The sequence below is a fragment of the Flavobacterium poyangense genome, from assembly GCF_011751075.1.
Lineage (GTDB): Bacteria > Bacteroidota > Bacteroidia > Flavobacteriales > Flavobacteriaceae > Flavobacterium > Flavobacterium poyangense.
This window is the reverse complement of the sequence record NZ_JAALLN010000010.1, coordinates 57,672-115,342: the sequence shown is the minus strand read 5'-3', so window position 1 is coordinate 115,342 and position 57,671 is coordinate 57,672. Positions and strand designations below refer to the sequence as shown.

47 protein-coding genes (2 of these 47 cut by a window edge) are annotated in these 57,671 nt (G+C 34.1%); 16 read left to right on the top strand and 31 right to left on the bottom strand.

The window, feature by feature from the left end; genetic code table 11:
* From G3A47_RS15790 to G3A47_RS15780, 3 genes are all read right to left on the bottom strand, one after another.
* On the bottom strand, nucleotides 1–125 hold the 5' portion of the coding sequence (locus G3A47_RS15790) for an RNA polymerase sigma factor (protein WP_166924024.1). 1,117 nt of this gene lie to the left of the window's left edge; 125 of the gene's 1,242 nt are visible here — the first part of the coding sequence; it begins with the start codon at nucleotides 123–125; the stop codon falls past the left edge of the window.
* A gap of 64 nt (nucleotides 126–189) precedes the next feature.
* The gene (locus G3A47_RS15785; protein WP_166924022.1) at nucleotides 190–528 is read right to left on the bottom strand and encodes a YciI family protein; all 339 of its coding nucleotides are present in this window, start codon (nucleotides 526–528) and stop codon (nucleotides 190–192) included.
* A gap of 70 nt (nucleotides 529–598) precedes the next feature.
* Nucleotides 599–1,051, bottom strand: a complete 453-nt coding sequence (locus G3A47_RS15780) for a carboxymuconolactone decarboxylase family protein (RefSeq protein WP_166924021.1) — start codon at nucleotides 1,049–1,051, stop codon at nucleotides 599–601.
* 362 nt (nucleotides 1,052–1,413) lie between these two features.
* On the opposite strand from G3A47_RS15780, the gene G3A47_RS15775 reads away from it, so the two are divergent.
* Together G3A47_RS15775 and G3A47_RS15770 are read left to right on the top strand one after the other, a co-directional pair.
* The gene (locus tag G3A47_RS15775) at nucleotides 1,414–1,848 is read left to right on the top strand and encodes a PepSY-like domain-containing protein (RefSeq protein ID WP_166924019.1); all 435 of its coding nucleotides are present in this window, start codon (nucleotides 1,414–1,416) and stop codon (nucleotides 1,846–1,848) included.
* A gap of 441 nt (nucleotides 1,849–2,289) precedes the next feature.
* Nucleotides 2,290–3,750, top strand: coding sequence for a glycosyltransferase family 2 protein (locus G3A47_RS15770; protein ID WP_166924017.1), 1,461 nt, complete (start codon nucleotides 2,290–2,292; stop codon nucleotides 3,748–3,750).
* 137 nt (nucleotides 3,751–3,887) lie between these two features.
* Here G3A47_RS15770 and G3A47_RS15765 read toward each other — a convergent pair whose 3' ends face one another.
* The gene (locus G3A47_RS15765; RefSeq protein WP_166924015.1) at nucleotides 3,888–5,978 is read right to left on the bottom strand and encodes a M43 family zinc metalloprotease; all 2,091 of its coding nucleotides are present in this window, start codon (nucleotides 5,976–5,978) and stop codon (nucleotides 3,888–3,890) included.
* Nucleotides 5,979–6,362: 384 nt separating this feature from the next.
* On the opposite strand from G3A47_RS15765, the gene G3A47_RS15760 reads away from it, so the two are divergent.
* The 6 genes from G3A47_RS15760 (at nucleotide 6,363) to G3A47_RS15735 (ending at nucleotide 15,457) form a co-directional block, all read left to right on the top strand.
* The gene (locus G3A47_RS15760; protein WP_166924013.1) at nucleotides 6,363–8,765 is read left to right on the top strand and encodes a TonB-dependent receptor; all 2,403 of its coding nucleotides are present in this window, start codon (nucleotides 6,363–6,365) and stop codon (nucleotides 8,763–8,765) included.
* 34 nt (nucleotides 8,766–8,799) lie between these two features.
* Nucleotides 8,800–10,137 (top strand): hypothetical protein, encoded by a 1,338-nt coding sequence (locus G3A47_RS15755; RefSeq protein ID WP_166924011.1) that lies wholly within the window; start codon nucleotides 8,800–8,802, stop codon nucleotides 10,135–10,137.
* 136 nt (nucleotides 10,138–10,273) lie between these two features.
* Nucleotides 10,274–11,752 (top strand): ankyrin repeat domain-containing protein, encoded by a 1,479-nt coding sequence (locus tag G3A47_RS15750; protein WP_166924009.1) that lies wholly within the window; start codon nucleotides 10,274–10,276, stop codon nucleotides 11,750–11,752.
* Nucleotides 11,753–11,767: 15 nt separating this feature from the next.
* On the top strand, nucleotides 11,768–12,247 hold the full coding sequence (locus tag G3A47_RS15745; protein ID WP_166924007.1) for a DUF2271 domain-containing protein: 480 nt from the start codon (nucleotides 11,768–11,770) through the stop codon (nucleotides 12,245–12,247).
* Nucleotides 12,248–12,252: 5 nt separating this feature from the next.
* Nucleotides 12,253–14,451 (top strand): PepSY domain-containing protein, encoded by a 2,199-nt coding sequence (locus tag G3A47_RS15740; protein WP_166924005.1) that lies wholly within the window; start codon nucleotides 12,253–12,255, stop codon nucleotides 14,449–14,451.
* Between the two features lie 10 nt (nucleotides 14,452–14,461).
* Nucleotides 14,462–15,457: an FAD:protein FMN transferase gene (locus G3A47_RS15735; protein WP_409994009.1), complete on the top strand. Its 996-nt coding sequence runs from the start codon at nucleotides 14,462–14,464 to the stop codon at nucleotides 15,455–15,457.
* A 172-nt stretch (nucleotides 15,458–15,629) separates the two neighbouring features.
* On the opposite strand, the gene G3A47_RS15730 is transcribed toward G3A47_RS15735, so the two are convergent.
* The 19 genes from G3A47_RS15730 to G3A47_RS15640 form a co-directional block, all read right to left on the bottom strand.
* Nucleotides 15,630–16,409, bottom strand: coding sequence for an isocitrate lyase/PEP mutase family protein (locus tag G3A47_RS15730; protein ID WP_166924003.1), 780 nt, complete (start codon nucleotides 16,407–16,409; stop codon nucleotides 15,630–15,632).
* 270 nt (nucleotides 16,410–16,679) lie between these two features.
* Nucleotides 16,680–17,147: a YybH family protein gene (locus G3A47_RS15725; protein ID WP_166924001.1), complete on the bottom strand. Its 468-nt coding sequence runs from the start codon at nucleotides 17,145–17,147 to the stop codon at nucleotides 16,680–16,682.
* A gap of 86 nt (nucleotides 17,148–17,233) precedes the next feature.
* Complete coding sequence (locus G3A47_RS15720; protein ID WP_166923999.1) at nucleotides 17,234–17,812, bottom strand: Crp/Fnr family transcriptional regulator; 579 nt, start codon at nucleotides 17,810–17,812, stop codon at nucleotides 17,234–17,236.
* Nucleotides 17,813–18,251: 439 nt separating this feature from the next.
* Complete coding sequence (locus G3A47_RS15715) at nucleotides 18,252–18,812, bottom strand: hypothetical protein (RefSeq protein WP_166923997.1); 561 nt, start codon at nucleotides 18,810–18,812, stop codon at nucleotides 18,252–18,254.
* An 815-nt stretch (nucleotides 18,813–19,627) separates the two neighbouring features.
* Nucleotides 19,628–20,014: a hypothetical protein gene (locus tag G3A47_RS15710; RefSeq protein ID WP_166923995.1), complete on the bottom strand. Its 387-nt coding sequence runs from the start codon at nucleotides 20,012–20,014 to the stop codon at nucleotides 19,628–19,630.
* A gap of 269 nt (nucleotides 20,015–20,283) precedes the next feature.
* Nucleotides 20,284–20,520: an RHS repeat-associated core domain-containing protein gene (locus G3A47_RS15705; protein ID WP_256371224.1), complete on the bottom strand. Its 237-nt coding sequence runs from the start codon at nucleotides 20,518–20,520 to the stop codon at nucleotides 20,284–20,286.
* 100 nt (nucleotides 20,521–20,620) lie between these two features.
* Entirely contained in the window at nucleotides 20,621–21,211 is a 591-nt protein-coding gene (locus G3A47_RS15700) for a hypothetical protein (protein ID WP_166923991.1), read from the bottom strand.
* Nucleotides 21,212–21,221: 10 nt separating this feature from the next.
* A complete protein-coding gene (locus G3A47_RS15695) occupies nucleotides 21,222–24,872 on the bottom strand; it encodes a DUF6443 domain-containing protein (protein WP_166923989.1) in 3,651 nt (1,216 codons plus the stop codon).
* A gap of 4 nt (nucleotides 24,873–24,876) precedes the next feature.
* On the bottom strand, nucleotides 24,877–28,242 hold the full coding sequence (locus G3A47_RS15690; protein ID WP_166923987.1) for an RHS repeat domain-containing protein: 3,366 nt from the start codon (nucleotides 28,240–28,242) through the stop codon (nucleotides 24,877–24,879).
* A gap of 138 nt (nucleotides 28,243–28,380) precedes the next feature.
* Nucleotides 28,381–29,517 carry a type II secretion system F family protein gene (locus G3A47_RS15685; protein ID WP_166923985.1) on the bottom strand — a complete coding sequence of 379 codons (1,137 nt, stop codon included), beginning with the start codon at nucleotides 29,515–29,517 and terminating at the stop codon, nucleotides 28,381–28,383.
* Nucleotides 29,507–29,983 (bottom strand): PulJ/GspJ family protein, encoded by a 477-nt coding sequence (locus G3A47_RS15680; RefSeq protein WP_166923983.1) that lies wholly within the window; start codon nucleotides 29,981–29,983, stop codon nucleotides 29,507–29,509. Before G3A47_RS15680 ends, G3A47_RS15685 begins: the two co-directional genes overlap by 11 nt.
* A complete protein-coding gene (locus tag G3A47_RS15675) occupies nucleotides 29,965–30,309 on the bottom strand; it encodes a hypothetical protein (protein WP_166923981.1) in 345 nt (114 codons plus the stop codon). Before G3A47_RS15675 ends, G3A47_RS15680 begins: the two co-directional genes overlap by 19 nt.
* Nucleotides 30,297–31,580 carry a hypothetical protein gene (locus tag G3A47_RS15670; RefSeq protein WP_166923979.1) on the bottom strand — a complete coding sequence of 428 codons (1,284 nt, stop codon included), beginning with the start codon at nucleotides 31,578–31,580 and terminating at the stop codon, nucleotides 30,297–30,299. Before G3A47_RS15670 ends, G3A47_RS15675 begins: the two co-directional genes overlap by 13 nt.
* Nucleotides 31,577–32,062 carry a hypothetical protein gene (locus tag G3A47_RS15665; RefSeq protein WP_166923977.1) on the bottom strand — a complete coding sequence of 162 codons (486 nt, stop codon included), beginning with the start codon at nucleotides 32,060–32,062 and terminating at the stop codon, nucleotides 31,577–31,579. Before G3A47_RS15665 ends, G3A47_RS15670 begins: the two co-directional genes overlap by 4 nt.
* A gap of 7 nt (nucleotides 32,063–32,069) precedes the next feature.
* Nucleotides 32,070–33,047 carry a tail fiber protein gene (locus G3A47_RS23895; RefSeq protein WP_243860481.1) on the bottom strand — a complete coding sequence of 326 codons (978 nt, stop codon included), beginning with the start codon at nucleotides 33,045–33,047 and terminating at the stop codon, nucleotides 32,070–32,072.
* Between the two features lie 4 nt (nucleotides 33,048–33,051).
* Entirely contained in the window at nucleotides 33,052–34,476 is a 1,425-nt protein-coding gene (locus G3A47_RS15655) for a coiled-coil domain-containing protein (protein WP_166923975.1), read from the bottom strand.
* A 47-nt stretch (nucleotides 34,477–34,523) separates the two neighbouring features.
* A complete protein-coding gene (locus G3A47_RS15650) occupies nucleotides 34,524–35,459 on the bottom strand; it encodes a hypothetical protein (RefSeq protein ID WP_166923973.1) in 936 nt (311 codons plus the stop codon).
* Nucleotides 35,460–35,544: 85 nt separating this feature from the next.
* Nucleotides 35,545–36,279, bottom strand: a complete 735-nt coding sequence (locus G3A47_RS15645; protein ID WP_166923971.1) for a hypothetical protein — start codon at nucleotides 36,277–36,279, stop codon at nucleotides 35,545–35,547.
* 383 nt (nucleotides 36,280–36,662) lie between these two features.
* The gene (locus tag G3A47_RS15640) at nucleotides 36,663–37,646 is read right to left on the bottom strand and encodes a tail fiber protein (RefSeq protein WP_166923969.1); all 984 of its coding nucleotides are present in this window, start codon (nucleotides 37,644–37,646) and stop codon (nucleotides 36,663–36,665) included.
* A 465-nt stretch (nucleotides 37,647–38,111) separates the two neighbouring features.
* Between G3A47_RS15640 and G3A47_RS15635 the strand changes: the two genes are divergently transcribed.
* Nucleotides 38,112–39,086 (top strand): hypothetical protein, encoded by a 975-nt coding sequence (locus tag G3A47_RS15635; RefSeq protein WP_166923967.1) that lies wholly within the window; start codon nucleotides 38,112–38,114, stop codon nucleotides 39,084–39,086.
* Between the two features lie 99 nt (nucleotides 39,087–39,185).
* Here the strand turns inward: G3A47_RS15635 and G3A47_RS15630 are convergent, their stop codons facing one another.
* The 7 genes from G3A47_RS15630 to G3A47_RS15595 all read right to left on the bottom strand — a co-directional run bounded on the left by G3A47_RS15630 (nucleotide 39,186) and on the right by G3A47_RS15595 (nucleotide 49,059).
* Nucleotides 39,186–39,779 (bottom strand): SMI1/KNR4 family protein, encoded by a 594-nt coding sequence (locus G3A47_RS15630; RefSeq protein ID WP_166923965.1) that lies wholly within the window; start codon nucleotides 39,777–39,779, stop codon nucleotides 39,186–39,188.
* Nucleotides 39,780–39,815: 36 nt separating this feature from the next.
* Nucleotides 39,816–40,142 (bottom strand): MafI family immunity protein, encoded by a 327-nt coding sequence (locus G3A47_RS15625; protein ID WP_166923964.1) that lies wholly within the window; start codon nucleotides 40,140–40,142, stop codon nucleotides 39,816–39,818.
* A 355-nt stretch (nucleotides 40,143–40,497) separates the two neighbouring features.
* Nucleotides 40,498–40,878 (bottom strand): hypothetical protein, encoded by a 381-nt coding sequence (locus G3A47_RS15615; RefSeq protein WP_166923960.1) that lies wholly within the window; start codon nucleotides 40,876–40,878, stop codon nucleotides 40,498–40,500.
* A gap of 233 nt (nucleotides 40,879–41,111) precedes the next feature.
* The gene (locus tag G3A47_RS15610; protein ID WP_166923958.1) at nucleotides 41,112–41,555 is read right to left on the bottom strand and encodes a hypothetical protein; all 444 of its coding nucleotides are present in this window, start codon (nucleotides 41,553–41,555) and stop codon (nucleotides 41,112–41,114) included.
* Between the two features lie 42 nt (nucleotides 41,556–41,597).
* Nucleotides 41,598–42,260, bottom strand: a complete 663-nt coding sequence (locus G3A47_RS15605) for a hypothetical protein (RefSeq protein ID WP_166923956.1) — start codon at nucleotides 42,258–42,260, stop codon at nucleotides 41,598–41,600.
* Nucleotides 42,247–45,972 carry a DUF6443 domain-containing protein gene (locus tag G3A47_RS15600; RefSeq protein ID WP_243860479.1) on the bottom strand — a complete coding sequence of 1,242 codons (3,726 nt, stop codon included), beginning with the start codon at nucleotides 45,970–45,972 and terminating at the stop codon, nucleotides 42,247–42,249. Before G3A47_RS15600 ends, G3A47_RS15605 begins: the two co-directional genes overlap by 14 nt.
* Before the next feature lie 12 nt (nucleotides 45,973–45,984).
* Nucleotides 45,985–49,059 (bottom strand): hypothetical protein, encoded by a 3,075-nt coding sequence (locus tag G3A47_RS15595; protein WP_166923954.1) that lies wholly within the window; start codon nucleotides 49,057–49,059, stop codon nucleotides 45,985–45,987.
* A gap of 442 nt (nucleotides 49,060–49,501) precedes the next feature.
* Here G3A47_RS15595 and G3A47_RS15590 point away from each other — a divergent pair, with 442 nt between their 5' ends.
* The 7 genes from G3A47_RS15590 (at nucleotide 49,502) to G3A47_RS15560 (ending at nucleotide 57,103) form a co-directional block, all read left to right on the top strand.
* Complete coding sequence (locus G3A47_RS15590) at nucleotides 49,502–49,921, top strand: prepilin-type N-terminal cleavage/methylation domain-containing protein (RefSeq protein ID WP_350339439.1); 420 nt, start codon at nucleotides 49,502–49,504, stop codon at nucleotides 49,919–49,921.
* Nucleotides 49,921–50,397: a general secretion pathway protein gene (locus G3A47_RS15585; RefSeq protein ID WP_166923952.1), complete on the top strand. Its 477-nt coding sequence runs from the start codon at nucleotides 49,921–49,923 to the stop codon at nucleotides 50,395–50,397. The genes G3A47_RS15590 and G3A47_RS15585 overlap by 1 nt, the downstream gene beginning before the upstream one ends.
* Nucleotide 50,398: 1 nt before the next feature.
* On the top strand, nucleotides 50,399–51,802 hold the full coding sequence (locus G3A47_RS15580) for a GspE/PulE family protein (RefSeq protein ID WP_166923950.1): 1,404 nt from the start codon (nucleotides 50,399–50,401) through the stop codon (nucleotides 51,800–51,802).
* Between the two features lie 39 nt (nucleotides 51,803–51,841).
* Nucleotides 51,842–54,025 (top strand): type II secretion system protein GspD, encoded by a 2,184-nt coding sequence (locus G3A47_RS15575; RefSeq protein ID WP_166923948.1) that lies wholly within the window; start codon nucleotides 51,842–51,844, stop codon nucleotides 54,023–54,025.
* Nucleotides 54,025–55,221 carry a general secretion pathway protein gene (locus G3A47_RS15570; RefSeq protein ID WP_166923946.1) on the top strand — a complete coding sequence of 399 codons (1,197 nt, stop codon included), beginning with the start codon at nucleotides 54,025–54,027 and terminating at the stop codon, nucleotides 55,219–55,221. Before G3A47_RS15575 ends, G3A47_RS15570 begins: the two co-directional genes overlap by 1 nt.
* Nucleotide 55,222: 1 nt before the next feature.
* Nucleotides 55,223–55,744: a general secretion pathway protein gene (locus G3A47_RS15565; RefSeq protein ID WP_166923944.1), complete on the top strand. Its 522-nt coding sequence runs from the start codon at nucleotides 55,223–55,225 to the stop codon at nucleotides 55,742–55,744.
* A gap of 213 nt (nucleotides 55,745–55,957) precedes the next feature.
* Complete coding sequence (locus G3A47_RS15560; RefSeq protein ID WP_166923942.1) at nucleotides 55,958–57,103, top strand: tail fiber protein; 1,146 nt, start codon at nucleotides 55,958–55,960, stop codon at nucleotides 57,101–57,103.
* Between the two features lie 201 nt (nucleotides 57,104–57,304).
* Here G3A47_RS15560 and G3A47_RS15555 read toward each other — a convergent pair whose 3' ends face one another.
* Nucleotides 57,305–57,671, bottom strand: partial view of a LacI family DNA-binding transcriptional regulator gene (locus G3A47_RS15555; RefSeq protein ID WP_166923940.1) — the 3' end only. The gene runs 665 nt beyond the window's last position; the window shows 367 of its 1,032 coding nt (coding positions 666–1,032); its start codon lies off the right edge, out of view — the gene reads right to left on this strand; its stop codon occupies nucleotides 57,305–57,307.

Sequence of the window (57,671 nt, the reverse complement as noted above, 5' to 3'; positions counted from 1 at the left end):
AAAGTATCACTCACAATATCTTCAGCAATTTCGATGTGGTGAATGCCAAATAAGTTAGAAAGAACAGAAACAATCTTTTGATATTCAGTTCGAAATAAGTGAGGTATAAGTTCTTTGTTTTCCATCGTGTAAAGTAAAAATGCCTAAGTAAAGATACAAAGGCATTTTTAATATTTGTTATTTCAAGGTTTAAACGGCCATTCGAATTTCAACATTTCCACCGGAATTTAAAACCGGACACCCCTTTGCAATTTCGGCTGCTTCGTCATAATCTTTGGCTTTGATTATAATTAGTCCTCCAATAGATTCTTTGATTTCAACAAAAGGACCATCTGTAATTCCTTTAGTAGAAGAAACAAGTTTACCTTGCCCGTCCCAACGTTGTAGGGGTCTTGCCAGTTTGTCTTGTGCGGCAAGACTTCCAAACCAATTTTGCCATTGTTGCAAATGTTGTTGCAGTTCTTCAGGGGATGGTTGTGTTTCTTTGGTTATAAAATCTCTTCTGAAAATCAATAAAAATTCATTCATTTTTTTATGTTTTATAAGTTGTTAATCTACGTTTGTAAAGTGTTTTTTCGGGTATAATAAGCTTTATTAATTAGCCGAATTGCCCTACTCTGTAAGTTCCCGGAGTATTGGCAAAAGCAATGTTTATGCGATTCCAGCTGTTAATTGCAGTGATGGCAAGTGTAAGATCTATTAATTCGTCTTCTGTAAATTCGGCTTGTGCGATGTTGTAAATTTCATCGGGAACATCACAGGCATTTACTGCTTCTGCATAAGCAAGGGCAATTCTTTCGCGTTTTGTAAAATAGGGAGTTTCTCTCCAGACGCTTAATCCAAATAAACGTTGGGTAGTTTCACCATTTGCCAATGCTTCTTTGGAATGCATGTCTAAGCAATAGCCACAATTGTTAATTTGTGATACTCTAAAATCGATTAATTCCATAAGAGATTTTTCGATTGTGGATTTTTTCAAATAACCGGTAATTCCGAATAAAGTTCCGATTGCTTTTTGACCTTTTTCAAATACATTAATTCTGGTTTCCATATTGTATGATTTTTAAATGTTTATACTCTAATAACAATTGAATTTTCAGAATTGGACAAAAAAATAGAAAAAAAACAGAAAAAAAATAAACGAAAAGAAAGAAGTGAGTGTTTACGGGGCTTCCAGGCAGAAAAAAAAGAGCATTTATTTGTAATGTTTTTTATTTGTAATTGTTTGTCAACGAAATTGTACTTGAAATAGAGTTTGTAATGGTCGATAAAGGGATATCAAATAGCAAAGAGTAATTTGATTAGCATTTGTAAAGAAGCATTTTATAAGTGATAAAGCTTTCTTAAATTAACTTGAAAACATTTTTGCTTGTAGTAAATTAGTAAGGCAATAATCTTAAAAACAGTTGAATTATGAAGATAAAAATCATTTTCGCCGCAGTATTGCTGGGTTTTGCAATATCGGCTAACGCACAAAAGAGAATCAAAATAACGGAACTTCCGCAAGCATCACAAGATTTTCTGAAAAAACATTTTAGTTATACCGCTGTTGAAGTTGTTAAAAAAGATGCGGAACACGGTGAGAAAGGGTATGAAGTCATATTGAAAGACGGAACTGAGGTAGAATTCTGGAAAGATGGTTCTTATCGGGAGGTCGATGGTGGTAAAAATCCAATTCCGACCGCCTTTATTCCGGCAGCTGTTAAAGAATACGTGGCAAAAAACTACCCGAACGAAAAAATAACTCATATTGATTATGGTCATAAAGACCTCGATGTAGATTTGACAAACAAAATTGATCTTGAATTTACTAAAGACGGCAAGATTCTAAAGGGGAAAAAAGAGTAAAGTAGCATCTGGGGGTAATTCGGATAATGTAAAATGTATATTGTAAAATGTAAAATGTAGAATGTAAAATGTAGAATGTAGAATGTAAAATTGATGTAAAAAGAGAAATGGGTAGATACTATTTCTCTTTTTTTGTCGTTAGTATAGAAGAAATTTTAAACTCTATTTGGGGTACTTTTCAAAATTGACAAAAGAGACAGTTGCAACACTTCAAAGTGACTGTATTTAATAAAAACTAAGCTTTCCGATACACAAAACCTGTATAAACATTGTACAAGTGTATAAACTTTATACACATAAAATAGTATTGATTTATCGTAAATCCCTCAAAATGCCTTTTATAGGATAATGGCATACGCATTGCTAAATGTGTTAGTGTGAATTCCTGTTTACGGGAAATTTATTTAAAAGCCATAGGATAGAAATCAATAGAAGTACAACATGAAGAGTGAAACAATTATTTCAGAACAATTTTATACTACAAACAATACTACAGACAATAACGGACATTCTATAAACAATTCCATTTTTCGTGTTAAGAGTAAAACAGCTGTTAAAGACAATGAAAAAAAGCCGAGTCCATTAGGTTTACTGGTACTTACAGGTACTTTTATACTTATGCTGACAGGCGCTTTTATGGTACATCAATTTCAAACCGATTTTGATCAGTTTCAAATAGACCGAATAAATTCGACTTGGGGATTTCCTTTTTTAATTTTAGCGATTGCTTTATTTGTTTTTCAAAGCGGTGTTTTCGTTTATAATTTATTTCTTTATTTACGCTACAAACCAATCGAGTCCGTTTCAGATGAGTTGTTGCCAACTTGTACTGTTATTGTTCCGGCCTATAACGAAGGAAAGTTGGTTTGGGATACCTTACTAAGTTTAGCGGACAGTGATTTTCCGGAGCAAAAATTACAACTACTTGCTATTGACGATGGAAGCAAAGATGATACATGGTACTGGATGCAGCAGGCAAAACTAAAGTTAGGAGATCGTTTGACCATTTTTCAACAGCCTCAGAACGCAGGAAAACGACATGCACTGCACCGTGGTTTTGAAATTGGTACAGGAGAGATTTTTGTAACCGTAGATAGTGATTCGATCGTAAAAAAGGACACCTTGAGAAATTTAGTCAGCCCTTTTGTAGTAGACGAAAAATGTGGGGCAGTTGCGGGGAATGTTCTTGTTTTGAACAATAAAAAAGCATTGCTGCCTAAGATGTTAAACGTAAGTTTTGTAATGAGTTTCGAATTTATGCGTTCTGCCGAAAGTAAATTAGGATCAGTGCTTTGTACACCGGGTGCTGCAGCAGCTTACCGCAGAGATGCTGTTTTGGAATGTCTTCCGGAATGGATTAACCAAACCTTTATGGGGCAACCTTCAGATATCGGAGAAGATCGTGCCATGACAAATATGATTTTAAAACAAGGGCTTCATGTTTTATTCCAGAGAAATGCAGTTGTATTAACCAATGTACCGGAAGAGTATACCGGTTTGTACAAAATGTTTATCAGATGGAGCAGGAGTAATGTCCGTGAGAATCTTATGATGGCGCAATATGTTTTTAAAGATTTCAGAAAAGGATCTAAGTTTGGAACAAGACTTTTGTTTGTAAACCAATCTTTGCAGATTATTTTAGCTTATCCGTTTCTTATTTTTATGTTGTATTTTATATTGGCGCATCCGTTGTTGTTTTTAAGTTCAACTTTGCTAAGTATATTGATTGTGTCTACTTTTCCGGTTTTATTTTACGCCAAAAGATACAATTTTGCCGATTCCTTATGGGCTTATTCGTACAGTATATTTTATACCTTCAGTTTATTCTGGATTACGCCGTATGCAATCGTAACAGCAAATAAAAGAGGATGGTTAACCCGTGGACTATCAGATAAAAATTAAAAATAAAAATTAAAAATAAAAATTGTAATTTTGAATTGATTGAGATTAATTTGTTTGAAAAGCTCCTGTTCTATTGAACAGGAGCTTTCTTGTTTTTGCAGATTCTTTAAATAATGGACTTCTAAAAAGTTAAAATGCTAATTAACGATTTTTTTAGAGTAAACAGCACCATTTGTATCTTTCAATTTAATAATATACACCTGATTATTGTTTAATATAGGTAAGTCATAGTGAGCTGAATTGATTTTGTTAAGATGATAAATAACTTTACCGGATATATCATAAACATAGATTTCCTGCAATGGTATTTTATTGGTTTCAACTCTAAAAGAATTGTTGTTTTTATAGATTACATAAGAAGGGATTTCGCTTTCAAAATTTTCAAGACCTAATGTCCCGCCTCTGATAACTACACCATAATCTTCAACATCAAAAACATTTAATGAGCTGGTATAACAAGCAGAGTCAGAAATAGCGGCATCAGAATAAGGATCTAAATCAGACGATAAAGACCTGAAAATAACACGCATTGTTAAAACTTTATCAGTTACTGTCTGATTAGGAATTACAATAGTGCGAGACAAAACAGAACGTAAGCTTTGGGTTGTACTTTTTAATAACTTGCCTGCAAATACAACTTCATTTTTATCAAAGGAACCATTGTTATTGTAATCGATCCAGGCTTTTACATAACTGTTTCGACTTGTTGAAGTAGAAATCGTGGTTTTTAGTTCGTAACTTTTAGACGCATTAACTTCGGTAATGTTAGTGCATTTAAAATCAGAATACTGATCGTTAAGGCCTTCAGAAGTCGTATTTTGTATGGTAGCGAATTCGACTTTACTTAAGGTTGTGCCAAAGTTTCCGCTTTGATAAGTTCCAAATTTACAAGAGACAGGAGTTCCAACTTCTCCAACCGAAATCAACTTTGATTTCGTTTTAGTACTCGTTCCGGTTGTGGTTGCAACAGTTAATGTCACATCATAGGTGCCTGCTTCTGTTAAAGCAAAACTTGGATTTTGCATAGTCGAGCTTAACGTTGTAGTGCCATTTGTAACGGTCCAAAGAAAACTAATACCCGGGTATTGGCTATTCGTTAAAAAACTATTGGGTATGCAGCTGGAAGCGTCTCTTAAAGTAACGGTATTATTAGAAGGACAGATTACAGTTTTATCTACAACAAAATCAACCTCCGGCTGCTGTAGTGGTACTAATGATAGATTTCCATTTTTAGCCAATAAACCTTTTCGGGTTGTTTCTAATGTTGCTGTCATTCTGTTAACCTGATCCTGAGTAAACATAAATTTACAGGAATTCGGAGAGTATGACATTATATTATTGATAAAATATTTATTGCTTTTCAAAGACAATCCTGTTCTCGAATCAATATACCCTGTTGCACATGAATTAATATCTGCATCCTGGTTTTTATTGCAATCCTGACTTGTTTCAAGATGTGGTGGAGTATCTTCACAAAGATCACCTTTAAGCGGATCTGTTGATGGACATGTGGTACCACTACTTCCTTCAAAAGTATGGCGTAAACCCAGACCATGTCCGATTTCATGCGCTATTGTTTTATTGGTGGGATTACTGGCAAGTGATGCATTAATAAATGCTCCGTCTGTAGAGGATCCGGGATAATAAGCATAACCATTAACTCCGGGAACTTTTCCCAAATACACATTATAATATTTCTTTGGATCCCATTGCATAGCCGTTCTAATTTGAACATCAGGAACTCCGGTATCATTGTTTATTCCACTGCTAACGTAAGTGGCATTGTTAGAATAATCATACCTTTTTATACCATTGGTACAATTTCCATTTGGATCGCGTACCGCCAAAACAAATTCGATATTAGCATCTAAACCATAACGCTGATCAAAGCTTACATCACCATTTAAATAGCGATAGTATAGATTTAATCTTTTTACATAGTTTAAAACGACATCTTCAGATAAATTTAATCCTGTTCCTATATCTTCACCTACATGTATGATATGTATTACAATTGGGATTTGATAAACAGTAGCTTCATTACTTTTTGAAGTTTTTGCAAGTTGGTTTAATTCTTTGATTTTTTCTTTTAATTGTGTTTCCTGTTTTTGAAGAAGGGCGGGATTCATTTTGTTTAATTCGATCTTAAAGCCGCATTTATCCTCAACATCCTGAGCCAGAATTTTTAAAGAGAACAGTAAAAATAGAGTAAAGTAGATTTTTTTCATAATTGGGGTGGGGTTAGTCGAACAAAGAATTATTTTGGGAAATAAGTCAGTTATTCATTAAAGTTGACAAAAATGTAAAATATTTTGATAATATGCATTATAAATAAATAATAATTCAACATTGTTATTGAAGATAAATAGAATGTGTCTTTAAGACTGTAGGATCCTCTGTTGGTACAAATTGTAATCCTTAAATGTATACAACCAAGTACTCGTTTTTTTTTGTACTTGTCTTGAAGCTAAGTTTTTAAGGGATGTAACCGCTTTCTTTTTCTTTAAGATTAGAATTTCTAATGTAATTCTAATGATCTTCTAATCTGCTTATTTAGATTAAGTAAAAATAGATTACTAGGTTTGCAATCGTATTTAAGAAATTCAAAGAAAATGAGGTTACTGTTGTTTATGTTCACTCTGATTACTTATTCAGGTTGGTCACAAAATGGAAATGTTAGTGGAAAAGTAACTTTTAGTGATAATGAAAATGCTTTCGGTGCTACGGTAAGGGTTGTTGGTGTTCAAAAATATGCTGTTGTAGAAAATGACGGTCAATTTGAGATTAAGGGACTGCCTTATGGAAATTATACTTTAGAAGTTTCTTCTATTGAAGCTCAAACAAAAACAGTCGATATTGTTTTAAATCGCGCCACTTTAGCGGTAAACATTACGATAGAGAAAAATGGACCAAAGGCTCTAGAAGAAGTAGTTGTTCAGAAAGTATCTGCCAAAAAAGAGATTATAAACAAAGGATTTTCTGTGAATGTAATTGAAACACAGGAAGCTGCCAAAAGAAATCTCCAAACAAACGACTTATTAGACCGTTCGTCAGGTGTCAGAATTCGACAAAATGGCGGTCTGGGTTCCAGTGTTGATTACAATCTAAACGGAATGTCCGGGAATTCAGTGAGAATATTTATCGATGGAATTCCGATTTCTACTTATGGTCCCTCATTTAGTCTTAATAGTATTCCGCCGGCATTGATAGAACGCATCGAAGTGTATAAAGGTGTTATTCCTGCACATTTGGCGGATGATGCACTAGGTGGTGCTATTAATGTTATCCTTAAAAATGGCGCTAAAAATACTTTAAATGCCTCTGTTTCGTATGGTTCCTTCAATACTTTTCAGAGTAATCTAAGCGCAACTTTTCGTGCTAAGTCCGGTTTTACGGTAAAAGGATCGGGATTTTTAAATTACTCCGATAACGATTATGAAGTATGGGGACGATTTGTTTACAATATAAAACCTAATGGACAAAGAGAAGAAGTTAAAGTTAAACGTTTTGACAGTATGTACCGATCGTATGGCGGAAGGTTAGAGGCCGGTTATACCAATGTCAATTGGGCTGATACTTTTTTAATTGGTTACAATGGCTCGGCAGATTACAACCAGATCCAACACGGTCAATATATGACAAAGCCTTATAAAGGCCGTTTTACAGAAGCAGAAGCTCATGTGTTGAGTTTAAATTATGCTAAAAAAGACTTTTTGGTAAAAGGACTTGAATTTACGATGAATGCGGTTTATAGTCAAAGAAATGAAGTAGTAAATGATACTGTAAAATGGGTATATAACTGGGACGGACAAAAGGCAATCAGCATTGATGATGGCAAACCAATTTTGACAAATACCGGTGCTCAACAAGGTGCCGCTACATTAAATACGATTAAGAGTAATATATTTAGTACCAGGGCAGGACTTAATTACAGCTTGAATGAGAATCATAAAATAGTGTTTGGTAATATGTTTTATAATCTGGACAGAAATGATTCAGATGAAATGAAACCTGAATTGCAAAGGAATTTTGAGCCAACCCGTGATCTTCAGAAAAGTATTACCTCATTGGGGTACGAATTAAACGCACTGGACTCCCGCTTAAAAACAAGTCTTTTCGGAAAACATTACAGACAAAGCAACACACAGAAAGATTTGATTCTGGTAAAAGAAAACGGACAAAATGTTGTAACAGAAAAAATAATAGAAAATACAACTTCTGTTTTCGGTTACGGATTTGCCGGTTCTTATTTTGTGATGCCAAAAGTAATGATTTTAGCCTCTGCAGAAAAAGCCTATCGATTGCCGTCTGATCGTGAAATATTTGGTAACCCGGGAGAAAATTTAATCCCGAACCCCGATTTAAAACCGGAACAAAGTAATAACCTGAATGTAGGGTTACGATTTGGACCTTATAAATACAATGAGCATAAGATCTCTTTGAATGGCTCTTATTTTTGGAGAAATGCAGCGGATAAAATCGTCCGCCGTATAAGTGAAAAAGTAAACGAAGCAGTAGAAGCATCACCTTTTGTGAATTTGTCAAAATCACAGGCCATTGGTTTTGAGGCTTCAGCAGATTATGCATATAACGACAGGTTATTTGTTTCGTTAAACATGTCAAAGTTTAGCTCGTTGTTTAAAGAGAAATATGATAATAATGGCAATATTCAGACCTATTATAATAATCAATTGCCAAACGAGCCATTCTTTACAGTTAATGGAAGTGTCCAGTACAACCTTAAGGATATTATAAAAAGCAATTCAGAACTAAATCTGTATTACAATTTTGGTTATGTGGCTTCTTTTTATACCGGATGGCTGAAAGGGTTAGATTATGCACCGGAACAGTTTCCGCAAGATTTAGGAGCCAGTTATATGTTTCCAAATAAAAAAATTGTCCTGAGTTTTGACGCGAAAAATATATTTAATGAGCAGGTATACGACAATTTTGCGGCACAAAAGCCCGGAAGAGCTTTTTATGTGAAGTTGAATTATACGTTCAACAGTTTTTAATACGTGAATAATTAATTTTTTTAATGCAATAAATATGAAAAAAGGTACATTTAAATTGCTTGCATGTGGTTTGATCTTAACCACATTTGGACTAGTAACAAGCTGCAGTAGTGACGACGATAAAAAAGAAAATACTACAACTCCTCCTCCTGCGGCAGACAGTCGTTGGATAACTGTTGCCGGAGCATTGATGCAAACGCAGGCGGGTGACGGAGATGGAGGAACAAGAGTATATTCGATCAGTAAAGAAAATGCTAAAAACGCTAATTTCTCTGTTAATGTTTATGATGACGGAATGCCAGTTCAGTCAAGCAGAACTGCTCGTTTACAATCTTCTGTAGATGGTAATACACTTTTTAATATTACGTATACAGGTAGTAATGGAGGTGAGTTTATGACTTACAAAGTAAATGGTGCATCAAAATTTGAACAATCAGGAAGTACAGTAAATATTTCGCAGTATGCAGGAACAGCTCCAAGATGGAATAAACTTTTTGACGGAGATAAAACAGGTATAGCGGTAAATATCACTGCTCCGGTAGTCGTTACCAATGCAGATAAGAGTTACAAGCATACCAGAGGTGGTGCAACCGTATTGTCTTTAGATTTAAAAAATATTTTAATTTCAGGAGCAAAACAATACCAAATTCCATTAACTGATGCTGAAGAAGCTTTAGGACATCATATTTTTCGTTTAGATGCTCCAACGCTTAACAAAGCTGGAGATAAACTTATTATTGGTACCTGGATGCGTAAAACAAATCCGGCTACAGGACAAAACGAAAGCACATTTGAGCGTATCGGATCTAAATCTGTAATAGTAGATTATCCATCCTTGACAAATCCTCAGGTTATTACTTCTACAGTAGCTTTTGGAGATACAAGTGGCTTCAGAAGTTTTAATAGTTTTGTAGCTACTGATGGTAACATCTATCAGGCGACTCAAAGAGATTTAAAAAACGGATCATACATATTAAAAATCAACCAAAGCAATCAGTATGACAATACGTATGTATTTAGTTTAGATAAAGCTTTAGGAGTAAAAGGATCTTATATTGAAGCATGGAGATATGCAGGTAAAGGTATTGCTTATGCTTTGTACAGACATGAGCAGACTGGTGCACAGAGTTATATTGCCAGAATTGACCTTAATGCAAAAACAGCTAAGTTAGTTGAAGGGATTGCTTATGATGCTGATTTGAGTTTTAATCAATATCAAGGTTTTGTAGTTGATAAAAACGAAATTTTTATTGCTGTTACTCCAGTTGGTAAAGACGGTAATATTTATGTTATTGATGTTGCTACAGGTGCAGTTACAAAAGGAGCTAAATTAATCAATAAACCTGGGAATCATTATATTGGAGTATTCTAGGAATTTTTGTTGAAAAATTAAAACAGATTCATTGATTCTTATTTTGAAATATTCTAAATAAGATTTAACTTTCCGCCTCGAAATCACGGGGCGGATTGTTTCGTTAAATATATTACCATTTGTTATTATCTAAACTATGAAAAAAATAATCTTTACTGCCATAATAGCAGCGACATTGCAGGTTAATGCTCAGGAAAATAAGCTTTTAAATCAGGATTTTTGGAAAGCAGCTCCGGATTTGGCCACCTTAAAAGCTGAAATTGAAAAAGGAAATAATCCTGCAGAATTAAATGCTAATGCTTTTGATCCGGTTGTTTTAGCGATCAATAATAACGCGCCTCTTGAAGATATTAAATATTTATTGGGCTTACCGGGCAATGGAATAAAGAAAATGACGCACGATAATCGTATTTATCTGCATTGGGCAGCTTATAAAGGAAATACAGAACTAGTAGAATATCTTATTGCTAAAGGATCTGATATTAATCTTGAAGACAGCCATGGTGCAACACCTATTGCTTTTGCTGCTGGAGCAGGAGTAAATAATCCAACTACATTTGATGCTTTTTTTAAAGCGGGAATTGATCCTAAAAAGAAATACCATGATGGCGCAAACCTTTTATTGCTTGCGATTCCGGGAGATAAAGATCTGAAAGTTGCGGATTTTTTAGTGTCAAAAGGATTGTCACTTAAAGATGTTGACAGCCACGGAAATACTGCTTTTGACTATGCGGCAAGATCAGGAAATATTGGCTTGCTTAAAACATTAGCCGGAAAAGGAGTGAAGTATACAGATAATGCATTGATAACAGCGGCTGAAGCGATGCGCAGAAGCTCAAATTCTATTGAAGTATTTAAATATTTGGTAGAGGATCTTAAATTAAAGCCAACTACAATTTCTTCTTACGGGCAAACAGTACTTCATATATTGGCTTACAAAGAAAAACAATCTGAGATTGTAAAGTATTTTATAGAAAAAGGAGTTGATGTAAATAAAGCAGACAAAGAAGGAAATACAGCGTTAATAATTGCATCAGCAGGAAAAGATATCGAATTAGTTCAAACATTATTAGCGAAAGTTAAAGATATCAATGTTGTAAATGCTAAAGGTGAATCTGCACTAACAGCAGCAGTAAAAGGAAGTTCGGCAGAAGTGGTTTCATTGCTTTTGAGCAAAGGAGCCGACAGTACTGTTAAAGATAAAGTAGGAAATAACTTAGCATTTTATTTAGTTGAGTCTTATAAAGGTTCAAAAGGAGGACAAAAAGACGATTTCGATGATAAATTAGTTTTATTAAAGAACAAAGGAATTAACTTTGCAGCGCAACAAAAAGATGGGAGTACCTTATATTATACAGCAGCAGCTAAAAACAATATCACCCTGTTGAAAAAACTGGACGGATTGAATATTGATATAAATGCTAAAAATAGCGAAGGATTAACCGCATTGCATAAAGCAGCAATGATTGCAAAAGACGATAGCGTTTTAAAATATCTATTGTCAATAGGTGCCAAAAAAGAAATCAAAACAGAATTTGATGAAACGGCATACAGTCTGGCTCAAGAAAACGAATTGTTAAAAAAGAATAATATAGCAATTGACTTTTTAAAATAGTAAATAAATTATTAAATGAAATCATTATCTAAAATCTGCCTTATGGCAGTGATCATGGGGCTGTCCTCATTTCAGGCTTCAGCGCAAACCACTAAATACAAATGTCTTTTGCAAATGTCCAACTATGTTGGTGAAGGTGCCTATGTAGCAGTATCACTTATAAATGCAAAAGGAGAATACGAAAAGACCTTGTATGTAATGGGTGACGATAAAAAATGGTATACAAGTTTAAAGGAATGGAATAAATTCAGCTCTAAAAAGGCAGATGTAAGTGCTAAAACAGGAGCTTCTGTTACCGGAGGTGATCGTAGTGTAACAGTGTTTGAAATTGAAACATCAAAAATAGATAAAGGCTATAAAATACGTTTTGAAAGCGCTGTTGAAGACCAGAAATATCATGTAGCGGATGCCGAAATACCATTAACAACAGCTGGTGTTACTGAAAAAGTAGAAGGTAAAGGATACATTAGATATGTAAAACTTAGCAATATATAAGGCATATGACATTATCCGTTTGGAGATATGCACACTTAACTCTGGCGGTATTTTCTTCTTTGTTTCTTGTTTTGGCATCCCTTACGGGAGTTGTCCTTGCAGCCGATGCAATAGGGGAGAAAATACCGCCTTATGGTGTTACTAACTTTGAGAATTTATCTGTTGCAGCTGTTATTCCGACTCTGAGTAAGAAATATTTAGAAGTTAGTGAGATTAGTGTAGATCACAATCAATTTACAACATTAAAAGGGCTTGATGAAGAAGGCAATGAAGTTGAAGCCTATATAGATCCGCAAAATGGTAAAGTATTAGGTAAAGCAGAAAAGAAAGGCGCTTTTATACAATGGGTTACTTCTTTCCATCGTTCTCTTTTTTTGCATGAAACCGGAAGGTTTTTTATCGGAATAAATGCTTTTTTGCTTTTTCTGATTGCAATTTCAGGTACCGCATTAGTTTTACAGCGACAAAAAGGACTCCGTCGCTTTTTCTCAAAAATTATTAAAGACAGTTTTGCGCAATATTACCATGTTATTTTAGGCAGGCTCATGCTTATTCCTATTTTAATCATTGCACTTTCGGGTACCTATCTTTCGATGCAAAGGTTTAAGCTTTTTCCCGAGAGCAAAAATCCCAAAGAAACGCATTTTGACAATCAAAGCAGTAAACAACAAGATACTGCCGATTTTGAGATTTTCAAAAACACTAAACTTTCTGAAGTTCAAAAAATAGAATTTCCTTTTGATACAGAAGATCCCGAAGAAGTTTTTATTCTTAAATTGAATGATCGTGAACTGCATGTGAATCAGTTTACCGGACAAATTATTAGTGAAGAGCAGTATCCCGTAACGGTATTGCTGGAAAAACTGAGCCTAGATCTGCATACCGGACGTGCAAGTGCCATTTGGGCGGTCGTTCTGGCAATTGCATCATTAAACATTCTGTTTTTTATTTATTCGGGTTTTGCAATGACTTTACGTCGCAAAGAAACACGAATTAAAAACAAACATAAGGCAAAAGACAGTCAGTTTATTTTGTTGGCCGGCTCAGAAAACGGAAGCACATTGCGTTTTGCGAATGCCATTCACAGCCAATTACTTGCCCATGGTTTTTCGTCTTATTTAGGAGGTTTAAACGAGTACAAACAGTTTCCAAAAGCAGAACATCTTCTTATTTTCACTTCTACACACGGATTGGGTGATGCACCGTCTAACGGTGGTAAATTTTTATCGCTTGTAGAGCAATATCCGCAAGAGCAGAAAGTAAATGTATCTGTTGTTGGTTTTGGTTCTAAGTCCTATCCTGACTTTTGTGGTTTTGCTATAAAAGCAGATGAAATTTTGGGGCTTCAAAACTGGAGTAACAGATTTCTGGATGTACATCTTATCGATGACAAATCACCGGTACAATTTACGGACTGGGTGAAAAAGTGGAATCAAAAAGCAGGAATTACTTTAGCTACAACTCCTGCAACGTATGCCCAAAAGCCAAAAGGTCTTGAAAAAATGATGGTGTTGGAGAAAACGATCATTTCAGAAAACGATCATACCTTTATGTTAAGCTTAAGTGCCGGGATGAGAACAAAATTTACTTCAGGAGATTTATTGGCTATTTATCCGGCCGGAGATGGCAGAGATCGTTTGTATTCTGTTGGGAAAAGTAGTGGAAACATAAACCTGGTAGTAAAACTACATGAGCAAGGTCTGGGTTCAGGTTATTTGTATGCGCTTGAAGCCGGATCGGTAATTAAGGCACGTATTATTCAGAATTCAGGATTTCATTTTCCTAAAAAAGCGCCAGCCGTGGCAATGATTTCCAATGGAACGGGTATTGCTCCGTTTTTGGGAATGATTGAGCAAAATAAAAGGAAAGTAGCCTGTCATTTGTATACCGGTTTCCGAAACGAAACAGATACTGTTGCCAGACACAAACAGTTTGCTCTGGAACAGATAGCAAACCAACATTTACAAGACTTTCATATTGCTTTTTCGCGAGAGCAAAATCAATGTTATGTGATGGATTTGATACAAAAAGACGCTGATTTCTTTGCTAATTTATTGAAACAAGGTGGAGTTGTGATGATTTGCGGTTCACTGGTTATGCAACAAGATGTAGAAAAGGTGTTGGACGAAATTTGTATAGTGAAAAATGGAAATGATTTAGCATATTATAAAGCAAAAAAACAAATACTGGCCGATTGTTATTAGGTTATAAAAGATGATGAAATTTAAAAAGATACTTCCAATTCTAATTTTTCTGTACAGTTTGTGTAGTTCAGGGCAAATCATGCGAAAAAGAACCACCTTGCTTATGGGAAGTCGTTTTGACATCACTATTATAGCAGAGGATTCTTTGACGGCTGAAACCCGGATAAACGAAACGATTGCAGAAATTACGCGGATAGAAAACCTTATTTCTGATTGGAAATCGGATTCGCAGGTTTCTGAAGTCAATCAAAATGCGGGTATTCGTCCGGTAAAAGTTGACAGGGAAGTTTTTGATCTTACCAGGCGTGCCATTGCTATTTCAAAGATGACTAACGGTGCCTTTGACATTAGTTTTGGGGCAATGGAGAAAGTTTGGAAATTCGACGGTTCAATGACCGAAATGCCAACACCCGAGCAAATTAAAAAGTCAGTAGAAAAAGTGGGGTATAAAAACATAGTTTTAGACAGCATTCAATCTACGATATTTTTGAAATTACCCGGAATGAAGATGGGTTTCGGATCAATAGGCAAAGGATATGCAGCCGACAAAGCCCGTGAAGTTATGGAAGCCAAAGGAGTAAAAGCCGGTATCGTAAATGCATCCGGAGATTTGACTACCTGGGGCATACAACCCAACGGAAAAGAGTGGACGATAGGGATCACCAATCCATTTGATCTGGATAAATTTGTCAAGATTTTCTCTATGAAAAGAGAAGCGGTTACCACATCCGGTAATTATGAGAAATTTATAGAATTAAACGGTAAAAGATATTCACATATAATAAATCCGGTTACAGGATATCCTGCAACCGGACTAGTGAGTGTAACTGTTTTCGGACCAAGTGCAGAAATGGCAAATGGCTTTAGTACTTCTATAATCGTACTCGGAAAAGAGGCAGGTCTTCAATTAATCAATCAATATCCCGAGTATAGCTGTTTGATGATTACAGACAAAGGCAAGATTTTCAAATCTAAAAAGTTTAAGCGCAAGACCACTTCTATATAATATAAGGCATTCTTTGAATGTCATTCCGAGGTACGAGGAATCGCACTAGAAACTCCGCAAAGAATATCGCCAATCTTTGTCGAATTACTAGTGTGATTTCTCCTAAAGTCGAAATGACAATTGGATCGTTTATTTAATTAATTCCATAAAAAAATGATTACCTAAACCAACCTTAGTTTTCAAAGACAGAAGCAAAGCTATTATTCTCTAATACAGTTTGTGTCTCCGTTTCTAAAAACTGATACGCTTTTTTGTTTAAAAAACCTCCCATACTTATTCGTTTTACTCCAGCATTTTTTAGTGTGGTAAAGTCCGGTAAGGTTGGCATGCACATTACATTTATGGGTAAGTTTGATGTTGCAGTCAGAGCAATAATATCTTCTGTTGCTGTAACACATGGAAAAAACAAACCTTGTGCGCCGGTAGCCTCGTAAAGCGAAATTCTTTTTTGCGCTTCAGCTAAAGCGTTATCTAAACCTAAAAGAAAAACATCCGATCTTAGATTGATAAACAGCTCTATTTTTGCTTCAGACAATGCTGCTGTAATTGCCTTTATTTTGGTTGCAAAGACTTCAGGATCTGCAATTGTTCTTTTACCGTCTTGCATGTCAGAATCTTCAATGTTGACCCCGCAAACACCTAATTCATGTAGTTTTTTTAGATTTTCTACGATTTCAGGTACTGTTTTTCCGTAACCTGCTTCGAGATCTACTGATAATGGTATCGAAACAGAATTAGTAATGCGTTTGATAACAAACAGGTATTCTTCAAAACTCATTTCCTCACCATCAGCATAACCTAGCGTCTCCGCAACTGCGGCACTTGATGTTGCAATGGCTTTGAAATTTTTGTTTTCGTATACTTTTGCACTTTGTACATTCCATACATTGCCTATTAATAGAGGTTCTTCTTGTTGGTGTAGTTCATTAAATTTTTGAAATAAAGGACTCATAATTTAGTTGTTTTTTGAAATTTAAATATTGATTTGTTTTAAGCTTCTGATAAAATTGGTTTTATAATTTGGTACACTTCTTTGAATGCAATTTCTAAAAATATACTTAACACATAGAAACATAGATTTCAGTTATAAAAAAGAGTGAAAAGAGAACTACATTTCTATTACATATTTTGACTATGTGCATTTAAACAAGTGAAACGTCTTTTTTTCGTTTTTAAAACTATGCTCCTATGTGTTAAAAAATAATGGCGCCCAACGGATAACTTAATTTTTATGATTACTGCTAAAGGAATCTCTGAACATTTTCCATCCGTTTTCTGTTTTTTTCCAAAGAACCAAAAACTTTCCGTCATCAAACATTTCGCCTTTTTCGTTGACAGATTGCCAGAAGCCTTCTTCGGTTACGTACCCATCTCCACTGCCGTATATAGCCGTGGTGATAAATTTTCCGCCTCTTAGACCATATTGGTCATAGGCCATTTTAAAGAACTTTTCTGCTTCTTCAGGACCGCAGGCCTGAGGTGCAAAAGGAGCCATGATACAGGCATCCTTGGCATACCGATTGACAAATATCGAAGAATCATTTTTTTCAAATGAAGTAAAGTAGACGGCATTACTTTCGGCAATGGCTTTTGTGGCTTCTTCCAATTGGTTGGTTTGATTTTTTAGTTTCGAACTGCTGCAACTTACTAATAAAAAAAGTACTGCTGCACTGTAAATTAATTTGCTCATAACATTTAAATTGATTTGTTTACAGAGCAAAATTAGATTCCATACCCTAAAAAAATAGGTGACATACATCACTTTTTAATTGGGCGTCAATTTTTCAGTCGGCTTAGTGTTTCTCTTGATACACCGAGATAAGAAGCCAAAATTTTCTTTGAAACCCGATGAATCACGTCGGGATATTCTTTTAAAAAGATATAGAAACGCTCGGTCGCGTCTTTTGTCATATAAGTGAGTAATCTACTTTGTTGTTTCACGAAACTGTCATTTGCTTTTTTACGAAAGAATTGTTCCATAAGGGGTAGGGTAGCGCATAACTTCTCTCGATTTTCAAAGGACAGGGTGATAAGTTCCGTGTCTTCAAGAGCGACAATATTAAAAATAGCAGTCTTCTGATTGTAAAAAGCCTGTTGATCGGTAATCCAGCAGCCTTCATTAGCAAATTGAATAACATGTTCCTTTCCGTCCTGATCCGAATAATAAGAAACCAGTAGTCCTTTTGTGACCCAATGGGTATCGGTTACTTTTTGTCCATACTCGATCAGATGATCTCCTTTTTGAAGTTTGGTAACTGAAAAATAAGACATAACGTCTTCAAACTCCGTTTCGGTAACAGGAGTAAATCGTGCAATATGATTATAAAAGCTGTGCAGTTTTGTACTATCGTTCAACTTGTTTTCGTTTTGGTTCGGCTTTGTGTTTTTTCTTGTTTAATAGTATGCTTTGGATTTAATTTAATGTAGAGTAAATATAGTGGATTTATATGAAGTAATTATATTCGTTGCAAATTATTGGGATGGGGTGGGAAGTTGGGAGAAATTTGCAGTGTTTCAGATGGACTCTTTGTACAACCGGTTAAAAACATAAAAAGCCACTTCGTAATTGAAGTGGCGTTTTTGGTGCTTTTTGTGGGCATGGATTGCAATTTTCCCCCAGTTTCTTTAGAGGTCTGAACGGAAAAAGTCAGGAGACTTTTATAACGTACAGAATAGTGATTGAAGCAAAAAAATTGCGCAAAGTCAGAGACATTTGCGCAGCTTTTCATAAGCACTCTTTGCGGAGCTGGGTAGCTTTTTTGATGCTTTTTGTGGACACTACAATGACTAAAACCTACTTAAAAGAATATCTGTAGGCAATTTCAAAAATATTTTTAATGCTTTTTATATCAACATTTTTAGGATCTCCCAAAAAATCATTATATCTGTGAGAAAGATATTTTGAAATTATCTTTCCTTCTTTCTTAATAATCAAGAGATAAATAAAGTCTACGGAATCTGTAGTACATTGTTCATAGTAAAAAGTATTAGGTTCTTCAATTAAATTTATTTCATTAAGTATCATTTTACTATCTTCTCCATTTACATTTATTCTTTTGTTGAAATTTTTGGAAAATTTTTGGCAATAGATTTTTGAATTTTCTTTATTAAATATTGTGAAATATCCATAATCATTGCCTGAGGCTAATCTGTATAATAAAACTCCATCATTTGTATTTTCAAAATTTTGAAACACATCTTTGAATAATTTTGTAGTGTCAATATTTCTAATAAGTGAATCAAATTCTTTCAAATCATATGTTGTAGTAATATGACAATTTACATTTGAGGACTTTTTTTGTCCAATGCAGGAATAATTAAGAATAACTAATAAAATTAAAGTTATTTTTTTCATTTCTTAGAAGTTGGAAGGTTATATATTCTATTTAAATAGCCTTGGAGACATTTGCAGCAGCTTTTCAATAGGAATACTTTGCGGAGCGGGCGTAAATATAGTGGATTTCTTTGAAGTAATTATATTCGTTGCCGATTATTGGAGTGGGTGCGAAGTTGGGAGAAATTTGTAGTGTTTCAGATGGACTCTTTGTACAACTGGTTAAAAACACAAAAAGCCACTTCGTAATTGAAGTGGCTTTTTTGATGCTTTTTGTGGGCATGGATTGCAAATTTTCCCCAGTTTCTTTAGAGGCCTGAACGGAAAAAGTCGGGAGATTTTTATAACCTACAGAATAGTGATTGAAGCAAAAAAAAAGCGCAAAGTCAGGGACATTTGCGCAGCTTTTCATTAGAACTCTTTGCAGAGCTGGGGGGATAAAATCTTCCAAAAGATGAATTAACTTCTTTAATTCCACTTACTCCATCAGTAGGCCAACTTGTGTTGTTACCATTGTTATACAAAACTTGCGAATGTTGCCAATGACTTTTATAGCCTTTAGGCTTATACAAAATGTTACTACTATCAAAGACATTTGCAGCTTTTCAGTTGGACTTGTCGGAGAGCGGAGTTAACAAATTTATTCAGAACTACCCTTTGTTGCAGAACTATCTATTGTAACACTTTGTACTCTTTTATTCCATAATTCCGTAGCATCTTCATCATTATAAAGTGCATTTTTTAAGTATAATGATGAAATAAAAATTATGACTAATATGATTACTAACATCAATATGTATATTATTTTCTTCTTTTTCTTTTTCATATTTTAATTATTAAAATCCTAAACCTGCATTAATAGCTTTTATATCTGCATCAGTATCATCTTTATTGTAGCCTTTTGCCGCGTCAACAGCTTCCTCATTAGTAAATCCAAGTTTTTTCATTGCATTTCCCCATAGAAAATTCCCCGCATCCATGTGATTATAAGCTGTATTTGAATTTTGAAAAAGAAAAATAGGACCTCTATCCTTACTCACCGAATCAAAACTCCAAATGTGGTCAAAACCGTTTTCAGCTATGACAATAGGTAAATGATATATTGAAAAATCAATCTTTCCCCCAACCGATTCAGTCAATGCAAAATATCTTCTACTCAAATAATTTCTGTGGCTAACATCAGATTCATTCATCATTTTTGAAATTCTAACATTACTTAACATATAAATAAATTTAATGTTTTTAAAAGAATTTCCCCAGAGTTTCAAATTATATAAAATATCAGCAACATCCGTTTTTGGATCATTAAAATTATAGTACTTTTTTTCTTAGTTTTAGAATTTTCGATTACTAACTTATCGGGTTTTTTAGTTTTATCTGTCCTAAGATATTTACCATTCTCATCAAAAACATAATCATCAAGGGGAGTTTTTTTATTACTATCATCATTACGATACTGGTCTGACCAATGCGACATTTGCGAAGCTTTTCATTAGAACTCTTTACGGAGCTGGTCATCTGCATATTCAACAATCATTCCTGTTGGGTCAATGAGTTGTACAGGATTATTAAAAACATAAGCATAAGAATTAACTCCATAGTATAATTCTTGCATAGGGTCAGGAACACTAAATCTTCCTAGTGCAGGGTCATAATTACGTGCTCCGTAATCGTACATGTTAAGCCCCAGCTCGTAAAGAAAATAGGGTTGTCGAAAGCATAGTTGTATGGACTATGTCTTCTCATTTTTTCAGCCAGCGGAATTTAAAGGCAATAAAAATAAAAAAACAACCCGAAGGTTGTTTTTAATTGTACATTAGATAATCCAACTATGACATAAGTAAAACGTCTTTTTTATAAATTTTCCAGTTTCCATTCTCCCTTATTAAGAAGACAATAAATGTAGTTCCATATTTTTCTACTGATTTTGTCAATAGCAATATGGCTTTATCCTTATATATTTTAAAATTCTCTATATCGATTCTTCCAGCATACTTAATGGTTTTATCTTGTTCATTGTCTTTAAAGAAAAAATAATATTTACCAATATTTTTTGGAAACATAGAATCTAATGTGATTACTGAGTAAACTTTCTTTTCTATAACATTTTTAAAAGTTATGCTTAAGTCTTTATTTTTGGCAAAATAAGCATTTGTAAACTCTTCAAGACCTTTAACATAATTTATTTTTTGTGATAATTTTACTGATAATTTAGGGTATGGAATAGAATCGCTTGGTGTAGTTATGAATGCACCTCTACTATATGCAACTGTATCAACTATCGTTAAAAAATTATTTTCAATAAACTTTTGTCCAAGATTAACTTGAATGTTTTGCTTTTCAACAATAATTTCTTTTTTACATGAAATAAATAATAGCGAGCAAAAAAAAGTCGTTAAGTACATGTATTTTCTTATCATAATTTGTTTTTTAGAAAAGTGGTGGGTATTTATATTCTGCATCTTTGAAACTCCATTTATATTTTTTTACTAGCCCTTTATTTTCAGAGAAGTAATCCTTGTATTCATCCTTATGAAATGAACCATTGATTACATGTCCTTCAAAAGTATCTCTTTCCCATCCCCAACCCATTTCATCTGTTTCTCCGAGTGGGTCTAGTCTATTAGCTTTTCTTCCTGCATGGACAAATTCATGTAATATAGTAACTCCAACAAAAAAAGAAAACACTTGTAACTCATCATTCTTCTTAAGAGTTTCTAATTTTTCTGCATTACCAATACTAAGAAAAAAAAGTGAACTACTATCTGTTAATCCTTCAGGATTATATTTATTTAGACTTTCTAATTCTCTAATTCCCATTATTATACTACTGTTACTGTATTTTAATTTATCCAAAACTTCCATAGTTGAATAACCTGACCACTCAGACAATTTCTTTAGAATTTCAGGATTTGATTTAACATATCCTCTTAGTTGTCTTAGGACTGCCATAGTACGAGGATATTTTTTTTCATAACCAAAAGCATCTTTAGGGTTAATATTTACTGGTGTAGTCGTACTCTCAGTCGTACTCACATTTGAATCAGTTTTTTCACTTCCATCTGTATTTAAACCCTGACTTGCCATGGCTTCAGCAAAAGTTATACTTTGCCCTTTGCTATTAAAGTATCCTCCTCTTTTAAAATCGTAATGCTCACCAGCCAGACCACTAGGATCAGCCCAATAAATAGGATTTCCATTGAATGCACTATAAGGTGATTGGCTGTGATGTACTATTGGATCTTGAACTATCCATCGTGCAATTGTCGGGTCATATTGACGCATATCCATTGCATACATATTAAGTCCTAACTCATCCTGAAGTTCTTTTCCATTATACTTATATTTGTTATCCACGCCATTTACAGTGGCATTATATCCTTTGTGCAATAATCCAAAAGGGTAATAGTTGTTCTCCTGAACAATTTCGGACGTATTAACCGTACCATTATTGTCTTTATCCTGATAACTTAAACGAATATTACCTAGATGATCTTTGTATTGGTAAATATAACTAAAAATGCCATTATTTTTAACTACATATCCTTCGGGTTGTGCAAATTGTTTAAGAACAGTATCTTCATAAATAAAATTACCTACATAATCAGTACTACCTCCCGTACTTATCGTTTTTCGTTGTTTTACTCCCGTGGCGTCATATACATAATCGATACTTCCAGTTCCTAAAGTAACTTTTGTTGGTAAATTTAGATAGTTATAAGTTATAGCAGAGATTGCTTTGTTGGCATCGGTTTTCATATTGCCGTTACTATCGTACGTATACTCAATAGTGGTGTTGCTTCCGTTTTTAAATCCTTCCGTACTTCCTGATGCATCTTCTACTTTTGTTAGTTTATTTCCATTATCATACGTATAAGAGAGGTTATCAATAGTGCCAAATGTGGCAGCGGTTGGGTTGGTATTCCCTAATCTGAGAATACTCATAATATTCCCATTTTTGTCATAACTCAAACTTTCATTGTATCTTCCCGCATTATCTGTAGCTTGTGTCAATCTGTTTAAGGCATCATAACTATAGGTGTAATTTTTTAAACTGCTGTCTGTATTGGCCGTTTTCCAAAATGTCTGACTGATATTGCCATTAAACAATGGTGTTCCTGTAGTAGGAGTATTGTAATTGAGCTGAAAAGCAAATAAATCGGTTCCAATTGTAGCTACATTGTTAATGTTTTTAAGCCAGCCTCTAATATTGTAACCATAATCTACCTGCTGAAGACGTGATTGCGTGACTTTACCACCCACTCCTTTTGTTAACAATTGCCCTAAATTATCATAGGTATTACTCACAATTACTTCCTGAACCTGATTGTTGATGGTTTGTTTTTGTGTCAATAAACGCCCCGCATGATCATAAGTATAAACATCTACCAATGTTATTAAAGCATCATTTCCTTTTTTATGTGTACTGGTTGTCTCTAGTATTTTACCTGTAAAATCAAACTTTATTTTTGCCGTACTTGTAGCAGTTAAGTAATTATTCTTACTGTAATTATAAATAGGTCGTCCTTTAACATCATAATAATTAACAGTAGTCGTCCAATTTGTAGTGCCTAAAATGCGAACTTTGGTACAAGTATTCAATCCCTTAGCATTTGTAATGGGTGTTATACCATAGGAAGCTACTGCTGTTCCTCCATCTAAATCAATATGGAGGTAATCATCATAATAATTTATAGTAAATAAATCTGTTCCTGTATTTGGAAAGGCATTATTGGAATAATTTACACTTGTCCCATTAATTGTCAAAGGACTAGCCTGTTTGTTTTCAAATAAAACTGAGGCAGTATTGGCCAAAGTTTGTACTGCAATTCTTGTCGTTTGAGTAGCATTGGTATATTCTCCTGTATAAACGGGTCTGCTAAAAGTATCATATTTGGTAAACATCCATTTGTTGAGTGCTTTTAAATTTGCATCTTGGGTTAACACTGGTCTATCGAGTTTATCGTATACGATATACTCCCAGTCTTTTCCTGGCAATTTCTTTTCTATCAGTCGGTTGCGGTCGTCGTATTTGTATTGATAACAAAGGTCATTCAGTATTGCGGGGGTAATAACTCCATCTGCTTTAGGAGGCAGTACGTAAGTTAAATTTCCATATATATCATATACATAATAAGTTTCATGTGCGGTACTTACAGCTGTGCCATTAACCACAGAAACACCGTATGTTTTTTTAAGGACAGTTCTGCCTTCTTTATCTTTAAATTCTTCGGTGGTATTATGGTGTCCTGAAGTCCTATTTTCATCTTTTGTAATTGTTTTGTAAAGCTGATTGATGTCGTAGAAGGTCGTTCCCGTACTATTCCCCAAAGTAATATCGTATATGCCCAAAGCAGCATTCCAAGTTGTTGTTGCATCAAATAGTTTTACCTTATCTTCAGCAACATTGGTCTGATAATCCAGTTTTATCTCATGTCCCGAATTTAGAGCCCAGGCACTACCGGGGGCTGCCTGTAACAAAACACGATTTAAAGGAGAATCTTCCAATTTTTTCTCTGAAAAAGGATTAGGCAATGCACTGTTGATATCTGCAGCGTAATTAGAGATATAATACGCATCGGTTTTTGCCGCTGCACCTGTTCTATAAGAGGCAATAGCAACTACAGGATCCAAATAAGGCAGATAGTCTTTAGTTTGTCTGCCAAAACCATCATAGTCAACATGGGTTACAATATCCTGTTTACCTGGCGATGCTTTAATAGCGATACTTTGCATGGGCCTTCCAAGTCCATCAAAATAAGTAATCGATTCCTGAACATCTTTATTATTAGAGATTCCCGAAACCGAAGTCATAGCAGTTTGGAATGTTCGGGTAAAGATGTAATTCTCTTTTGATAAATTTAAAGGAATATAAGTATCCGAATTAACAGTAGCCAAAAATTTACTTCCGGATTTTATCCAGACACCCGGCCCTAAAGTGATACTTTGTGTAGCGATAAGAGTATCGCTTGCTGTTACAGTATATCCGGCGCCTTTGGTTATCGTAGCCGGTGTTTGTGCAATTGATTTTGATGTTATTAAAACCAATAAAAGGGTAAATTGTTTTAGAATATATTTCATTGTACTATTGGTTTTTGTAACGGTATTGGTTTTGAGATACTAAATTGCCCTCGGCATCTTTTACAAATTCAAGTCTTCCGGCTGTATCATAAGTATAGGTGATTTTATTTCCTTTGGGATCTGTGAGGGTACTTATTCCAACTAGTGGAATATAAGTATAAGTGGTTACCATGGCAGCTGGTAAAGAGGCTCGCAAGGCATTTAAAGCCGTTATTAAATCAGCCTCTGTTCCGGTATTGGAAATATTTTGGAGATTGGATACATAGGAAGTAACTTGATCATAAGTGGCATTTTCTATCTTAGCAATAGGTTGTGTTTTGTTGTAACCCCAAATAATCGAAACGGGTGTTCCGCTCTCAACCGTATATTGCAAAACGTTTCCGTTTCCGGTTGTAGTTCCGTTAACAGTATCCGTATCATATAAATCGAAGTTTACTTTGCGATTGCTATCACTAAACGGGAAAGTTTCTACCACACCTTTTGAAGAGTGGATTTCTTTTGGTAATAGTAATCCTCCAGTGGCAGCATTTTCTTCGTACTTAGTTATCGATTCTGAAGTCTGAACATTGTTAACAAAAGTTTCTGTTTTAACAGGTTTATCAATTTTGTTCTGCGCTATTAATTTTTGCATTTCAACAGTCTGACCCGTAGCCACTAAATCTTGCGGATAACTTAGTTGTGTTCTTAAGGTCTGTGCTTTACTGTTGGTAATTTCGGTTTTTGTTACCTGATAGTGAGCAGGGTTCTCATAACCATAAGTAGTCGTTTTTTTTGTAGTGGGCTGTTCGTTGTCATCATAGTCTGTTTCGATTGTACTGGAAATGACTTTTTTGCCAAGAGAAATACCACCTGTAAAATAAAAAAACTGCGCACTATAAGTGTCATTTCCTTGGTAGGGTTCTGTAACAAAACCTTGCTCATATGCATTATAAGGAGGTAATACTGTATTAAAAATAACGTTGGTAAAGATTGTTTTTTCAATTAGTTTTTGATAAGTATTGTCAATATTTTTAACCACTTTAAAAGTATTGGATTGGTCTTTTTTCAAAAATGTGGTTTTTAGAAGAGAACCATAATTCCAAGAATCATTTTTATAATAACCAAAATCAGAAATAGAGGTTGTATAAGGAAATAATGTACCACTTAAAAATATGTTATAAGAAGGGTGTTTAAATAATGTAGGCATTACATCAATTTCACGTTGTGGCCCAGTTCTTTCATAGTAATACTCTATTTTTCCATTGTCTGTTTTTAAGCTTGAATTCAATGGATCTGTAGCTATATCTGTTTCTGTTACCTTACCATAAACTATATTTGGACCACTTCCAATGTTATTATTGTAAAGAGCAGAAGAAGAGCATATTGCCTTTATAATACTAGGCGAGCTTAATACTTTTCTTTTATAAATACCCAATCCTTCAACATTAAGCACATCACCTTGCTCATATGTATATTGTTTTTCTGTTACGGGCTGAGCAGTTCCATTTAGGTAATTTTTTATAGATTTTATTCTCAATCCACCAACAAGAAAAGTAGTAGGAGTCACTACAGTTCCTGCTGATTCTTTCCATGAAGCTGTGATATTTAAAAAAGGACAGCCCGATGGTCCGTTAACCCCACTTCTGAAATCTGCTGCTTTTAAAAGCAATCCCGAAACGTTTACATTGTCAATAGTCCCCGATGATGTTGGATATTGTCGTAAGTTGGGATCGTAATTAAGTCGGTAGATAACATCATTATCAAATTTAACATAAGAATTAGGGCCATTTTCATTTTCAGCAGAAGAAAAATAATAAGATATTTTACCACTGCCATATATATAGTTAGGCCCAACTGTGACAATGCCTTCACCATAATGGACATTACAGCTTCCACCTGTTCCATCGGCCCTTACAGTAAAAGATTTATTGATCGTGTTGGTCGAAGTTACATCTTTAATATACCTGTTGGCTTCATATTCAAAAATTGTGTATCCTCCTTCGGGATAATTAATCCTTTCAAGGATTCCGGCTTTCATTTGGTTTTCATCTGCCTTTCTTTCTCCTGTACCAAAATTAATCGTATAATCAGTTCCAGGAACACCATTTGGGATATCCATTGTGGTTGGAGGGATTAATGATCCTGTATTTGTATTCATATACCCCCAATAATCTTGCGCCGTTGATCCCCTTGGTTTCAGGTAAGTAGAATTATATACAAAAGTATGCTTTGTGTTAGTATTATTATTTACTAATTCTTTTAATCTTAAAAAGGTGCCTTTGCTAGCTTGTATTCTGGTATCTTGCCAGAATGGATCTGACGTATCTGTCACAGTTCCGCTACTATAATAATCATATGTAAAACTGGATTTTTGAATAAGCTTATTTGTACCATTAGTAACAGAAAAAATTTCTATTGAGTTTAGTTTGTAATCTAGTACCAAATCTTGCCTATCAAGAGTTGATATAAAATCAATTCTCCCATTAGCAAAGGATATTGATTGCAAAAAGCATTTTTTAATTTGAGAAAAACCGGAAGGATAATCAGCAACAATACTTGGTGTAGGTCCTTCATGCCGTAAACTCTCACTTGTCATTACAGGATAATCAATACTATCAATAGTTTTATAAGCGAATGAAATTTCTTCTTTACCATTAGCAGAAATTATTTTAGTAAGGTACCAAACTGTGGCACAATTCAAACTCGCATTGCCATGTCTATAGGTTTGTTCTGTTGCTTTTCCTCCAGGAGCACTTTCTCCAAATATGTAAGTCGTTCCATCATCTTTTACGACCTGAAAACTTCTTAACTCTAGACTATTAGACCCATTATAAGGTTGATCAATTACTGTAACTTTTGTGTTTTGAAAATCTCTAAACAATATAATAGTAGGATTTAATGGATCAAAGTAGAAAGAACCGGATAAGCCAGGGGCGCTAATAATGTATTCGTCCGGTGCAGTGTCCTTCTCCCCATTTTGCATTTGATATAGCGATTTGTAATTTTCTTTAGTAAATGAAAAATTATCTCGTAAGTTGACTATTGGTGCTCCAGAATCCGGAATACCTTTTACATTTCTTACTATGGCACCACCAGCATCTAAGTTCCATCCTAATCCAACCCAAGTAGCTGTTTGGTTGAGTTGTATTCCAGAAGTATTGTAACTAAGCGAAAGGGGAACAGTTAGTTCTTTGGTCTTGATGGTATAAATTGGGATACTAATATTAAGCTTTCCGGTATAATAATCCACAGGATATAAACCCTGCTTAGCAAAGGATGCAGCATTTGGACTTACAGGAAAATAATTAGGAATGTCCTTTGTTACCTGGGCACTTAAGTGGTTTACAAATAACATTATAAGAAATGTTACGAAAGCATTATTTTTAAGCATATTTATAATTTAGGTTAGTTATTGATTTTTAATATTTGTAAGAAAATACAAATGTAAATTTAATTTATTTTTGAAATGTTTCAGAAATATATTGAATTACTACGAAAATATATTTTTAGTGTTTTGCCTTGCAAAATATCACCCAATCGCACTACTCAATTGAAACATGGGTAAATACATAGCCACCAGCAATACCGCAACAAGAACCCCAACAAAAAGAATAATAAAAGGCTCTAAAACGGTTGTCATAATTTTAGATTGCTGTACCACTTCCTGATTGTATTGTTCGCTGAGTTGTTTGAAGACATATTCGGTTTGGTTAGTTTCTTCGGCGACTTTTACGAGCGAGATGATACGGTTATCAAAAAGGGGAGTGTTTTTTAGACTTGAACTCAAACTGTTTCCTTTTAAGATGCTTTCTTCCACTTTTTCGAGTGCTTCCTGCAAAGGGACAAAACGAATCATTTTTTTTACCATCTGTATACTGTTCAATAGTGGGACTTTGGCGGTAGTTAGCAAAGTTACCGCCTGTGTAAACTGTGCCAGATATACTTTGGTCATAAAAGGGCCAATGATGGGAATTTTGATTAGGAAATAATGAAGTGTCTTTTTGTATTTGGGATTGTCTTTGAAAAACTGTGTCGAAAAAATAAAAGCTACAACAGCCAGAAAGAAATACAAGCCAAAGGTTTTGGTTAAAACGGATAGTTTGACAATTACTTGCGTCAGAAACGGAAGTTCCATATTGTTTTGCTTGAAAATATCCTGAAACATTGGCACGACATAACTCAACATAAAAACAACAACCAAAACAGCCGTGCTTAGTACAATTGAAGGATAGGTGAGGGCTGCAATAATAATTCGTTTCTGTTCGTTTTTGCGTTCAAAAAAATGCCCTAGTTCAAAACAAACCTGTGCAGTAGTTCCTGTTTCTTCTCCAATCTGAATGGAGTAGTATTCGTATTCGGTAAATGATTTGGAGCCCGACAGCGCATCAGAAAAAGGTTTCCCGTTTACCACCTGAGTCAATATCGATTGTAGTAACTCTTTATCGGCTTTTTTCTTCATAGATTCGATAAGGAGTGACAATCCTTCTTTAAAAGTGATTCCGGCTTTTAGTAAAACAGCCAGTTCCTGATAGAATGCCTGTTTCTTTTTGTTATTGAAAGAATCGCCAAAAAGAGTGATTTCTTTTTTCAGTAAGTCTTCAATACTGTTTGTTTTTTGGGTTGGAGTCCCTTTTTTTATCGTGCTGTTTTCTATTTTAAAGGCCATCTTCTCGATTCATAAAAAAGGTTATATCATTTTTTTTGGAGACAAAAATTTCATAATCGGGCAGTGTTGTTGCCGCAGAAATTTGTATTGCGTCTATGTCTCCATCTTGTATTTCTTTCCCGCTAAAAAGCAGTTTTTGCAGCGTAAGTTTCAACGGAATAGTATCCTTATTTCGCAAGGTATAATGCTCGTGAAAAGAATAGGTTACCGTATCTGTCTCTGAAAGCATTACTACAAATTGTTTTTGTTTGTTACCTGTTATCGCATGAGGTTCATTAAAATCCTGCCACAGCTTTTGCTCGAAAAGCGCCAATGTACTGCTTTTGTCAAAATTGGTCTGAATCGTATGAATTTGTTTTTGAACCAAACGCAAAACGCTAAAGGCCATACCTACAACTATAGCCGTAATAATCATTACAATCAGTAATTCAGAAAGTGTAAATGATTTTATTTTACCTGTTCCCATACGACTAATTGTTTGGTTATTTCTTTTTTACGCTCCTTATTTTCTGCTTCAATAACAAGTATGAATCTGGATTGTATTTTTTCTTGGTGTATCGTGATTTCCCAGTTTTTATAGGTTTCCTGGTAAGGTAACCTTAGGGGATTGTGCTGCATTTCATAAGCCAATTCGTTGATACGATTCTCAATACCATGTGTGTTTTTTGAAAAAGTATTTAGGACCAGATTGTTGAGTATCAGACTTGCAATAACAAATACTATCACGATCAGTACCGTAGCAACAAGCGCTTCAATTAAAGTGGCCGATTTTATTTTTTTTAGTACAACCATTTCAATATCGTTTTAGGTTGTTCCTGCTCTAATGGTATTCCGCCATAAATATTGGGTACATTTTGATTTTCGATGGTGGCATTATAAATATGATTCACAAAAATAGACCCCGATTCATTGGCTAAAAACTGTTTGGTAAGAACCGATCCTGAGACAGTTCCTTTGATTTCCAGATTGCCATTACAATACACCTGACCTTTAATAGTTGCTTCTTTTTGTAAAGTTAGCTGTGTTTGAAAATCAGGTGTAGTTTTCGTTTGAAAGTAACAGATACTTCCTTTTACAACCGATTTGGTATCAATAAAAATTTTATTATCCATTGGGTTTAAAGAAACTTCATCCGGATGGCTTTTATTATCCTGATATAAAACCAGGGCAGACGGATAACTTAACTTGCACGCTTTTCCAACGGTTATTCTTTTGGAAGCGATGGCCTGAAAAACACCCGTTGTTTCGTCTTCAATTTCGATAACAGGTGCAATCAGGATTACATCTTTCAACAGAGCTGTTTTTTTAATTTGAATGGAGATTTCAGATTTTATAATAATATTTCCGACTATATTTTTGTTCTCTATTGTAAGCGGATTTTCAGAATAGATTGCCTTTGTTTTACTCTGAAAAGAATTTACAATTCGATTTTTTTCTGCAGCAATATAATCGTCTTCTGTAACGGGTTTGTATTGTTTCAGATTATATTCAATAACTTCTAAAAGTTTTTTCTTAGGTTGCGGTAATTCTTTTGTACTTTTTTTTATGGTTCCATAAATAAGTTGAGAGCCATAATAACTGTTTCCGGCTATATAACCGGAACTTACCCCTTGCAGAGGAAGACAGGCGATACCACGAATGACCGTATTGCCAACAACTGTTAATGCATTATACGTTTCCTGTAAATAGAGGGTAGGAGATTCTTCCGCACGAATCAAGGAGCCTATTATGGCCGTTTTGGTAAATTTCTTTTTTCTGAATTGAGAAATGACGATTCCTTTTTCGAAAACACCCCACTGTGACAAATGTGTTTTAACGGTTTGGTTTTCTTTTTTAATAAAATTCAATTGAATCGTATCTGTATTAAATTCCTGTTGCTCTAATAAGGATTGTATTCCTGCATCGCAGAATTGTATGTTTTCAATCGCTCCTTTAGATTGTTCTTTCATGTAAATAAAAGTATAGGCATACAAAATTAAGCCAGTCAACAGCAAAGCAATTAGTACGGCTATAAATACCGTAAATTGTAAAGCTCCGGACTTTAGTTTTAATTTTAGTTTCAATCCTGAAGCATTATTAGGTTCAAATTTCCTTTGTATTTGACATAAACAGATTCTTTATCTCCGTTTTTTAAATAGATTTCATTAGCGGTATCTCCAATTTTCATATAATGATTTTGTCCGTCAATAACCAACATAAAGATCTTGTTTTTGTCTTTAGTATCAGAAATCATTCCTTTATAAAGAATTACGGGCCACACTAAAGTTTCTTGCACTTTTGGAGTTTTTTTTACGGAAGTAGCTCCTGATTTTGGCTTTGAAACGGTTTGTGGGGTATACATTTTTCCTAAGAAAGGGTCTCTGTAGTTAACATCAATAACAATAGATTGCCTTTCTTTTACCTTAAGCGGTTTTATGGTAAATTCGGGGATGTCGGCAGCAGTAATTTCGTCTGTATCGGTAAACGAAAAAATCTGATACAAGACAGCTCCCCAAACGAATAAAACGATTGGTAACAGGATGTAAATGTTTTTTTTATTCTTCATTACTCTTTTATTTTCGAGCTAATTCATTTTCAAGTTTAGTAACTCTCAAAACTAAGTTTTTTAAGGTTTCAATTTCTTTAGCCTGCGCCTCAATTTTTTTGTTTTGCTCAATGCTGTAAAGGGTTAGTTCTTCAATTTTCTTCAATAAACTCATATTCATTTCAGCAAGCATAAGTCCATTTTGCTCAATTTCTTTGGCAGAAGGAATTTCAGGTAAATGACTATTCTGTTTAATGTAGTCTTCTACTTCTTGTAATGATTTTAGCTTGTAGTCATTTGCAAAAACATAATCAGGAACAAGTGAACCTAGTAAATCAACTTTCACTTCCTGAGTATGTATTTTTCCTTTGACAGTTAATTTCTCGTCTGGGTTTGGTGTACCGATACCTACATTACCATTTTTGATTGCTTTTATAGCAAGTAAAGCTCCATTAGAAGTAAAAACATCCCCGACATATAAATCCCAATCTGCTGTCATAGGAAGAAATTTTGAAACACTGGCATCGTTTCCGGTTAGATTAAGAGCAGTAAAAGAATTGTTTATATTTAATGAAGTTACTTTTATATAAACCGTGAGATTATCGGTGACTACTCCGGCAGTGTGTATTGCTCGTATTCTAAATCGTGAATTTCCGGCTTCAGTATTGCAGTCCACTGTAAAATTGGTTGTGGTTCCAGTATAAGGGTTATTATTAAGACGTCCCGTTTCTCTCCACACTGCTGGGTTGGCGTGTGATAATGCCGCCACATGAGTAGCTGCCGCCGCAATGTTACCTCTTGTATAAGCTATAGAAATTTGATAATAACCTCCTGCAAGCGATTTAGGGCTAACTTTTAAAAATTCTATATAGTCTCCAATTGCAAAACCGGCAGGAAAGGTAACGGTGGTTTCGTATTCTGTTGGGAGTGCATAATTACTAGATTTAGCAGAAATTTTTAGTTGACAAAACGCAAGCAATATCAGAAATAGTAACCTCTTTTTCATAAAGTTATTTTTTAGTAGTTATTTGTTCTTTTAATTCTGAAATATTCTTTTTCATTTCTTCGTTTTCCTTTTTCATTTCAATTATATAAAGTGTCAATTCTTCAATTTTTTGAAGTAGCTTAGAATCCATTTCACCAAGAGAAATGCCATTTTTAAGGACTTCAGCTTCACTTGGAATGTCTTTAAGATGACCTTTTTCTTTAATATGTTTCTCTACTTCTGCAAGAGTAGGCAAGCTGTAATTTTTTGCAAAAACAAAATCAGACCAACCCGTTGCCTGTACTTTGATTTCTCTCGCACCGATTGATCCTTCCACTGCCAATTTGTGAGTTCCGGTAGTTGTTGTTCCAATTCCTAAACTGCCATTTGCGTTTAACGTCATTTTTTTTACTCCATAAGAATCCCAAGAAAATAATGGTCTTACTTCTATCGAACCTGTCATTCTTCTTGAATCAAAGATTATTAATGGCTCTGTTCCGGTATCATTAGCAGCTTCAGTATTGCCGATTAGATACATTGCTGCTCGATTGTCAGTAACATGGTATGCGGATAAACTGGGAATAAATTGTCCGGCTATACCTGTAGAATTGCTAATCTTAAAATGATCCTGAGGAGCATCAAGGACTCCCACTTTTAGCAAGGTTTCATATTCTACTAATGTTGAGGATTTTAGTTCCAGATTTGCAGTTGGAGCAGTAGCACCAATTGCAACATTTCCCTGATGATCTATTAAAAATCTTGGAACACTTGGTTTAGTTGCCTGAGTCGTTGACGATTTTATAACAAAATCCCCAAAAGAATCACCATCAGATGATAAGGACCAATTTCTAGAATTTGCATTTGTTAATACGGAATTGAATTTTAAAGAACCACCGCTACTTTCGCTTGCGATACTATATACATCACTTGTATTTACATAAGTATCCAGGTCAGTTTTATAAGAGTGAGATGGTCCGCCAGCTTCATTGTAAGGCAAAGCATTTTGTATACCATCATAAACAGTAGGATTTACAGCATAGTTAGATTTATAGTAATAGATAGTACCGCCTCCGCGTAACCAGATAACTATAGACGTTGAAGTGTTTGATGCTGTGACATCGCGCCATCCCGCTATAAAGTTTGTGAAAACTGCATTACCTGTTGATCTTGCCGGTTTTATTTTGGCATCTATAAAATTTGAGCCATTACCTCCTAAAGTAACATGATAATCAAATTCGGCCATTAGCGATCCTCTCCATTGTGAATTGGCATGTACACTGCTTCGGGCTAAAGTCAGATTAGTTGGAACATTATTTACCCAACCACCATCATAAAATGTAACCGGATAAAATTTGTCACTATCACCGTTTACAGTAAAATTACCGGATACCTGTGAATAGGTATATTTTGATAAAAAAGAAAATAGGAGTAAGAGTATTGTTTTTTTCATGGATGTTATAAAGGTTCTTTTATAAATGTTAATTTTTTCGTTCTGTTCTAGTTTATAGTAAAACTAAAAACAGTACTTCTGTTGCTTGTATTTCCGGCCTGGTCGAATGATTTTACAAACCAGAAATAAGTACCGGCAGTAAGGGTTTTGCTATACGGACTGGTAACTTGTTCTTTAAATTTAAGATTCGTTAAAGCATTTTCAGTATATACATAAAGACTGTCTTTTTCAGTACTACCGGCAATTGGAGTTCTATTGTATTGAAAATTAATAGAAGTAGTGGTGGTTGTACTTTTATCTGCTGGAACAGCAAGGGTAGGAGTATTAGGAGCCTTGGTGTCAACCACTATAGCTCTTGTTGCGTATAAGGTTTGTTTGGATCCGTTGCTGGCTCTTACTTTCCAGCTAAAATTTCCGTCCGGAAAAGTATAGTTAATGCTGGTGGCAGGATTATTATCTTCTTTGACTACTTCGTTGTTACTGTCCAAAATTTGAAGTTGGTATTCTGTTGCTCCAATAATGGACTGCCAGGATAATTTCTGAACGGCATTTTTGGTTATCAAATTATTATTTGGTGTAAGTAAAATTACGGTATTGTCCTGAAAATCGTCGTTGTTTAAAATTTCAAACGCATTGGTTTTATAAGCTGTTTCGTAACCACTGTTGACAGCTTTTATACGCCATTCGTATTTGCCAATATTTAATTGCCTCTTAAAAGAGGTTTTAGCAATTAAGGTATCCAGTATAATTTCTACTGGGGCCAAAAAATTGGGTTTTGCAATCTGTAAACGATATTTGTCGGCGTTCTTTACGGCGTTCCAGGAAAATGAAACCCCGGTTGAAAATAAAACAGTATTATTTGCCGGAGCAATTAAAGTAACTTCATCTTTTGAAATATCAGGAACCATAACTATTTCCTCACAGGATGCGAAAGCCAAAAATAATAGGCATAGAAAAAAAAGAGGTGAGTGAGATGTATTCATTTCGATTGTAATTTTTAGAACAGAAGTACAATACTTCATTAATTTTAGTATGAAACTGGAATTTGACAACTAACTTTTGATAAACTTACATATCAAAAAGACTTTTGTCATTTTTGTTTTTCTTAGGCAATATTGACTTTGTATTTCCGCTACAACTACTGTTATCTGTTACGATATCGGCAAGGTACCATTGTTTTTTTGCATTTAGTGCCCAGCAAAATTTACTCGATTGATAAGCAACAATCGTTTCGGTATCAATATCTATAAAATCTGCTTTTTTGCCGGATTTATAGGTGGTAATAAGGTACTTTTTATTCAGTGTATTGGTCAGGTAATAGGCATCGGCTTGTCTGATTTTTGTAATATCTTCTATAGTTAGGTTTACCGCAATACTGGTGATTATCTGAGGTCCTTTTATATTTTTTGCCAATTTGATAACATCAAGATTGTACGGAGCATTCAGTTCATTTGTCAAACTGTTTACATCCAAAATTTTTATAGTTACCAATTCCGGTTTGTTGGGAAGACTATCTATGTAAGCAACTTTTTTATGACTTTGGTTGTATTTTGCTTTTGAAGCGTAGACTTTGTTTAATTGTTTGTTAAATGGAACTACGCCTATAGCAACGCGAATATTATTTTCGAGTTTTGCCAAGGTTCTCACTTTAAAGGAATGCTCGATACCATTTTTTACATCAGATTGCCCGATACTTCCCAGTTCCGGAGACGAAGTGGCAATTTTATAGGTTTCGTTTTTAATTTTTGTTGTTTGGCAGGCTACACAAATTAGAAGTAGGAGTATAATGTTTTTTTTGATCATGCCTGTAAATTTTAAAGTATTTTGTTTATGCATTGCCGATTGTGCGGTAGAAAGTAATATAGAAATTTTTTCGCAAATTTAATAAATTAGAATGGGATGTTTGTCGGAATTTATAGGATTGTTTCTTAGATAACAAGTTAAAATAAAGGAAAGGGGATATTAATTCAATTAATTGATACAGAAGTCTTAAAAGAGTAGAGGAGAGGTGCATTAAGTTGGCTTTTGTTATCAATTGAAAGAAGCCATTTCATTAAGCAAAAAATCCTGCGTTTTTCAATTAATGCAATTCTAATAAAAACACCATTTTCGCCGTTAAAAAAAATGAGACCTTTCAAAAATAGTTGAAAGGTCTCATTTGTAATTTTTAAGAAGTAGAAAGGTTTTTATTTCTCTTTGAATTTCAATTTTTTTTGTAATTTTTTTAGTTCCTCGTTTTGTTTTTCATTCTCTTTTTTTATTTCAATGATATAGAGTGTCATTTCCTCCATTTTTTTAAGTAAACTCATGTTCATCTCAGCTAGCATCAGGCCGTTTTTTTCAATTTCCTGTGCAGAAGGGATTTCCGGTAAGTGTTTGTTTTCTTTAATGAAGGTTTCTACTTCCTCCAGTGTTTTAAGTTTATAATCTTTAGCAAAAACATAATCCGGTACAAGTGCCCCTAACATATCAACCTTAACTTCTTGTGTATGGATTTTTCCCTTTACAGTAAGCTTTTCGTCAGGAACTGTTGTACCTATACCAACGTTTCCGTTTTGAATATAGTGATTTCCTGCTCCGGTTACTCGCAAGTTCCCATTAGTGCTAAGGTCATTATCGAATTCTTTTAAGAGAGGAAAGTCTGAGGGGATAGTAACGCCGGCTGCCGTCTCATTGATCTTAATCTGATTTACATTGTTCAGATCGGTAGTTCGATCCTGGTGATAGGTAAATTTTACTTTGTATCTGCTGTATTGTTTTACATCTAAAATGATTGGTAGAGATTTGTTGACATACCCTCCTGAAGAACTTGGTAAGTCTATGGGAGCCCCTAACGATAGTTTTGCACCACGGTTGAGACCGGTGGCTTCTATTAATTTAATTTTTGGCAATGTATTGCCGGTACCCTGACCATGACCTACTTCTATAATGTATTTTTGGTAATCTGTCGAGAAGTAAAGTTGAAATATTTCAACAATTATAGACCCACCATTTTGCCAGTGATGAGAGTTATATGAAACATTGGCTATTTCAAAAGTTTTAGCCTCGGTAGAGGTTGCCGCATATGGACCAACAACGGTGGTCTTAATGCCATTCTGATTGATATCTGTTTGCGAGAAAGAAGCATTTAGAGCAAAAAAGAGGCTAATAGTAAAAAGTATTTTTTTCATTTCTTTGGATTATTTTGGGTATTGATTTTATTTTAGATAGCAGTTGTCTGCTTTATCTTGAGATTCACCTTTTTTTGGTTTTATTGAAGTACTTTTTTCGTATAGAAATTTTTGTATTTATAGCAAAATTTTGACAAAACTAGCAAAATAAAATGTTTTTTGTGTACGAATGGCAGTGATAGTTTTTCATAGAGATAATGAAAGCTATATGTAAAAAAGAGAATAACTATTTTTCATGACCCTGAAATAATTGTATGAAATGAGCTATTTAATAATTGCGTTGGTTTCAATTTATTAGAAAAGGGGACTGGTAGTAAAGTATGAAAATAAAATGTGGCAGAAACGTTTAATAAGAATAAAGGGGAAAGTCAGATTTTATGCCTGATTAAAGCTATTTTTATTTTTTACTATTACGTAAAACTTTACTTTTGAAAGTTCTAAAAGTAAATTAATAAATAGTACAGAATGAAAAAAGTAATAGTGGTAATAAGCATCATGATGTGTCATAGTATGATTGGTCAGGTTCTTTCATCAAATCGGAATCCAGTTGCCTGGGAACATAATATTTTGTTTAATGCCTCGACAAGATTCACCGTGACACAACAGGGGCCTGTTCTTGATATCCCGACTTTGTTTGATGGAAGAATGGCTCCAAGTTATTCCAATCGTGCTATCACAGTAGCAGATCCTGCCGTAATTCTTATTGAGGGTTTACCGGCTCACCATACACAAGCAGGAGCATGGGTTGGATGGACTACACGTTATGGTCCCCCAAGCCGATTTAAGATCGAAGGGTATGATGAGTTTAGTGCTGCAAATGTTTGGCGGGTTATAGCAGATTATTCGACTACAGATTATGTAGGAGGAACTAGTTTTTCTGCTGCTATACCTGTTGCAGGAGCTTATTCAAAGTTAAAATTTACATTTTACACCACCAATTCAGGTCCCGGAGGAGTTGTGGGGGTTGCGGAGTTGTTTTTCATTCATCCCGAAGGCACTACTCCTTATGCCGGTTTACTGTCTCCTTCACTTAACAATTGGGAGCGTAACGCCACAAACCTTATTTACAAAAGCACAGGTAATGTTGGTATAGGAATTACTACACCAAAAAATAAGTTAGATGTAAACGGAACTATCCGCTCCAAAGAGGTAAAAGTAGACATGGACAGCTGGCCTGATTTTGTATTTAAAAAAGAATATGATTTGCCAACGCTGGAGCAGGTTGAAACTCATATTAAAGAAAAAGGACATCTAGCCAATATCCCAAGTGAAGCAGAAGCAATAAAAGAGGGGATAAGTCTAGGGGAAATGAATGCCAAATTACTACAGAAGATCGAAGAGCTTACGCTGTATATTATTGATCTGAATAAAAAGGTAAACGAGCTTCAGCTTAGTAACGCAAAGCTTTTGAGAGATAATAAAGTTTTGCAGACTAAATAAGCTTTACAGTAGAAAGAAACTATTCTCGATTTTTTTGCGGGTATAAAAAGAAAAAGAGCCTCTTTCAAAAGTTTGAAGGGGCTCTTTTTTGCTTAGAAATTATAATATTTCAACTGGAGTTGTGTTCATATCTTCGTCTAAGATAACACCTTTATCATCAAACAAATTAGTTATTCGTTTGACTTCCGAGACTATCATTTCTTCAAATGAATTCCACTCATATAGTGAGGTAGCGTCACATCTGTCGCAATAATGAACCTTATTTGTTTCTTTGTCTATATACAGTTTTGAACCATCCCAGTTATAGCCTCCTATAAAAAAATACGAATCTTTAGATTTTTTAGGTCTTTCTTGCAAATTAGTAGTTAGTAAAGAAAAAGGTTGTCTACTTCCTTCAATTGAGCGACCTATATCTCTTCTTAAACCATACAAAGTAAAAGTTGCAACAAAAATACTTAAACCATTACTGAATTGTGTTAAAAAGAATTTATAAGCTTCTGGTATCTTTGTATTTAATTCAGACTCTAATAGCAATATTTCATCCTCTTTTAATATAGGATAAACTTCATTAAGCCAAGCCAATCTAGCTATATGTGGCGCTTTTCCAATGAGAATTGCTCCTAACTGAGATATTTCCATCCCTAAATTCTCAAATTTATGCAACTCTTTCTTTATGTCTTCTATGTAATTCATAATTAAAAACGGCTATTCGTCTAAGCGGCTTCCTAGCTATCCAACTTCCAAGCTTTTCAATATCTCTGCTAATTTGTCCTTTACTGGTTTAGTTACTATATTGTCAGCGCGGATTAATTCTTTTATGAAAGAATACCGTTCTTCGGATATATCCATTCTTTTAGCGATGACTTCTATTAAATTATAAAACTCCTGATCAATCTCAATCTCATATTCATACAGTTGAGTAATAATCGTATCAAATGCAAGACCATATTCTCTATTATATAATAGATTTTTTGCATTATTTAGATCTACTTCATACAACCCTAATGCTTTTGCAGTATCAAGTAGAGCGAGTATTAATTTTGCTAATGTATTCATATCTATCTTATTGGAAAGGTAGTTATTATTTCACTATGGGTATTGATGACTCTAATTTTTGTCCCATTATAGAACCCTTCAGTTACAAAGCAAACAGGTTGACCACTTCTCGTTAACATTTGACCAGTACGTCCTGTCTGTTGAACCCATAGATTATTTGTAACAACTTCTGAAAATCCATCCTTAATTTTACTATTGCTAAAACTCATAGGGAACATACTTTTGGTACAAGTTAAACCGATAACGCAGATTTGCAATCTGTGCCCACAAAGATTAATTTTCTCAAAATAGATCTAATAAAATCACTCCTAAATCACTTTCTAAACCCAAATAATTCCTTCTTCTGCTGTTGTCATTACTTTGTACTTTGTTGGCACTGTTTTTTTCTACAAATATAAAAAGTACAGCCTAAAACTGTACTTTTATTTATATTGCATGAATTACTTTGTGGACACAGATTGCAAATCTGCACTATCGTTGTGGTGAAATATATCCGAGCGAGCGGGGCATTTCCGCCAGTTAGGGTAGTGGTAAGTGCTCCTGTTTTTAAATTGTAAATCTTATACATGGAAGAATTACCCAACAACGAAATACCTGATGTAACTCCTGCGGGAATGTGAACATCTACAAATCCTTGTGTGCCGATGAGAGAAACAACCGGGTAAGAATTAGCGCCTCCTGAGCGTACTGTAGCTAAAAGTTTTCTTTCAACATCTGTAAAAGCTACATTTTCCACACCGTTGGTTACAAATTTACATTATTGGGGCAATGTTTATCCATTGAGTCTGAAATGTCAGGCGGTTTTTTGCTTATTATTGTTCTTTTAAGAGAATGCTAAACAAAAAAAGATGAGCATTACTGTTCATCTTTTTTTTAACGATTTGTAATGGCGTTTCATTTTAAATGCATTATAAAATTCAATATCACTAATTTTGGAACACTGCCATATTCTTACTCTGTCGTAAATCGTCATCCACCACCATATATATAGATGTCTTTAGTTTGAATATTTTTCTCTTTAACAAATTCAACTTTATTATTTCTACTACTTAGTATAAAAGTTCCGATATAATTTACAGGAGGAGTTTTCATCCAAAATTTTCCTTTCAAAGTAATGATTCCGTCATCCTTATTAATAAAGTACCAACTACTATCACAATCAATTAATGTAAAAGAATTACCATTGTCATATAAATAACTTTTTGCTCCAGTACCTATATCTCCCTTTATTTTGGTTTCATAAATATCTTCTTTATTACAAGTTATTATTAAATAACGATCATATTCTCTCAAAACGGGATTGCTTTTTTGAATTCTTATCTTAATATTTGATAAATTAATTTTGCCTTCACATTCAACTTTTTTATTGCAAGAAATGAAGAGAATTATTAATAATACAATGTATTTTTTCATTTTAAAAAATTAAATAATTCTATTTATTATCTTGTATACTCATTATCTCTTTAAATAATACTTATTGCTCCTAACATAATTATTTACTGACTTATCATAATCTAATAAGTAAAGTTTTTTGTTATCAATTAAATATTTGATAGTTCCATTCTTTTTTAATACTGGCACATCATATTTATTCTTTAATCTTATTTTAAAAACATTTGCAGTTTCATTTAAAAAAGTTATGGTCGTATCCTTGACGAATTTTAAGCCAACATCCTCAAAATGAATTTTTTTAAGTCTTTTAATATTTAGAATAGTATCATTTCTTCCAGATGTGTACTTAATAGAATCATTAACAATTACATTAACTATTGGAGGAATTGAATCATTTGTTAAGATTGGCATTAAAGTAATTTTTATTCCATTTATTTGATTATCAAAATATGACAAGGTATAAGGTAGAATTAATGGATCATCTTGAAATTTAACAATAATTGAATCTTTTTTTACTAGATACTTTTCTTTTTGTATGATATTGCCCAGCATATCAGACATAGCCTTATAAGTTAAATACTCATTATCAATTATAATTTCCGAATTGTATAAATTTGAATTACTACTATTATGATAAGTTCCTATATAATTTCTACTACAACCAGTTAGTAATATTGAAATTGAAATAATAAAAATAATTTTAGATTTTCTATTATCTTTTTCCATTGTATGTTGTATTATTAATTCTAAAAGCCTGCTGTTTTTGTTTTGCAAGGTAATTTAAAGCTGCATTATTCGAAGTCATCATTCGTCCACCACTATAATTATGAATAGATACAGGTCCTGTTTGCAATCCATTATATAGCTGCTTGCTTGCTAAATCGGCAGCTGTATTAATATTCTCCTTTTGACCAAAAAGTTGACCTCTTTGATATCCTTCAACCTCATCAAATCCATCATGAAGAAAATTTACTACTGGTTTTTTGTCAAATGATAAACTTGTCTGACCAGTTTCAAATTGAAAGGCATGCTTCAATTCATGTGAAAAAAGACCTAAATCAGTTCCTGATGAAACTGTAATGGTTACTTGATCATTTTGAGTCTTATAGTAGGTTTGATTTACTATAGTTGAATTTCCAAGAGCATCTCTTTCGGTACCTGAAGCATCATATTCGACATTGTAAACTTGTGAAGAAGCTGCTAAGGTAGCTGTTTCTCCTCTAGTCGCTTCCAAATCTTGATTATTAGCTTGTAATTCATTAATACTCCTGTTCCATCTTGCTATTTGTCTTTGTGTACCACCAGTTGCAATTTTGGATTGATAATCAGATATGCTATTATTGTTTTTTTGCTGTCTAGAATTTATATCTGAAATGAGTTTATTAACCCATTGCCATGCCTCTTGAGTAAATTCATTGCCATCGATATCTAAATAAAGAATTGGATTGTTACCAGCGTAATGATATGGAGAGGCGGAGATATATTTTTCTGATAAATTATCAATACTCATCCATCTACCTAGTGTTGGGTCATAATTTCTCCATCCATAATCGTACAAATTTAATTGAGAGCCTACAATATTTTCGTCTTGTAGCTCCTTTCCATTGTATTTATATTTTAACGCATCATTGGTAGCATTTTTAACGGTATTATATCCTTCTTGCTTTAATCCAAATGGGTAATAGTTGTTTTCTTCTTGAATAACAAGGTTTTTGTCATAATTTAGGCGAACATTCCCTAAGTGATCTTTGTATTGGTATATGTATTTATAAGAACTTCCTGAAGGCTCGACATAGCCTTCCGATGTTGGGAAAAACTTAAGCGTTGCTTTAGTATCGGATGGGGTTTTAATATATTGATAACCTCCTAAATAATCAGTCGTTGTTACATTAACACCTTTAGTTACAATTTTCTGAACTTTTTGACCTGTTGTATTGTAAAGATAAGTAATGTTCCCCGTTGAGCCAAAAGTAATTTTGGTTGGTAAATTAAGATGATTGTAGCTAATAGCTGTGATGTTTTTGTTATTGTCTTTTATCATATTGCCATTGGCATCATAACTATAATCGTCTGTTGTATTTGCTGCACTGTCTACAAAGCCACTTCCTTTGTAAAGAGCAGGAGCATTATCAACCATTTTCATAAGTTGATTGGAATTGTTATTGTTGAGATAGCTGTATACTAACCTATCAATTTCCTGAGCAGTTTCGCTATTTCCATTACGAATGATTGACATAATGTTTCCGTTTTTATCATAGGTTAGGGTTTCATCATAAGCATTATTTATAATATTATTTCGTTTGGAAATACTTGTTTTTAGACGATTAAGGTTGTCATATTTATATGCATAACCTCTTATTATAGGGGGTACTTCTGAAGCACTTGTCCAATAAGTTTCGGAGATATTCCCGTTGTATAATGCTTTAACATCAGTGGTACTAGAGTTATTGTAATTAATTTTAAAAGCAAACAGATCTTTAGGATCTCCGACTCTAGTTAAAGAGGAAACATCATTGATTCCGCTTAACCATCCTCGGATATTGTAGGTATAATCTATTTTTTGGATATTGTTTCCTATTTTTTTAGAGATTAACTGACCTAATTCGTCATAGGTGTTGCTAAATATAGTTTCGGTAGTTGGGTTTGAGGTTTCTATTTGATGTGTTTGGGTTAGGATTCTATCCTGATCAGAATAGGTGTAAGCTTCAGTCGTTTTCAATTCGGAATCTTCCCAAAGTCTCTTGTGTGTGGTAATGTTGTATTTTAACTGCCCGGAGAAAGCATCAAGTTTGTAATCAACACAAGTGTAGCCACCAAGGTAGTTTTTGGTATACGAACGAACCAGTCTTGCCTTTGCATCGTAAAGACTATACGTTTGTTCATTTCGATTATCAGTACTGGCTTCTAAAACTCTGACCCATGTACCAGTAGGTAGTCCAATAGGTTTTATGGTTGTATTGTAATATACTGGTTGGTCTAATCCTGCAACTGTTGCAGGGATTACAGGAGCATCTGGAAAATTGTAATCATCATAATAATTTATTGCTAAGACATGGTAATCTGCTTTTGGCCAGGCTACGTTGCTATAACGAAAATTGACACCATTAATAGCAGTATTAAGTGAAGTTCCCGTTTTGGTTTCACTAAAGTCGTTAGTATATCCATTTTGAGCTTCCTGCAATGTTTTTCTGGTTGCAGGAGTTACGGTTGCTGGTAACCACGCGGTAAGTACTGGGCGGTTGAAAATATCATATTTGTTAATCATCCACCCGGGAGAATTTACATCTCTAAAAGGTGAGTTAGCAGGTCCGGTAGCTACAGGTCTGTCTCGTTTATCATATATTATAAATTCCCATTGCTTGCCTGGTAGTTTTTTCTCTACAAGGCGGTTGCGATAATCATATTTATATTGGTAACATAAATTGTCTAAGATAGCTTGATTACGATCAATAACAGCACTAAACGTACTACCAGTTTTTGCATGGAATCCAGGAACTAAACGAATAGAATTTGAGGCTATCAGATGTAGAGCAGGACTTGATGGCGCAAGTATTGCTTTAGATTCCAGATCTACTTCTAAGTTTGTTTGTGTATTACCTATAAGATCCGCTGCTTTTGGTGGGATTACGTAAGTTAGATTTCCATAAATATCATATACATAATAAGTATCGTGTTTTTCATTAACTGTACCAGCTGCAACAGAACCATAGGTTCTTTTTAATACAATTTGTCCTTCCTTATTTTTGAATTCTACTGTAGCCCCATTCATTTCCAGAGGTGTAGCTGAGGTATTTTCGTCATAAGTTATAGTTTTTTCAAGCTCATTAGCAGTATAATAATTATTGTTAATTAGAGAAATGGTATAGAGCTCTTGTGAGGAGTCCCAAACAGTTTGAGCTGTGAAGAACTTTACTTCATTTGTTGTATTGTTTTGATATTCTATTTTTATTTCATGACCTAGTCCTGATTTCCAATCATTTCCCGGAGCAGCTTGTTTTAAAACACGGCTAAGAGTAGATGCCTCCATTTCTTTTCTGCTAAATGGATTTGTGGTTGCTTCCATTGTTGGATTTCCATTAACAACCGGGTTAGGATTTGTATAGTAGGATAAAACGTTTTCTTCAGCAAGCGGGTCAAAAGCCAAATTAGTATTAGACGATTTAAATGGCAGGTATTCTTCTACTTGTCTTCCAAAACTATCATACTTCATATGGGTGATGATATCCTTTCCTGTTGCAGATTGTTGTCCGGCAATTTGCTGAATTGGTCTTCCAAGTCCATCAAAATAAGTAATGTTTTGTGAAGCTTGCGTAATTTGAGGGGATGGTATTTTAGTACGAGTAGCTTTTTTATAAGTAATAGTTTTGATATAATTTTGGGTTTGACCGATTACCATAAATGGGGACAAAACCAAAAGAAGTTGTAATATTTTTTTCATGAGGCTTTTGGTTTATTGTTTATACTTGTATTGATTTTCTGAAAGAATATCATCATTTTTGTCTTTTACAAATTCAAGTTTGCCAAAAATGTCATAAGTGTAGGTCATTTTATCTCCTTTTGGATCAGTAATAGTTCTCACTCCAACAAGTGGAATATGTGTATAAGTTGAAATCATACAATTAGAAAAAGCGATATTATTTCGTAATGCATCAATTGCAGGCAAATTAGTTTCATTAAGAGCGTTAAGATCTGAAACTCCTAACACAGTTGCTATTTGTGTATTTGTAGCATTTTCAAACTTAGCAATTGGTAGAGTTTTATTATAACCCCAAATTACTGAAACAGGATTTTCATTTTCTATAGTGTATTGTGTAATATTGCCTTGAGAGTCATAGTTATTATAGGTCGTCTTTCTTTCTAATTGACTAAATAAGACATTTCCTTTTTTTGTGTAAACAAATTGCGGCAATAGTAAAGATTGTCCAGCTATTGATGAAGGATAACTGGCATATTTTGTTGTTGTTTCTGATAATTTTTCTTGCTCGTTAAATGATTCCGTTTTTAATGGTGTACCAATGATATTTTTAGCAATAAGCTGTACATTTAGAGGTTCTGATACCATTAATGGATCATGTGGATAGTAATATTTGGATGTTAAAGTGCCCGTTTGACTCTTTACGATTGATTTTGATATTAAATTGTCGGATAAGGACTCCGTACCATATTCATATTTTTCTGTAGTAGTTATGGGATTGCTATTGTTGTAGGTTATACTAGTTTTTTGGGTTAAATAATCGTTATAATAGTATAATCTGTTCGACTGCGACCAAACGCCTGTATTATGAATAGATATAGAATATCTGTCAAAACGACTTACCGAATTATTGTATGTAAAAATTTCTTCATTTTTTAAATTATTTGAATTATCATATATCTTTTTTGAAATCAGCTTTCCTCTTTCAATGCTACGATCATCTAAAAATAAGCCGGGGTGGTTTTTGTATAATCCCAATGGGGTTAAATTAGATTCGGAGCCAAAAGCACTATAGCCATTATATATTAACTTGTTATTTATATCTAAGTCAGGTGTTGTTGAGTAATCTTTAAATTTACTTACGCTATATCCATTTCCATTTGTTGTTTCTGCAACTTCCGAATAAGTGATTAAATTATCAAGATTTGAAGTAGTTACTGAGTTTGATTTTATAATGATACAAGAAGTCTTTTCTCCAGCATTATTTGATTCGAAATGAATAGCATATCGGGGCCAATTCATTAAAGTACCACTTGAAATAGTGTTTGATGGATTTGTAGGGGAGTAATTTTTTAAATACTTAAATTCTCGGATATTTGTATTTGACTGACCATCAAAATCAATGATTTTATTTATTCTCGCTCCTCCAGCTGTACCGTTCTTCTGTGTTAAGAGGGGTAAGAAATTGTTTGAACTTGGCTTGTCTAAGAATTGGTTATAGTAATGAGGCTCATACTCAAATTGTGTATGTCCCCCTGTCGGATAGATTACTTTTATTAATAAACCTTGTTTTGATTTATCAAATGATGGTTCTCTTGTATTTGAGGTATATGAAAAGTCGCCACTTGGTGTATAGTCGATATCTGGAATTAATGTATTCTGAGTGTCTAAACCATTCCAGAACCCCCAATAATCTAGACCTCTTGAAGACGGATCCGGTAAATTAGTTGCAGCGTTGTATTCAAATTTGTATGGTGTTTTTCCATACTCTGTCATAGTTTCTAAAAACATTCTGTTGTAAGTTCCTCCTAAATAGGTATAAGAAAAATTGATTTTTTTTATGACGGTATTAGCTTTATCAGTGAGATTAATACTGTCTAATTTAATGTCTTCATATTCAAAAACGGATGATGTCGGTAACTTTCTATTAAATTTATGCAACTGAGGACTATAATTAAAATTAACTATAAAATTGTCTCCTTCTATTTTGTCAAGAATAACTTTTTTTTGTAATTCATACATTGTTCTAATTCCGGAAGTCGTACTATTACTGTAATCTTTTATGTCACGGCCAAAGAAAGGTTTACTATATTCTTGAAAAGTTCTCTCTTCGGCTATGTATTGATTGAGAGAAAGAAAATCTCTATTGGCCACTATGTTTGAAGTGGGACCATCACCTAGATCATCGGGGATAAGAGTATCGATTCTGTTAGTAAAATTGATTTCAGAATTATTGGTATAAATTATTTTTCTTAGAAACCATGACGTTATAATTGGTTGAGTCTGTATCCCCATAAAACGAGTATGTCTGCCTCCCAACGATAGGTTGTATTCTAAATTATTTAATGTACCTCCAAAAAAGTATTGATTTCCTTGATTATCTGTAATTTTTATTTCTGAAGGAGTTGGTGCGCAGCTGGTGCCGTTTTGTTGAGAAATCCCTGTGATATCAACGATTAAATTATTGGATTGATTTGTTACTACTTTTGCTTTTCCATCATTGCCTATGTGAAATTTTCCTGTTATACCGTTAAAATTAAATTCAAAAATATCGGGAGATCCTTCGTAAGCTACATTGCTACCATATGTACCTAACATCCATTCCAAAGCACGATGTTGAAATCCTGTTGTAGAAGAAAAATTAAAAACATCATTAGTTGTAAATAACGGATTTTTTCTTAGTCCTATAATAAATCCATTTTTGTTAAATACACCCAATACAGATGGAGATTGTTCGTTAGGCCATCCCACATAATCGTCTGGTACACCTTTTATTTGTCTGCTAATGACTCCACCCACATTTAATGCCCAATTTAAACCAACTAGCCCAGATCTTTTGGAGGGCATAAAACCTGAGGAGTTATAAATAAGACCAATATCAATAGGTGTTTGGTTATTGTTTTGAACTGACAATAATGGAATTTTTAAATCAATTGCACCAGTAAAGGATGATGCTTGTATATTTCCATATCTAATAAAATCGGTTACATTAGGAGCTTTTACATTTAAACGCAAATAAGAAGCTGTTCCTTGACTTCTTATGGGGTTTACAATTAATAAAATGCTAAAAAGTAGAATGCTTTTAGTGAATTTAAAGTATTTAATTTTCATTGTTTTTTTATTTGGGTAACTTTTTCTCTTAGTAATTATTAATACACTTCTCTTTTTATACTTTCTGAGTAATAATTAGTTAGTAAAAGGGCAGTTTACTTCTGGATTATTTTGATGGGTGTTTGTTTGAGACTTATTTATATGATAATTTGGACGTGGTTGTAGTTTGTTTTAATGCTAGGAAAAAGTAAGCTTTGGGAGTGCTAAAGAAATTTAAGATAACAATGGTGTAATACTCATATGTTGTTTTAGGCATGAAAAAAGATTAGGATTATAGGGTGTAGGTTGAATATTACGTTGTTATGTTTTATGGTTTCTTGATAATTATGGATGGCAATGATAAAATATTTCTTTCAATTGTACAATGTCTTTAATAAAGTATTTCGCATAATTAGGATAATTATTTTCGAAATAAAAAAGATATATTTGCAAAAATAAAATTATACTAGTTTTGAAGAAAAATTTACTAAAGAAACTGCCTTCCTTCAACCTTCAGGAAATGCTTATTGTTTTGGCTATCATTGGTATATTGCTATTGATTGCTTTACCGAACTTGATGCCCTTAATTACCAAAGCAAAAAGTGTAGAAGCGCAAGTACAGTTAAAAGCGATCTATAATGCCGAGAAGCAGTATTATTTTATGTATACCAAATACAGTCCGAACTTTAATGAAATAGATTTTGAGGCGCCAAAGACCACCAAAGAAAACGGTAGTGCCAATTATGTTTATGAAGTTATACATTCCAGCGATACAGAGTTTAAGGTAAAAGCTACCGCTATAACAGACTTTAATGGAGATGGTGTTTTTAACGTTTGGGAAATTGATCAAAATGGAGTTCCAAAACAAATTACAAAAGATTAATGTGGTACTTGAAATTAATCTTACTTATAGTGTTGGGTGCTATTTTATATCAGGACTATAAGAAGCGTTTGGTGTATTGGTTTCTGTATCCGATAGTTGGAATTTTGGGGTTTGCAATTCAGTCCTATTATCTTTCGATGGAATTAGCTTTTTTAAATTCAGGTATAAATCTTCTGTTTGTTGCGATTTTGATAGGTGTTAGTTTTGTTTATGTTAAACTAAGAAAAATGGCCTTTCAGAACGCTATTGGAATGGGGGATATTTTATTTTTTATCTTCATCAGTTTTAGTTTTGCGACTGTTTCTTTTATTGTTTTATTTGTTTTTGCATTAGTGTTTTCTTTAATTCTGCATTTTATTTTTCAGCATAAGAATCAATTAAAAACGGTTCCGTTAGCAGGTTATATGGCTCTTTTTTTTGGAGTAGTATATGCGGCTACTTTTTGTTCTGACAGTACTTTTTTATACGCCTATTAGAATGAAAAATTTTCAAATCGCTATAGAGTTTCAGCAGTTGGTTAAGTCAGAACAGGCGTACCATTATAGAATCGTTCCCATTGCCAAAGAACAGCACGTTGTTGTATTGAAAACAGATGCAGCTGATATACAAAATTTACAGAATGAACTCACCGTTTTGTTGCCTTTTTCCGTTCGTTTAGAAGGAGATACAACAGAAAATATAAACCGTTATTTAAGTACCAATTACCGTAAGACCAACTCAAATAAGGTTTCAGATATACATTATACGGCTGATTTCTTGGAGAAAATCGTTTTAAATGCCAAAGAAATCGGAAGCAGTGATATTCATTTTGAACCCTTTGAAAAAAGATCCCGGGTGCGTTTCAGACTCGATGGAAAATTAAAAGAGCAATTTCATATTACAACAGAAGAATATCCTGTAATTGTAAATAAAATAAAAATCAGGGCGCAACTTGATATTTCAGAAAAACGACTACCGCAGGACGGACGTATAACGATCGTAACCGAGTATGAAGATTTTGACATCAGGGTTTCGGTTTTGCCTACTTTGCACGGAGAGAAGGTCGTATTGCGTATCTTGAGCAAAGACACAAGTCATATTGATATTAATGCTTTAGGGTTTACAAAAAAGGAGTTAGCAACTTATTTGCAAAATATAAAGCGTCCAAATGGTATCGTTTTGATTTCCGGGCCAACGGGATCGGGAAAAACAACCACTTTGTATGCTACCTTAAAACAATTAAATCTTCCGGATACCAACATTTTAACGGTTGAAGATCCGATAGAATATACACTTGAAGGAGTTACTCAGGTACAATTGAGGGAAAATATCGGACTTGATTTTGCGACGACTTTGCGTACTTTTTTGAGACAGGATCCTGATATTATTATGGTTGGGGAGATCAGGGATGTTAGCACAGCCAATATGGCAATTCGAGCCGCATTAACGGGGCATTTAGTGTTGTCAACCATACACACCAATTCGGCCTGGGCAACGGTTTCGAGACTAATCGATATGGGAGTTCCTTCTTTTTTAATTGCAAGCACTTTGAATGTGAGTGTAGCACAGCGTTTGGTTCGTAAGCTTTGTGATTCGTGCAAAATGGAAGAAGATATCAGCTCTGCCGTTTTTCCGATGGACTTCGAAATCCCGAAAAATCTAACCAAACATCATGTTGCAGTAGGATGTGAAAATTGTTATCATACCGGATATTCGGGCAGAAAAGCAATTTATGAAATTTTGCCAATCGGATCTGAATTAGCCGCCTTAATCAAAAGCAATCAAACAGACATTGAGGGCTATCTGGAAGAAAATGATATCTTTACCCTCAAACGCAATGCCTTGGCATTAATAAACGATGGAATTACTTCTATAGACGAAGTCTTTTCATTACTCTTATAAATAGTAAACCGCATACCATTTGCATTTCGAAATTCGTTCATGAAAAAAATAATTATTTTACTTCTTATATTCCAATTTTCCTTTTCGCAAGAAAACAGAATCTCTCAGCTTAAGAATCACATTGAATCCATCACCGCCGACGCACCGGGGTTGAATGAAAAAGTTAATGTAAATATTAAAGAAGCTTCTTTATCGAGCTTTTTGCTGGCTATTTCACAAATTCATAAATTGAATATTAGTGTGGCGCCAAATTTAAGCCAGACGAATATCGTGAATAATTTCTCTGATGTAACAGTTGGTGATTTATTGATTTTTTTGTGCAAAGAATACAACCTGACGATAGATTTTACAGGTAATATCTTAGCTATAAAAACCTATGAGAAGCCAATCGTGATTCCGGGTGTAAAAGTCATTGATGTAGTTTATTATACTGATGGTAATTTGTTAAGTCTGAATTTAAAAGACGACAAATTGTACGATGTGTTTCGAAAAATAATGGACGAAAGTGCTAAAAATTTAGTTTTTGCTCCCGGTCTCGAAAATCAATTGCTAACGGCATATATCAAAAACATGCCTTTTGATGCGGCCTTGAATAAACTGGCTTTTGCTAACAATCTGACAGTGACAAAAACGAGAGATAACTTTTATGTTTTTGATAAGTTGGAAGGAAACTACACACCTGAAACGGGTGATGCCAATGGAGCAATAAGACAAAACAAACCACAACGCCCCAGAAAATCGAATTTTTTCTTTACTGTAGTAGATGCAGAAAAAAAACTCTTGGATGTTGACTTCGAAAATACACCAATCTCCAGTATTATCTACGATATTGGACATGAACTTGATGTAGATATGTTCGTTTCAAGTCCGTTAGAGGGTGCCGGAAATGCTACTGTAAAAGCAAAAAATATTAGTTTTGATGCTTTACTGATAAAATTGTTTGAAACAAAAGCGGAAGGGAATTCAGTCTCAAATGGTAATCCTTCACAACAACAGTATAACAATAATTCCGGAAATAATTTTTCAGCTTCTTCGGGCTCCGGTTCTTTTACTTTTATGAAGAGTGGTGCTATTTATTATTTTGGAACTAAAGAACAGTTGGTGGTTAGAAATATCAAATTGATTCCTTTAATGTATCGTTCTATCGAAATTTTGAGCGACCCATCAAAGGAGGGCAGAAGTGCCGGTCGATTAAATAACTCAAACAGTTATACCAATTACAATTCGCAAGATTCTTCGAGAAACAATTCGGGGTTTCAGAATCAGAACGGCTCTAATTTTCAAAACCAAAATAGTACACGATCTTATTCATCCTCAAGTAGCGATAATGCTTCGGAATCTATTTTGACGATTATTCCTGATGAAATTAAAAAAGATTTGGATATAAAAATCGATAAAGAACTGAATAGCTTTTTGGTTAACGGACCGGCAGCGAATATAGAACGATTTGAATCTTTTATAAAATATATTGACAAAGCAGTACCAGTAATTTTGATCGAAGTAATGCTTTTGGAGGTAAACAGATCGGCAACGGTAGAGACAGGAATGAAAGCAGGTATTGGAGATAAACCCGTAACCACTACAGGAACAATTTTTCCTACTGCTGATATTAATTTGGGAGCACAGACCATTAACAATATTATTGATGGATTCAGCGGATTTGGATCGTTGAATATCGGTAAAGTGGTGCCTAATTTTTATGTAAGCCTTAAAGCGATGGAGACCAATGGAAATCTGAAAGTACGTTCTTCCCCAAGATTGTCTACATTAAACGGACATAAAGCGTATTTATCTATTGGAGAAACGACTTATTATGTGGTTACCAATCAGAATTTTTATGGTTCTCAGATTCCACAAGCATCAGAAGTAAAAAATTATCAACCAATCGATGCCGAATTATCGGTAACGATTATGCCATTAGTGTCCGGAGACGGTCAGATTACAATGGATATAAAAGTGATTCAATCCAGTTTTAACGGACAAAAAGTTGACAAAGATGCTCCTCCGGGAATCAACTCGCGTGAGTTTACTTCGATAATCAGAGTAAAAGATCAGGATTTAATCGTTTTGGGAGGGTTGGAAGAATCTGTTAAAAATGATTCCGGAACCGGAGTACCATTATTGTCCAGAATTCCAATTATCAAATGGTTGTTTAGCTCTCGTAAACGCGAAGATTCTAAGAAAAAATTAAGTGTATTAATCAAACCAACCGTTATTTACTAATGACTTTGCCCTCTATAACTTCACTTTTATTAGGTAAACAGTACATTGGTATTGAACATTTCACTTTAAACAATGAAGAGAAAATTGCCTTGCTTTTGGTGGAACAAAAGAAAGAAGGATTGGTCATTTCAAAAAAAGACAGAGTTCGTTATACACAGAAAATAGCAGACAAATGGGATGTGAAATTGCCTTTCTTTTTAATTGTGAATACCAATCAAGTCATTCACAAGGAAGTTTCGGGTGTGGAAGCCTCAGATGAAAAGCTATTGCATAAAGCATTTCCGAATACCAATTGGGAGGAGTTTTATTTTGAAATCTGGCGCTTAAAAGCAAAATCTATTATTGCCATTGCCAGAAAAACATATGTAAACGATCTTGTAAAACAGTACGAAGAACAAAAGATAACAATTTCCGGTATTAGTCTGGGGGTTTGTGCACTATCTGAAATTTTCGAATATCTACAAGAAGAGCGGATTTTTACCAACAATCAATTAGTTTCAAAACAAGAAGAGAATCAACTTATCTCTTCGAGTGTACAAGAGACTTCTGTTTGTTATAATGTTAATGATCTGGAGGTAGAGAACAGACATTTATTGGTTTTTTCAGGAATAGTGCGATTGCTGTTGCATACTTCTGCTAATACCGGATCGGTTGTAGCGTATACCGAAGAATTGTATGATGCCTATAACCAGAAGCAATTTTTTCAGAAAGGACTAAAAATAATGATTGGAATTGTCCTGGTTATTTTAGTACTAAATTTTATTTTTTTTACGCACTATTACAAAAGGGCGCAGGAAACTACAGAAACGATTTTAGTAAATCAGTCTTCCTTAGAGGATGTTGGGAAAATTAAACAGCGAATTATTGTAAAAGAAGAAAAAGTAAAAAACAGTCTTGGTAAAACAGATTCGCAAAGCTCGCTTTTGATTAATGAGATTGCCAAAGATATCCCGGCTTCGATTGTATTAACAGAATTGATTTTTAATCCATTAGAGAAAAAGATAAAAGCAGAAGAAGCTGTTCTGACAACTGATAAAGTTATTGTTGTAAAAGGGATCACCGTTTCTAATGATGATTTTACACAGTGGGTAGAGAACACGGAAAAAATCAAATGGATCGACAAGGTTTTGATTACACATTTCGGAAAAAATGAGGCCAATGAAACCGAATTTGCTATCAAAATAACATTGAAATAAAATGAAGCTTAACAAAAAGAATAAAGGACTTGTAGCGGGATTTGTCTTAATCCTCTATATTTGTTATTCGTTTGCTATTTCAAATACGATTCAGTATTACAAACAATACAAAGAAAAGGAAAAGCAAATTGCAGATGATAGTAATATGCCCAATCTTGTAGCGCAACTTATTCAGAAAGAGAAACAGTTGGATCAGGTTTTGGCGCAATATGAGATTAATGTTTCAGATTCTTTTCAGAATGATTTATTAAAGCAATTAAGCTCTTACAGCAATCAGTATCACCTTAAAATAACCGATTTTCAGGAACCGCATAACATCAGCCAAAAAGGCTTTAGTACAACCAGCTATATTTTTACCTTAGAAGGTTCTTTTAATGGTTGTTTGGCTTTACTAAATCAAATCGAGAATAATCCGAAACTCGGAGCGATCAAACATTTGAATTTCACCAGAAAGAAAAATTACAAAACTAATACTGATCAATTGTTTGTTGAAGTGATTATGCAGACGAATAAAGGGATTTAGATAAAGCTTAAGTAAAAAGTAAAGTGAAAAACGTGTTCAGATTGTTGTCTTTTTGTCTATTGAAACGAATCTAAGGTTATTAAAAAAATAAAGGAGTTGACCTTATACGGAATTGAACAGAATAAAATAATACAAGAACAAAATAAGCGTTTGGAAAAACTTGAAGAAAGGATAAAATAAGTTTATTGATAAAAATATAAAATCTAAAAATACATGAAAAAATACACACTGTTCGGAAGTCTTTTAATATCATCATTTTGTTTGGCTCAGAATGAATTTCCAACTACCGGAAATGCTGGAATTGGAATTTCGAGCGCAGCAGCATCTTCTCCTTTACACATAAAGAGCTCAAATGATGCAATCGCAGCTTTTCAAACCACGGACGATACATTTCTTTATACGCAATGGCTAAACAAGTCGGGAGTAAGAAGAGCATGGATGGGATTGGATAATATACTTGGTGGTTTTAACATTTCAGTAGAAAACGGAACGGATAAAATTCTTTTTAATGGAGGAAATGTTGGAATAGGTTCAGTTAATCCTTTAGCAAGATTAGAGGTACGTAATGGGAATATATTGCTTAAAAATCTTTTAAATAATGATTCTAATTCAGCTATAATGATTGCCCAATCTGTCACCGATGGAAATCATACTGAACTAGGAACCTCTATTAGATCAATAGTTCAAAGTGCTGGATTGAATACATATGGCATGCAATTTTTTACAAAAGAATCACATCGTACCGCACAAACGGAAAAGGTTAGAATTCAAGGAGATGGTAATGTAGGTATAGGAATACTTGAACCAGCTGCAAAATTAGCAATACAAGCTACTACGACCGGTAGCAATGGAGGTGTCAGATTGCATGGGTTTACAAATTCCGCTGATATAAGTTACTGGAGCGAAAGTCAGTTTGCGATGGCGCATAGTGGGCAATATAAAAATCTTATATCTTCTATAGGTAGTTCTTATTTCAATGGTGGAAATGTTGGAATTGGTACTAGTGTGCCAGACGAAAAATTGACCGTAAATGGTAAAATTCATGCACAGGAGGTTCGAATTGATCTGGCCAGTCCAATGACAGTTCCCGATTATGTTTTTGCCAATGATTATAAGTTGAAAACACTTAAGGAAGTTGAAAGTTACATCAAAGAAAATAGTCACTTACCTGAAATTCCATCTGCAAAAGAAATCGAGAAAAACGGTTTGATGTTAGCCGAAATGAATATGAATTTACTGAAGAAGGTAGAAGAACTGACTTTGTACGCAATTGAGCAGCAAAAAAATACTGAACAGCTTACCAAAATTATTCAGGAACAGAATAAGAGACTGGAAGTGCTTGAGAAAAGTAAAAAGTAAAAAGAAGATTAGATTTATCGATATAAATCTAGTAGCTTAATAAAAAATGGGGTCCCAAAAGATCCCATTTTTTTGTTTAGTTATGGTTTGAATAAATTGAAATTTGGACCCGAGCGATAACGAACAGACAATCAAGTTTGGAATTTGGACCCGAGCGATAGCGAACTGGCGAAGCAATTTCAAAAATTTGGAATTTTATAACTATCGGTATCTCTGTGTAGACTCCCTCTCAATAATATGAGTCGGCAATACAACCGTCTGATGCACCACCGGAATATGTTCTTTTATCTGGGTAATTTCATCAATTAATATCGAAGCAGCACGATGGCCTATATCATATCCCGGCTGATCAATAGTTGTTAATTTTGGTGAAATTACAGTACTCATAAACCAATTGCTGAATCCAAAAACGGCAATCTGTTCCGGAGTTTTTATTTGGTGATCGTTGAAATATTTAATGATTCCGATAGCAACCAAGTCAGTGATTGCAAAAACAGCATCAACATCATTGTGATCTGCTAGTAACTTTTCGGCATTTTCGTAGCCATCTTCAAAATCGGTATTGTGA

Bases quoted from the DNA above. Each gene is read 5' to 3' on its own strand.
- G3A47_RS15785 (WP_166924022.1), bottom strand. From the start codon at position 528: ATGAATGAATTTTTATTGATTTTCAGAAGAGATTTTATAACCAAAGAA.
- G3A47_RS15780 (WP_166924021.1), bottom strand. From the start codon at position 1,051: ATGGAAACCAGAATTAATGTATTTGAAAAAGGTCAAAAAGCAATCGGA.
- G3A47_RS15775 (WP_166924019.1), top strand. From the start codon at position 1,414: ATGAAGATAAAAATCATTTTCGCCGCAGTATTGCTGGGTTTTGCAATA.
- G3A47_RS15770 (WP_166924017.1), top strand. From the start codon at position 2,290: ATGAAGAGTGAAACAATTATTTCAGAACAATTTTATACTACAAACAAT.
- G3A47_RS15765 (WP_166924015.1), bottom strand. From the start codon at position 5,978: ATGAAAAAAATCTACTTTACTCTATTTTTACTGTTCTCTTTAAAAATT.
- G3A47_RS15760 (WP_166924013.1), top strand. From the start codon at position 6,363: ATGAGGTTACTGTTGTTTATGTTCACTCTGATTACTTATTCAGGTTGG.
- G3A47_RS15755 (WP_166924011.1), top strand. From the start codon at position 8,800: ATGAAAAAAGGTACATTTAAATTGCTTGCATGTGGTTTGATCTTAACC.
- G3A47_RS15750 (WP_166924009.1), top strand. From the start codon at position 10,274: ATGAAAAAAATAATCTTTACTGCCATAATAGCAGCGACATTGCAGGTT.
- G3A47_RS15745 (WP_166924007.1), top strand. From the start codon at position 11,768: ATGAAATCATTATCTAAAATCTGCCTTATGGCAGTGATCATGGGGCTG.
- G3A47_RS15740 (WP_166924005.1), top strand. From the start codon at position 12,253: ATGACATTATCCGTTTGGAGATATGCACACTTAACTCTGGCGGTATTT.
- G3A47_RS15735 (WP_409994009.1), top strand. From the start codon at position 14,462: ATGATGAAATTTAAAAAGATACTTCCAATTCTAATTTTTCTGTACAGT.
- G3A47_RS15730 (WP_166924003.1), bottom strand. From the start codon at position 16,409: ATGAGTCCTTTATTTCAAAAATTTAATGAACTACACCAACAAGAAGAA.
- G3A47_RS15725 (WP_166924001.1), bottom strand. From the start codon at position 17,147: ATGAGCAAATTAATTTACAGTGCAGCAGTACTTTTTTTATTAGTAAGT.
- G3A47_RS15715 (WP_166923997.1), bottom strand. From the start codon at position 18,812: ATGAAAAAAATAACTTTAATTTTATTAGTTATTCTTAATTATTCCTGC.
- G3A47_RS15710 (WP_166923995.1), bottom strand. From the start codon at position 20,014: ATGTTAAGTAATGTTAGAATTTCAAAAATGATGAATGAATCTGATGTT.
- G3A47_RS15700 (WP_166923991.1), bottom strand. From the start codon at position 21,211: ATGATAAGAAAATACATGTACTTAACGACTTTTTTTTGCTCGCTATTA.
- G3A47_RS15695 (WP_166923989.1), bottom strand. From the start codon at position 24,872: ATGAAATATATTCTAAAACAATTTACCCTTTTATTGGTTTTAATAACA.
- G3A47_RS15690 (WP_166923987.1), bottom strand. From the start codon at position 28,242: ATGCTTAAAAATAATGCTTTCGTAACATTTCTTATAATGTTATTTGTA.
- G3A47_RS15685 (WP_166923985.1), bottom strand. From the start codon at position 29,517: ATGGCCTTTAAAATAGAAAACAGCACGATAAAAAAAGGGACTCCAACC.
- G3A47_RS15680 (WP_166923983.1), bottom strand. From the start codon at position 29,983: ATGGGAACAGGTAAAATAAAATCATTTACACTTTCTGAATTACTGATT.
- G3A47_RS15675 (WP_166923981.1), bottom strand. From the start codon at position 30,309: ATGGTTGTACTAAAAAAAATAAAATCGGCCACTTTAATTGAAGCGCTT.
- G3A47_RS15665 (WP_166923977.1), bottom strand. From the start codon at position 32,062: ATGAAGAATAAAAAAAACATTTACATCCTGTTACCAATCGTTTTATTC.
- G3A47_RS23895 (WP_243860481.1), bottom strand. From the start codon at position 33,047: ATGAAAAAGAGGTTACTATTTCTGATATTGCTTGCGTTTTGTCAACTA.
- G3A47_RS15655 (WP_166923975.1), bottom strand. From the start codon at position 34,476: ATGAAAAAAACAATACTCTTACTCCTATTTTCTTTTTTATCAAAATAT.
- G3A47_RS15650 (WP_166923973.1), bottom strand. From the start codon at position 35,459: ATGAATACATCTCACTCACCTCTTTTTTTTCTATGCCTATTATTTTTG.
- G3A47_RS15645 (WP_166923971.1), bottom strand. From the start codon at position 36,279: ATGATCAAAAAAAACATTATACTCCTACTTCTAATTTGTGTAGCCTGC.
- G3A47_RS15640 (WP_166923969.1), bottom strand. From the start codon at position 37,646: ATGAAAAAAATACTTTTTACTATTAGCCTCTTTTTTGCTCTAAATGCT.
- G3A47_RS15635 (WP_166923967.1), top strand. From the start codon at position 38,112: ATGAAAAAAGTAATAGTGGTAATAAGCATCATGATGTGTCATAGTATG.
- G3A47_RS15630 (WP_166923965.1), bottom strand. From the start codon at position 39,779: ATGAATTACATAGAAGACATAAAGAAAGAGTTGCATAAATTTGAGAAT.
- G3A47_RS15625 (WP_166923964.1), bottom strand. From the start codon at position 40,142: ATGAATACATTAGCAAAATTAATACTCGCTCTACTTGATACTGCAAAA.
- G3A47_RS15610 (WP_166923958.1), bottom strand. From the start codon at position 41,555: ATGAAAAAATACATTGTATTATTAATAATTCTCTTCATTTCTTGCAAT.
- G3A47_RS15605 (WP_166923956.1), bottom strand. From the start codon at position 42,260: ATGGAAAAAGATAATAGAAAATCTAAAATTATTTTTATTATTTCAATT.
- G3A47_RS15600 (WP_243860479.1), bottom strand. From the start codon at position 45,972: ATGAAAAAAATATTACAACTTCTTTTGGTTTTGTCCCCATTTATGGTA.
- G3A47_RS15595 (WP_166923954.1), bottom strand. From the start codon at position 49,059: ATGAAAATTAAATACTTTAAATTCACTAAAAGCATTCTACTTTTTAGC.
- G3A47_RS15585 (WP_166923952.1), top strand. From the start codon at position 49,921: ATGTGGTACTTGAAATTAATCTTACTTATAGTGTTGGGTGCTATTTTA.
- G3A47_RS15580 (WP_166923950.1), top strand. From the start codon at position 50,399: ATGAAAAATTTTCAAATCGCTATAGAGTTTCAGCAGTTGGTTAAGTCA.
- G3A47_RS15575 (WP_166923948.1), top strand. From the start codon at position 51,842: ATGAAAAAAATAATTATTTTACTTCTTATATTCCAATTTTCCTTTTCG.
- G3A47_RS15570 (WP_166923946.1), top strand. From the start codon at position 54,025: ATGACTTTGCCCTCTATAACTTCACTTTTATTAGGTAAACAGTACATT.
- G3A47_RS15565 (WP_166923944.1), top strand. From the start codon at position 55,223: ATGAAGCTTAACAAAAAGAATAAAGGACTTGTAGCGGGATTTGTCTTA.
- G3A47_RS15560 (WP_166923942.1), top strand. From the start codon at position 55,958: ATGAAAAAATACACACTGTTCGGAAGTCTTTTAATATCATCATTTTGT.